Origin of the sequence: Marinimicrobium sp. (genome assembly GCF_002695945.1) — a bacterium.
Classification (GTDB): Bacteria; Pseudomonadota; Gammaproteobacteria; order Pseudomonadales; family Cellvibrionaceae; genus Marinimicrobium; species Marinimicrobium koreense.
Genome location: NZ_NZQP01000029.1, coordinates 1 through 57,671 on the forward strand (window position 1 = coordinate 1; position 57,671 = coordinate 57,671).

The 57,671-nt window shown below is 59.5% G+C and carries 46 protein-coding genes, 2 tRNA genes and 3 pseudogenes (1 of these 51 running past the window's edge); 24 read left to right on the top strand and 27 right to left on the bottom strand.

What is annotated here, in order from left to right:
- Positions 1-530: 530 nt before the first annotated feature.
- Entirely contained in the window at positions 531-1,727 is a 1,197-nt protein-coding gene (locus CMG77_RS07210) for an amino acid aminotransferase (RefSeq protein WP_286805332.1), read from the top strand.
- 27 nt (positions 1,728-1,754) lie between these two features.
- Here the strand turns inward: CMG77_RS07210 and CMG77_RS07215 are convergent, their stop codons facing one another.
- The gene (locus CMG77_RS07215; protein WP_286875336.1) at positions 1,755-2,879 is read right to left on the bottom strand and encodes a DUF3530 family protein; all 1,125 of its coding nucleotides are present in this window, start codon (positions 2,877-2,879) and stop codon (positions 1,755-1,757) included.
- 100 nt (positions 2,880-2,979) lie between these two features.
- Between CMG77_RS07215 and rpe the strand changes: the two genes are divergently transcribed.
- The 5 genes from rpe (at position 2,980) to trpC (ending at position 8,096) form a co-directional block, all read left to right on the top strand.
- Positions 2,980-3,660: a ribulose-phosphate 3-epimerase gene (gene rpe, locus CMG77_RS07220; protein WP_123638044.1), complete on the top strand. Its 681-nt coding sequence runs from the start codon at positions 2,980-2,982 to the stop codon at positions 3,658-3,660.
- 305 nt (positions 3,661-3,965) lie between these two features.
- Positions 3,966-5,489: an anthranilate synthase component I gene (gene trpE, locus CMG77_RS07225; protein WP_286805335.1), complete on the top strand. Its 1,524-nt coding sequence runs from the start codon at positions 3,966-3,968 to the stop codon at positions 5,487-5,489.
- Complete coding sequence (locus CMG77_RS07230; RefSeq protein WP_123638042.1) at positions 5,486-6,064, top strand: anthranilate synthase component II; 579 nt, start codon at positions 5,486-5,488, stop codon at positions 6,062-6,064. Before trpE ends, CMG77_RS07230 begins: the two co-directional genes overlap by 4 nt.
- A gap of 158 nt (positions 6,065-6,222) precedes the next feature.
- Positions 6,223-7,263 (top strand): anthranilate phosphoribosyltransferase, encoded by a 1,041-nt coding sequence (gene trpD, locus CMG77_RS07235; protein ID WP_286805338.1) that lies wholly within the window; start codon positions 6,223-6,225, stop codon positions 7,261-7,263.
- Between the two features lie 35 nt (positions 7,264-7,298).
- A complete protein-coding gene (gene trpC / locus CMG77_RS07240; RefSeq protein ID WP_123638041.1) occupies positions 7,299-8,096 on the top strand; it encodes an indole-3-glycerol phosphate synthase TrpC in 798 nt (265 codons plus the stop codon).
- A 127-nt stretch (positions 8,097-8,223) separates the two neighbouring features.
- On the opposite strand, the gene crp is transcribed toward trpC, so the two are convergent.
- On the bottom strand, positions 8,224-8,859 hold the full coding sequence (gene crp, locus CMG77_RS07245) for a cAMP-activated global transcriptional regulator CRP (RefSeq protein ID WP_024460962.1): 636 nt from the start codon (positions 8,857-8,859) through the stop codon (positions 8,224-8,226).
- Between the two features lie 276 nt (positions 8,860-9,135).
- Between crp and CMG77_RS07250 the strand changes: the two genes are divergently transcribed.
- Entirely contained in the window at positions 9,136-9,558 is a 423-nt protein-coding gene (locus CMG77_RS07250; RefSeq protein ID WP_123638040.1) for an OsmC family protein, read from the top strand.
- 247 nt (positions 9,559-9,805) lie between these two features.
- On the opposite strand, the gene coq7 is transcribed toward CMG77_RS07250, so the two are convergent.
- Positions 9,806-10,450 carry a 2-polyprenyl-3-methyl-6-methoxy-1,4-benzoquinone monooxygenase gene (coq7, locus tag CMG77_RS07255; protein ID WP_286805343.1) on the bottom strand — a complete coding sequence of 215 codons (645 nt, stop codon included), beginning with the start codon at positions 10,448-10,450 and terminating at the stop codon, positions 9,806-9,808.
- An 87-nt stretch (positions 10,451-10,537) separates the two neighbouring features.
- Complete coding sequence (locus tag CMG77_RS07260) at positions 10,538-11,263, bottom strand: type 2 periplasmic-binding domain-containing protein (RefSeq protein ID WP_286805345.1); 726 nt, start codon at positions 11,261-11,263, stop codon at positions 10,538-10,540.
- A gap of 180 nt (positions 11,264-11,443) precedes the next feature.
- Between CMG77_RS07260 and CMG77_RS07265 the strand changes: the two genes are divergently transcribed.
- The 3 genes from CMG77_RS07265 (at position 11,444) to CMG77_RS07275 (ending at position 15,725) form a co-directional block, all read left to right on the top strand.
- Complete coding sequence (locus tag CMG77_RS07265; protein WP_286805347.1) at positions 11,444-12,874, top strand: Gfo/Idh/MocA family protein; 1,431 nt, start codon at positions 11,444-11,446, stop codon at positions 12,872-12,874.
- A 143-nt stretch (positions 12,875-13,017) separates the two neighbouring features.
- Positions 13,018-14,262 carry a glycoside hydrolase family 88/105 protein gene (locus CMG77_RS07270; RefSeq protein ID WP_286805350.1) on the top strand — a complete coding sequence of 415 codons (1,245 nt, stop codon included), beginning with the start codon at positions 13,018-13,020 and terminating at the stop codon, positions 14,260-14,262.
- A gap of 92 nt (positions 14,263-14,354) precedes the next feature.
- Complete coding sequence (locus tag CMG77_RS07275; protein ID WP_286805352.1) at positions 14,355-15,725, top strand: glycoside hydrolase family 28 protein; 1,371 nt, start codon at positions 14,355-14,357, stop codon at positions 15,723-15,725.
- Between the two features lie 181 nt (positions 15,726-15,906).
- Here CMG77_RS07275 and CMG77_RS07280 read toward each other — a convergent pair whose 3' ends face one another.
- The 8 genes from CMG77_RS07280 to CMG77_RS07315 form a co-directional block, all read right to left on the bottom strand.
- Positions 15,907-17,439, bottom strand: a complete 1,533-nt coding sequence (locus CMG77_RS07280) for an aldehyde dehydrogenase (NADP(+)) (RefSeq protein ID WP_286805353.1) — start codon at positions 17,437-17,439, stop codon at positions 15,907-15,909.
- The gene (locus CMG77_RS07285) at positions 17,436-18,920 is read right to left on the bottom strand and encodes a tripartite tricarboxylate transporter permease (protein WP_123638033.1); all 1,485 of its coding nucleotides are present in this window, start codon (positions 18,918-18,920) and stop codon (positions 17,436-17,438) included. Before CMG77_RS07285 ends, CMG77_RS07280 begins: the two co-directional genes overlap by 4 nt.
- Positions 18,913-19,434 carry a tripartite tricarboxylate transporter TctB family protein gene (locus CMG77_RS07290; protein WP_286805357.1) on the bottom strand — a complete coding sequence of 174 codons (522 nt, stop codon included), beginning with the start codon at positions 19,432-19,434 and terminating at the stop codon, positions 18,913-18,915. Before CMG77_RS07290 ends, CMG77_RS07285 begins: the two co-directional genes overlap by 8 nt.
- On the bottom strand, positions 19,431-20,372 hold the full coding sequence (locus CMG77_RS07295; protein WP_286805358.1) for a tripartite tricarboxylate transporter substrate binding protein: 942 nt from the start codon (positions 20,370-20,372) through the stop codon (positions 19,431-19,433). The genes CMG77_RS07290 and CMG77_RS07295 overlap by 4 nt, the downstream gene beginning before the upstream one ends.
- A 600-nt stretch (positions 20,373-20,972) precedes the next feature.
- Complete coding sequence (locus tag CMG77_RS07300; protein WP_286805359.1) at positions 20,973-21,863, bottom strand: dihydrodipicolinate synthase family protein; 891 nt, start codon at positions 21,861-21,863, stop codon at positions 20,973-20,975.
- A gap of 56 nt (positions 21,864-21,919) precedes the next feature.
- A complete protein-coding gene (gene araD, locus CMG77_RS07305; protein WP_286903897.1) occupies positions 21,920-23,662 on the bottom strand; it encodes an L-arabinonate dehydratase in 1,743 nt (580 codons plus the stop codon).
- A gap of 118 nt (positions 23,663-23,780) precedes the next feature.
- Positions 23,781-24,809 carry a LacI family DNA-binding transcriptional regulator gene (locus tag CMG77_RS07310; RefSeq protein WP_286903898.1) on the bottom strand — a complete coding sequence of 343 codons (1,029 nt, stop codon included), beginning with the start codon at positions 24,807-24,809 and terminating at the stop codon, positions 23,781-23,783.
- A gap of 90 nt (positions 24,810-24,899) precedes the next feature.
- Complete coding sequence (locus CMG77_RS07315; RefSeq protein WP_286903900.1) at positions 24,900-25,457, bottom strand: glutathione S-transferase family protein; 558 nt, start codon at positions 25,455-25,457, stop codon at positions 24,900-24,902.
- A gap of 79 nt (positions 25,458-25,536) precedes the next feature.
- Here CMG77_RS07315 and CMG77_RS07320 point away from each other — a divergent pair, with 79 nt between their 5' ends.
- From CMG77_RS07320 to CMG77_RS07335, 4 genes are all read left to right on the top strand, one after another.
- Positions 25,537-25,770 carry a hypothetical protein gene (locus tag CMG77_RS07320; protein ID WP_024460948.1) on the top strand — a complete coding sequence of 78 codons (234 nt, stop codon included), beginning with the start codon at positions 25,537-25,539 and terminating at the stop codon, positions 25,768-25,770.
- A gap of 57 nt (positions 25,771-25,827) precedes the next feature.
- Entirely contained in the window at positions 25,828-26,595 is a 768-nt protein-coding gene (locus CMG77_RS07325; RefSeq protein WP_024460947.1) for a sulfite exporter TauE/SafE family protein, read from the top strand.
- An 83-nt stretch (positions 26,596-26,678) separates the two neighbouring features.
- Positions 26,679-27,215 carry a hypothetical protein gene (locus tag CMG77_RS07330; protein ID WP_123638027.1) on the top strand — a complete coding sequence of 179 codons (537 nt, stop codon included), beginning with the start codon at positions 26,679-26,681 and terminating at the stop codon, positions 27,213-27,215.
- Positions 27,216-27,441: 226 nt separating this feature from the next.
- Positions 27,442-28,611: an ROK family protein gene (locus CMG77_RS07335; protein ID WP_502691784.1), complete on the top strand. Its 1,170-nt coding sequence runs from the start codon at positions 27,442-27,444 to the stop codon at positions 28,609-28,611.
- An 83-nt stretch (positions 28,612-28,694) separates the two neighbouring features.
- On the opposite strand, the gene CMG77_RS07340 is transcribed toward CMG77_RS07335, so the two are convergent.
- The 4 genes and pseudogenes from CMG77_RS07340 to CMG77_RS07355 all read right to left on the bottom strand — a co-directional run bounded on the left by CMG77_RS07340 (position 28,695) and on the right by CMG77_RS07355 (position 32,862).
- Positions 28,695-30,317 carry a glycoside hydrolase family 32 protein gene (locus CMG77_RS07340; RefSeq protein WP_286903904.1) on the bottom strand — a complete coding sequence of 541 codons (1,623 nt, stop codon included), beginning with the start codon at positions 30,315-30,317 and terminating at the stop codon, positions 28,695-28,697.
- Between the two features lie 11 nt (positions 30,318-30,328).
- Positions 30,329-31,111: pseudogene (locus CMG77_RS07345) on the bottom strand (MFS transporter).
- 22 nt (positions 31,112-31,133) lie between these two features.
- Positions 31,134-31,766 (bottom strand): MFS transporter, encoded by a 633-nt coding sequence (locus tag CMG77_RS07350; RefSeq protein ID WP_286903906.1) that lies wholly within the window; start codon positions 31,764-31,766, stop codon positions 31,134-31,136.
- A gap of 103 nt (positions 31,767-31,869) precedes the next feature.
- Complete coding sequence (locus CMG77_RS07355) at positions 31,870-32,862, bottom strand: ROK family protein (RefSeq protein ID WP_502691782.1); 993 nt, start codon at positions 32,860-32,862, stop codon at positions 31,870-31,872.
- A gap of 326 nt (positions 32,863-33,188) precedes the next feature.
- Between CMG77_RS07355 and CMG77_RS07360 the strand changes: the two are divergent.
- The 5 genes and pseudogenes from CMG77_RS07360 to CMG77_RS07380 all read left to right on the top strand — a co-directional run bounded on the left by CMG77_RS07360 (position 33,189) and on the right by CMG77_RS07380 (position 44,215).
- Positions 33,189-36,104, top strand: a pseudogene (locus CMG77_RS07360) (SusC/RagA family TonB-linked outer membrane protein).
- Positions 36,105-36,684: 580 nt separating this feature from the next.
- Entirely contained in the window at positions 36,685-37,878 is a 1,194-nt protein-coding gene (locus tag CMG77_RS07365; RefSeq protein ID WP_286903910.1) for a RagB/SusD family nutrient uptake outer membrane protein, read from the top strand.
- Between the two features lie 683 nt (positions 37,879-38,561).
- Entirely contained in the window at positions 38,562-41,024 is a 2,463-nt protein-coding gene (locus CMG77_RS07370; protein WP_502691785.1) for a TonB-dependent receptor, read from the top strand.
- 144 nt (positions 41,025-41,168) lie between these two features.
- The gene (locus tag CMG77_RS07375) at positions 41,169-42,680 is read left to right on the top strand and encodes a putative 2OG-Fe(II) oxygenase (protein WP_286805377.1); all 1,512 of its coding nucleotides are present in this window, start codon (positions 41,169-41,171) and stop codon (positions 42,678-42,680) included.
- A 29-nt stretch (positions 42,681-42,709) separates the two neighbouring features.
- Complete coding sequence (locus tag CMG77_RS07380; protein WP_286805379.1) at positions 42,710-44,215, top strand: tryptophan halogenase family protein; 1,506 nt, start codon at positions 42,710-42,712, stop codon at positions 44,213-44,215.
- A gap of 80 nt (positions 44,216-44,295) precedes the next feature.
- Here CMG77_RS07380 and hpf read toward each other — a convergent pair whose 3' ends face one another.
- From hpf to CMG77_RS16145, 10 genes are all read right to left on the bottom strand, one after another.
- On the bottom strand, positions 44,296-44,634 hold the full coding sequence (hpf, locus tag CMG77_RS07385; RefSeq protein ID WP_286903914.1) for a ribosome hibernation-promoting factor, HPF/YfiA family: 339 nt from the start codon (positions 44,632-44,634) through the stop codon (positions 44,296-44,298).
- A 217-nt stretch (positions 44,635-44,851) separates the two neighbouring features.
- Positions 44,852-44,928, bottom strand: a tRNA-Met gene (locus CMG77_RS07390).
- Positions 44,929-44,990: 62 nt separating this feature from the next.
- Positions 44,991-46,082 carry a redox-regulated ATPase YchF gene (ychF, locus tag CMG77_RS07395; RefSeq protein WP_286903916.1) on the bottom strand — a complete coding sequence of 364 codons (1,092 nt, stop codon included), beginning with the start codon at positions 46,080-46,082 and terminating at the stop codon, positions 44,991-44,993.
- A 253-nt stretch (positions 46,083-46,335) separates the two neighbouring features.
- On the bottom strand, positions 46,336-46,920 hold the full coding sequence (gene pth, locus CMG77_RS07400; protein WP_286903918.1) for an aminoacyl-tRNA hydrolase: 585 nt from the start codon (positions 46,918-46,920) through the stop codon (positions 46,336-46,338).
- 74 nt (positions 46,921-46,994) lie between these two features.
- A complete protein-coding gene (locus tag CMG77_RS07405; RefSeq protein WP_286903920.1) occupies positions 46,995-47,645 on the bottom strand; it encodes a 50S ribosomal protein L25/general stress protein Ctc in 651 nt (216 codons plus the stop codon).
- Between the two features lie 54 nt (positions 47,646-47,699).
- A complete protein-coding gene (locus tag CMG77_RS07410; protein ID WP_286903932.1) occupies positions 47,700-48,683 on the bottom strand; it encodes a ribose-phosphate pyrophosphokinase in 984 nt (327 codons plus the stop codon).
- Between the two features lie 224 nt (positions 48,684-48,907).
- Positions 48,908-48,982 (bottom strand) — tRNA-Gln (locus CMG77_RS07415).
- A gap of 53 nt (positions 48,983-49,035) precedes the next feature.
- Positions 49,036-49,884: a 4-(cytidine 5'-diphospho)-2-C-methyl-D-erythritol kinase gene (ispE, locus tag CMG77_RS07420; protein ID WP_286903922.1), complete on the bottom strand. Its 849-nt coding sequence runs from the start codon at positions 49,882-49,884 to the stop codon at positions 49,036-49,038.
- Positions 49,881-50,468 (bottom strand): lipoprotein insertase outer membrane protein LolB, encoded by a 588-nt coding sequence (lolB, locus tag CMG77_RS07425; protein WP_286903924.1) that lies wholly within the window; start codon positions 50,466-50,468, stop codon positions 49,881-49,883. The genes ispE and lolB overlap by 4 nt, the downstream gene beginning before the upstream one ends.
- Complete coding sequence (locus CMG77_RS16145) at positions 50,465-52,249, bottom strand: tetratricopeptide repeat protein (protein ID WP_502691783.1); 1,785 nt, start codon at positions 52,247-52,249, stop codon at positions 50,465-50,467. Before CMG77_RS16145 ends, lolB begins: the two co-directional genes overlap by 4 nt.
- Before the next feature lie 208 nt (positions 52,250-52,457).
- Between CMG77_RS16145 and hemA the strand changes: the two genes are divergently transcribed.
- The 4 genes and pseudogenes from hemA (at position 52,458) to CMG77_RS07450 (ending at position 56,438) form a co-directional block, all read left to right on the top strand.
- Positions 52,458-53,744: a glutamyl-tRNA reductase gene (gene hemA / locus CMG77_RS07435; protein ID WP_286903927.1), complete on the top strand. Its 1,287-nt coding sequence runs from the start codon at positions 52,458-52,460 to the stop codon at positions 53,742-53,744.
- Positions 53,741-54,817, top strand: coding sequence for a peptide chain release factor 1 (gene prfA, locus CMG77_RS07440; RefSeq protein ID WP_286903929.1), 1,077 nt, complete (start codon positions 53,741-53,743; stop codon positions 54,815-54,817). Before hemA ends, prfA begins: the two co-directional genes overlap by 4 nt.
- Positions 54,817-55,359: pseudogene (locus CMG77_RS07445) on the top strand (methyltransferase). The gene prfA and the pseudogene CMG77_RS07445 overlap by 1 nt, the downstream one beginning before the upstream one ends.
- A 314-nt stretch (positions 55,360-55,673) precedes the next feature.
- Positions 55,674-56,438 (top strand): HesA/MoeB/ThiF family protein, encoded by a 765-nt coding sequence (locus CMG77_RS07450; protein ID WP_286903933.1) that lies wholly within the window; start codon positions 55,674-55,676, stop codon positions 56,436-56,438.
- Here the strand turns inward: CMG77_RS07450 and CMG77_RS07455 are convergent.
- Complete coding sequence (locus CMG77_RS07455; RefSeq protein ID WP_286875185.1) at positions 56,408-57,409, bottom strand: adenosine kinase; 1,002 nt, start codon at positions 57,407-57,409, stop codon at positions 56,408-56,410. The two genes, CMG77_RS07450 and CMG77_RS07455, sit on opposite strands and share 31 nt — an antisense overlap.
- Before the next feature lie 142 nt (positions 57,410-57,551).
- Here CMG77_RS07455 and mrcB point away from each other — a divergent pair, with 142 nt between their 5' ends.
- Positions 57,552-57,671, top strand: the beginning of a protein-coding gene (mrcB, locus tag CMG77_RS07460; protein ID WP_024460926.1) for a penicillin-binding protein 1B. It continues 2,220 nt past the right edge of the window; the window shows 120 of its 2,340 coding nt (coding positions 1-120); its start codon is at positions 57,552-57,554; its stop codon lies beyond the right edge, outside the window.

Genomic DNA, 57,671 nt, shown 5'->3' on the forward strand with positions numbered 1-57,671 from the left:
CTCCCGGCGCTTCGGGACACTTCCCACATCCATGTGGGTCGTCCACGGGGGCTCGACGCGCGGAGTCCCTCCGCTTACGGTCTTGAAAGGGCTTCCCCTCCCCGTCCCTCAGTGCCATGTTTAACTCACGGCGGTATGGTTCCGGCGGATGCACTTTGCTCCGAATCGTCGGACCGATGCGCCTTACGGATAGCACGGTAGGTTCCGTAGGGCGGATAAGCAAAGCGCATCCGCCGTTACCCAAGGTGCAAATTAAAAGGTGCTAGTTCCCGAAACGTGACGCCGGCACCGCGGAGGCTGGATATACCCTTGTGAGACCGTCACCTGCCTTTGGACGCCCCACATGGATGTGGGAAGTGTCCCGAAGCGCCGGGAGCGCGAAGGGGGCCGGCAGGTGTCGAGCCTACACGGATGTATTCACGGCGTGTCTCACAAGGGGTTACCCAGGCGGAGCAGCCTGTACGAAGCGCCCACGTTTGGAACTTGTCCTCTGTATAATGCCCCCAACCAATAAACCTCAGGAGCCCCGCATGTTCGAATCCCTACCCAAGCTACCCAACGACCCAATCCTGGGACTGAGCATCGCCTTTCGTGACGACCCCAACCCGGAGAAAGTGGATCTCGGCGTTGGGGTATATCGCGATGCGTCCGGCAACACCCCGGTGATGGCCGCGGTGCATGAAGCGGAAGCGCAACTGCTCAAAGCGGAAATCTCCAAAGCCTATACCGCTCCGGCCGGTTATCCGGGGGCGAATGACGCGGTGCGGGAGCTGGCGTTTGGTCCGGAGCATCCCGCACTGGCGGCGGGCCGGGTCGCGACCGTGCAGACCCCGGGTGGCTGCGGTGCGCTTCGGCTGGCGGCGGAACTCATTCAGCGGGCCAGAAAGGGCGCCCGGGTCTGGGTCAGTACTCCCACCTGGGCCAATCACGTGCCGCTGCTGGGCAGCGCCGGGCTGGAGCTTAAAGAGTACCCCTATTATGACTTCGAGCGGCACGCGCTCGATTTCGACGGCATGATGGCGGCGTTGGCCGAAGTGCCCGCCGGGGATCTGGTGCTGTTGCACGCGGCCTGCCACAACCCCTGTGGGGCGGATCTGACCGAAGCGCAGTGGCGTCAGGTGACCGAGCTGGCCCGTGAACGCGGTTTTGTGCCCTTTATCGATATGGCCTATCAGGGCTTTGGTGAAGGCCTGGACGCCGACGCCTTCGGGCCCCGCTGGATGGCGGAGCAACTGCCCGAGGTGTTGGTGGCGGTGTCCTTCTCCAAGAACTTCGGCCTGTATCGGGAGCGGGCCGGGGCGCTGGCGGTGGTTGGGGCGGATTCTGCCCGGGCCGAAGCGGTGCAGTCGCAGCTGCTCAGCGTCGCCCGGGGGCTTTACTCCATGCCGCCGGCTCACGGCAGCGCTCTGGTGGCGGGTATCTGGGCGTCCGACGAGCTGCGCCAGCGCTGGCAGAGCGAATTGAGCGAGATGCGCGGGCGGATCCAGACGCTGCGCGAAGCGCTGGTGGGCTCGCTGGCCGCGACGGTGCCCGGTCGGGACTTTGGCTTTATCGCCCGGGAGCGGGGCATGTTTTCGTTTCTCGGACTGACCGAGGCCCAGGTGGGCCAATTAAAGGATCGCTACAGCATTTACATGACCGACAACAGCCGCATCAACGTCGCCGGGTTGAATCTGGACAAGGTGGATTATGTCAGTCGGGCCATCGCCGAGGTGCTGCGCGGCTGAGTGTTGCTTAACTTGCCGCGCTGCTTGCTAGCGCGGCGGGTTCAGGCGCACCTCCCGGCCTTCGGCCTGACGGTGCATGAAACCCTGAATGCGACGCACCCAGAAGCTGCGTTCGTCCTCCGGGTCCTGAGCATCGGGGCGTCCGATCACCAGCGTCTGGTAGTGCTCAAGACGGAGCCGGCGCGCGCTGTCCCGGTGGCGACGCTGTTGCTCGCGGGTGCGGGCATCGGGGCCGAGAAACACGTCCAGAAGGGGCAGGGCAGGCACCGCGAACAGGGTTTCCAGTTCGGCTCGGTCCAGCGTTATGGCGCCATGTTGATTGACCAGAATCAACGCCCTTATGGGGCCGGATAGCGGGCTTTCTCCGGTACTGGGCGGCTCGCCCTGTGCCCCTGCTTCCAGTTGGGGGCGCAGTACCGCCATCACCTCTGGGGCGCTGATCGGGTCCACCAGTACCACCAGGTTGCCCTGCCCATTGGCGTCGAGCCAGTTCAGGGCGGCATTGACCCGCTGCGCTATGCGCGTTTCATGGTCGGGCAGTGGTGGCGCCAGGTCCTCCTCCGCTTCATCGTTGGCAGACGGCTCGGCGGCGGGCGCGTTTTCCTCGTCCGGCTCACCGGCCTCTTCACCGGTTGCCTCCTCTTCATCGGGCGTCTCGGTGGCTGGTGCTGGAGTTTTGGGCAAAGTGTCTTCCGGGCGCTCGGGGACGGGTGCTTTGGGCGGCAAAGGTAATGTGACGGCGAAGGTGGCCCAGCCGTGGCGCGGTAAAGCCTGACGAAGATTGGCCAGTGGGGCCGGCCAGTGGGGTGGGTTTTCCGCGCTATAGAACATCAATAGGGCGCCCTTGGGCTCGGCGGCCGCCGGGCGGAAAAGGGCGAGCGTCTCGTTTTCCGGCTCGGGCAGGGACAGCCACTGGGTGTCGTCGGGGAAACGCTCGGCCAGCAGGGTCTGGTCCCGGTCGCGGCGCGATGCGTACTGTGGCGGCTCCGGTTCGGGCGGAGCTGCCTCCGCAGCGGTTTCTGCCGCCTCTCCGTCGCCCTCAGTACCCGGCGCCGGAGCGTTCTCGTCCTGGGCCCAGGCGGGAGCAACCAGCAGGGCCAGAATCAGGCTCCAGCGAAGCCGAAGGAAGAGGGGGAACTCAGTGCGGCGCATGGGCGATTTCCGTTGGCTGCCTATCGGGGTGCATCTTTGGGTACAATGACCGACTGATTCCAACGATCACGAACCTCTATCAACCATCATCGGACAATTTATGCAGAACTTGAAGCGGGATTACAAAATTGCCCCCTCGATCCTCTCCGCCGACTTTGCCCGCCTGGGGGAAGAGGCCGACGCGGTGCTGGCCGCCGGCGGCGACATGATTCATTTTGATGTGATGGATAACCACTATGTGCCCAACCTGACGTTCGGGCCCATGGTGTGCAAGGCATTGCGCCAGTACGGTATTACCGCCCCCATTGATGTGCACTTGATGGTGGAGCCGGTAGACGATCTGATTGAGCAGTTTGCCGAGGCTGGCGCCAGCTATATCACCTTTCACCCGGAAGCCTCCCGCCACGTCGACCGCTCGCTACAGTTGATCGAAAGCGCGGGCTGTAAGGCCGGGCTGGTGCTCAATCCGGCCTCCAGTCTGGATTTGATCAAACACGTGGTGCAGCGTCTGGATATGCTGCTGCTGATGTCGGTGAACCCCGGCTTCGGCGGACAGAAGTTCATTCCCGCGACCCTGGACAAGCTGCGCGAGGCCCGGGCACTGATTGATGCCAGTGGTCGTGACATTCGCCTGGAAGTGGATGGTGGCGTCAACCTGGAAACCCTCAAGTCCGTGGCCGAGGCCGGTGCCGATACCTTCGTGGCCGGCTCCGCCATTTTCAACGCGCCGGACTACGCCGATGTGATCGGACAGATGCGCCAGCAATTGGCCGAAGTGTGAGATTCATCCCCGCCGGGGCTGGCCCCCGGCGCCGGTTTTGAGTAAACTCAGGCTCACGACGTATTGAGGAGAAGCACGTTGATCTCGTCAGGCTTATATTTGCACATCCCCGCTAAACACCCCGCCCGATGGCGTGGCTAGCTTTCTGTTGCCTGGTGTTGGCCCCCAAGGCCTGAGCCGGGCCCTCGCTGTCTCGGCACGTTACTCGACGTTGGCGTGCTGCTGTTTCGAATACAACCGTTCATGATTTGACTGCACCGGCGACACGGCGTGAGCGGTGGTGATGCAAAACTAAAGGTATAAGCATGACTCCAGAACAATTTTCCCGGCTGGCCTCGGAAGGCTATAACCGCATTCCGGTAATGCACGAAGTGCTGGCGGACCTGGACACTCCCCTGTCCTCCTACCTGAAACTGGCCCGTGGCCCCTACTCCTATCTCTTCGAGTCCGTACAGGGCGGCGAAAAGTGGGGCCGTTACTCGATGATCGGCCTGCCTGCCCGCCGGGTGCTGAAAGCGTTTGGCTCCCGGGTGCAGTTGGAGTGCAATGGTCAGATCGAAGAGCAGTTCGAGTGCGCCGATCCCCTGGCGTTTGTGGAAGAGTACAAGCACCGCTACCGGGCGCCGGATTTGCCGGACCTGCCGCGCTTTACTGGCGGGCTGGTCGGCTATTTCGGTTACGATTGCGTGCGCTATGTCGAGCCGCACCTGCAGGAATCCATGCCGGCGGACAAGCTGGGTACGCCGGACATCCTGCTCACGGTCTCCGACGAAGTACTGGTGTTCGATAACCTGTCGGGTAAGCTGATTCTGGTGGTCCACGCCAATCCGGAAATCGATGACGCTTACGCCAAAGCCCAGGCTCGCCTGCGGGAGTTGGAGGCGCAGCTGCGCGCGCCAGTGCCTTCGGTACCGGAAGTTGGTCTGCCTGAAGTGGAAGGCCCGGAGCAGAGCTTCACCTCCCACATGGGCGAGGCGGGCTACAAAGCGGCGGTGGAGAAAATCAAGGAGTACACCCTGGCCGGGGACGTGATGCAGGTGGTGCCTTCCCAGCGGCTGTCCATTGACTATCAGGCCGAGCCGCTCAATCTCTATCGCGCCCTGCGCTGTTTAAACCCGTCCCCCTATATGTACTTCCTGGATCTGGGAGACCATCAGGTGGTGGGCTCCAGCCCGGAAATTCTTGCCCGGCTGGAAGACGGTACCGTCACGGTGCGCCCGATTGCGGGCACCCGCCGACGCGGCCGTACCCCGGAAGAAGATCTGGCCATGGAGCAGGACCTGGTCAACGACCCCAAAGAGATTGCCGAGCATCTGATGCTGATCGATCTCGGCCGCAACGATGTCGGTCGGGTGTCCGAAACCGGCACAGTGAAGCTGACCGACAAGATGGTGGTGGAGCGTTACTCCCACGTTATGCACATCACCTCCAATGTGACCGGTCGCCTCAAGCCGGGTCTGGAGGCCATGGATGTGCTGCGGGCGGCACTGCCGGCGGGGACGCTTTCCGGTGCGCCGAAAATCCGCGCCATGGAAATCATCGACGAACTGGAAAGCGAAAAGCGCGGTATCTACGGCGGCGCTGTGGGTTATATCGCCTGGAACGGCAATATGGATACCGCCATTGCCATCCGTACCGCCGTGATCAAAGACGGCAAGCTGTACGTTCAGGCCGGTGGCGGCATCGTGGCGGACTCGGTACCCGAGCTGGAGTGGAAAGAAACCATGAACAAGGCGCGCGCCATTTTCCGCGCCGTCGATATGGTCAATCGCGGCGCCGAAACGGACGCACAAGGTGGCGCGAATGCCAAAGGTGGAGAGCAGCCATGATTCTGATGATTGATAACTACGACTCCTTCACCTACAACGTGGTGCAGTACCTGGCGGAACTCGGTGCCGATGTGAAGGTGGTGCGCAACGATGAAATCACCGTGGAAGAGGTTGAGGCGTTGGCGCCGGAGAAGATCGTGATCTCTCCGGGGCCCTGTACTCCCAACGAGGCGGGGGTATCCCTGGCGGTAATCAAGGCGTTTGCCGGCAAAGTACCGCTGCTCGGCATCTGCCTGGGCCATCAGGCCATCGGTCAGGCCTTCGGCGGTGATGTGATCCGGGCACCCCAGGTGATGCACGGCAAAACCTCGCCGGTTTTTCACGCGGATAAAGGGGTGTTTCGCGGACTGAACAACCCCTTACAGGCCACCCGCTATCACTCGCTGGTGATCGACCGGAACACTCTGCCAGAGTGTCTGGAAGTCACCGCCTGGACCCAGAATGACCAGGGTCAGCCGGCCGAAATCATGGGGGTGCGCCACAAGACTCTGGCGGTGGAGGGCGTACAGTTCCACCCCGAGTCGATCCTGACCGAGCAGGGACACGAATTGTTGAATAATTTTTTGCGCGACTGAATGACTCGTGTCAGAATCAGGTCGCGTAAATCGTTCGCGAGGGATCGCCAGACCCAACTTACAACAAGAATTGCGCCCGGCTGACCGAGTGTTCGCCCCTGGGGAGTGAGTGAGAGAGTGCGACAAAAACGACTCACGATAATAAACGGGAGAAACACATGGACATCAAACAAGCCTTGACCCGAGTGGTCGAGAAGATTGATTTGAGTACCGAAGAAATGACCTCGGTCATGAAAGAGATTATGACCGGTGCTGCCACGGAGGCGCAGATCGGAGGGTTTCTGATCGGCCTGCGTATGAAAGGTGAGACGCTGGACGAGATCACCGGCGCCGCCATGGCTATGCGCGAGCTGGCACAGAGCGTCGATATTGAAGCCGACTTCCTGGTGGATACCTGCGGCACTGGCGGCGACGGGGCCAACCTGTTCAATGTGTCCACCGCCAGTGCCTTTGTGGTGGCCGCGGCCGGCGGCCGGGTGGCCAAGCACGGCAACCGCTCGGTATCGAGCTCCACCGGCAGCGCGGATGTGCTGGAAGAAGCCGGTATCAATCTGAATATTTCCCCGGAGGAAGTGGCCCGCTGCGTCCGTGAGATCGGCGTGGGCTTCATGTTTGCTCCGGTGCATCACGGCGCCATGAAGTTTGCCGTTGGCCCGCGCAAAGAGCTGGGCCTGCGCACCATCTTCAACATGCTCGGCCCCATGACCAACCCTGCCAATGTGCGCCGCCAGGTGATTGGTGTGTTCAATGGCGAACTGTGTCGCCCCATGGCCGAGGTGCTGCATCGCCTGGGCAGCGAGCATGTGATGGTGGTTCACGCCAAAGATGGTCTCGATGAGATCAGCCTGGCCTCTGAAACCCACGTGGCCGAACTGAAAGACGGAAAGGTCACCGAATACGAGATCAAGCCGGAAGACTTTGGCATTCAGAGTAAAAGTCTGATTGGCCTGGGCGTGACCAACGCCGAGGAGTCTCTGGCGCTGATCAAAGACGCGCTGGGCAACCGGCGCGGGCAGTACGCCGAGAAAGCGGCGGATATTATCACCCTGAACGCCGGTGCCGCGATTTACGTCAGCGGCGTGGCGGAAAGCCTGGAAGAAGGGGTGGAATTGGCGCGGGATGCCATTGGCAGCAGCCTGGCCGGCGAAAAGATTCGCGAACTGGCGGCCTTTACCCAGTGCTTCAAAAGCGACAACTGAACACCGAATTAAATATGAACCAAGAGGATTGACCCGTGAGTGACACCCCGACGGTGCTGCGCAAAATTATTGCCCGCAAGCACGAGGAAGTGGCCGAGCGCAAACAGCAACGCTCTCTCGATGAGTTGCGTCAGAGCCTGGTGCAGGCGCCGGAAACTCGCGGATTTGTTCAGGCCATTGCCAACCGGATTGCCGATGGGCAGGCGGCGGTGATCGCCGAAATCAAGAAGGCGTCGCCGAGTAAGGGGGTTATCAGGGAGCACTTTGAACCGGCCGAGTTGGCTCGCAGCTACGAGCGGGGCGGTGCCACCTGCCTGTCGGTATTGACCGATGTGGATTTTTTCCAGGGCGCCGATGCCTACCTGCAACAGGCCCGTGAGGCGGTGAGCCTGCCGGTGATCCGGAAGGACTTCATCGTCGATGAGTATCAGGTCTATGAGGCGCGAGCGCTGGGGGCGGACTGCATATTGCTGATTGCCGCAGCACTGGAACCCAGCCAGATGCGCGCGCTGAACACCTTGGCTCTGGAGCTTGGGCTGGATGTTCTGGTGGAGGTGCACAATCTGGCCGAGCTGGAGTTGGCGCTGGAGCTCCCCAACAAACTGATTGGTATCAACAACCGTAACCTGCACACCTTTGAGGTGGACCTGAAGACCACCTACGATCTGCTGCCCGCCATCGATAGCGAACGCATAGTAGTCACAGAGAGTGGGATTCTGTCGCCGGACGACGTATGGGAAATGCGCCGCCGCCACGTGCACAGCTTTCTGGTGGGCGAAGCGTTCATGCGCGCCGATGATCCAGGTGAGGCCCTGGCGCGGTTTTTCAATTGAGTGATGCGTCGGGTTACGCGCTGCGCGCTAACCCGACCTACGGATACTGTGGGATTTGATCGAGCTTCCTGGTAGGTCGGATTAGCGAAAGCGTAATCCGACATCCCCACACAGTCTGCCCAGGCCGCTACCGCGTTCCGTAAACCACCATGGTTTTGCCGCGCACTTCCACCAATCCCTGATCTTCCAGAGTCTTCAGTACCCGACCGACCATCTCCCGGGAGCAGCCCACAATCCGGCCAATCTCCTGGCGGGTGATCTTGATCTGCATGCCATCCGGGTGGGTGATGGCGTCCGGCTCCTTACACAGGTCCAGTAGCGTCCGGGCCACCCGGCCGGTAACGTCCAGAAACGCGAGGTCCCCCACCTTGCGGGTGGTGGCGCGCAGACGGCGGGCCATCTGGCTGCTCAGAGCGAAAACGAACTCCGGGTTCTCACCGGCGATCTCCTGGAATTTGCTGTAGCTGATTTCAGCCACTTCGCATTCCGTTTTCGCTCGTACCCAGGCGCTGCGCGAGTCTTCCTGATCAAACAGGCCCATTTCGCCGAAGAAATCTCCGTCGTTGAGATAAGCGACAATCATTTCCCGGCCTTCATCGTCCTCAATCAGAACCGTGACCGAACCGCGCACAATATAGTAGAGAGAATCGCTCTTGTCCCCAGCGTAAATAATGGTGCTTTTGGCCGGGTAACGGCGGCGATGGCAATGGCTGAGAAACTCGTCCACATGGGTAATGTGGGGTGTCAAGGATACGGCGACCAAGGTGCAGCTCCTGCTTTTTTCTGAGTTATCAATGGGTTAACGGCGGGCATTATGAACCTAAACGCGAGCCCTTGCCAGTTGGCACCGATTACATGCTAGCAAGTTTGTGAACCAGTTATAAGCCCAAGGCGCCTTCATGTCCAGTAGAACCTCGCAGAAGGCTGGTGAAGGATGAAAGGGGCGACAGGTAGACGTCGGTGATGGGTTTTTGGAGTGGTTATGGTAACCTTCTGCGCCATTGATATCAGGCCCACAGGTTACGGCGAGGTAGGTTGCATGAAAGGTAAGGTAAAGTGGATAGATGGCGCCCAGTTTCTGGGTGAATCCGGTAGTGGTCATACCGTACTGATGGACGGCCCGCCGGATCATGGCGGCCGCAACACCGGTGTGCGCCCGATGGAGATGTTGCTACTCGGGCTCGGCGGCTGCTCTTCTTTTGATGTGATGAGCATCCTGGGCAAGTCCCGCCAGAAGGTCACGGACTGCTATGTGGATATGGACGCTGAGCGGGCCGATGGCGTGCCGTCACCCTTCACCAAAATCCACCTGCACTTTGTGGTGACCGGTAAGGATCTCAAGGAAGCGCACGTCAAGCGCGCGGTGGAACTGTCGGCCACCAAGTACTGTTCCGCGTCGATCATGCTGGAAGCGGCGGGCGTGGAAATCACCCATGATTACGAAATCCGCGACGCGGAGTAAATACTTTCACATACTGTGGTGGATGACGCCGCGGTACGGCTTATCCACCCTGGGAGGTTGTTGTCTCGTCCGGGCCGGGAAGGGGAAGCCCTTTCAAGACACGCCGTAAACCCGTCCCTGGGGGCTCGGATCGCGGGTCCCCCGCTCTACGGTCTTGAAAGGGCTTCCCCTTCCCGTCCCTCAGTGCCAATCGTCGCGTAGGGTGGATAAGCCGCACTGCGGCGTCATCCACCGATTAAGGTTTGTCTCAAAGCCTATAGCTGGAAGCGGTCATCGCCCTGGCTACGAGACTCATCGCCGTTTTTACCGGTGCCGGGAAATCCAGGCCGCCGGCGGCGAGGGCGGTCTGGGCGTGTTTGGCTTCGTCGGTCAGCATCTGTTGCACCACCGCCCGGCTCTGCCGGTCGGTTTCGGGTAACTGCTCCAGGTGTGTTTGCAGGTGCTGACACACGCGCTCCTCGGTCGCTGCCACAAACCCCAGGCTGACCCGGTCACTGACCAGACCAGCCCCCGACCCCAATGCGAAGGACAGGCCGTACCACAGCGGGTTCAGGTAGCTGGTATGGCTGTTCAGGTCGTCCAACCGTTGTCGGCACCAGACCAGGTGATCAATTTCCTCCTCGGCGGCATGTTCCATTTCCGCGCGTACCTGGGGCAGCTTGGCGGTCAGGGCTTGGCCCTGGTAAAGCGCCTGGGCGCAGACTTCGCCGGAGTGGTTTACCCGCATCAGGCCTGCGGCGTGGCGGCGCTCGGCGTCATCCAGCTCGGATTTTGGCAGGTCCCGAGCGGGGGAGGGGCGACGCTCTTCTCCCGGCGTGTCCGCCAGGGTGCGTACCACCCGGTCGATGCCGATAATCAGTTGGTCCAGTCGGGACAGGGCTCGCTGTGTCATGGTGATTGCCTTGTTCGGGTCTGATTCAGAGGGGTATACGCGGCTATTGTACTCGCGGATGAAATGGCCTGCCCAGCGTTGATCGGGTCACTCGAACTGCCAGCCATCGGTGGGCAGTCGCTCGCGCAGTTCCCGCTCCAGTGACGGCAGCAGTGCGCGGTGTGCCTCGTTCAGGTAAGCATATCCCTCAATCTCCAGAACATGGCCGGCCGAGTAGATGGGCTGGGTCAGCTCGATCTGCTGCATTTCCTGCCGCGTTGATACGGAGGTGCCGATAAACAGGTCCAGCCGTCCGGCACTGACCATCTTCAACCCATGTTCGGTGCTGGTTACCGAGATCACGTTTGGCAGCTCGTGGCGCTGCATCAACTCCTTGATCACGACATGACCCCGCACATAGCCGATGCGCAGGGATTCACGGGTCAGGTCCTGTTCGGTGTTCAGGGTGAGTTCCGGATTGCGGCTCCAGGCCTCCATGGAGGTTCGCGCCAGCAGCACGTCAATGCGGATCAGGCTGCTTTCAGGATTATTGTCGCGGTAATCCAGCGTCCGGGCGCAGTCGCCGTCACTGATGCCTGCGTTGGCCTCCATCAAGGAGCGCTGGTTGGGGCGGTAATGCATGCCGAAATCGTAGCCCAGGGCATCGAAGGACTCGGAGAACAGGGTGTTCACCCGCTGATGCAGGGGCACGGTTTCTGGAATCCAGCAGGAAAACACGATCTTGGGGCGGGGCTCTGCGATGACGTGGGAGGAGAGTAGTAGCCAGCCCAGTAGCAACAGGGCGTGATGGCAACGTCGGTGTCGGCTTGTCATGGTCCCTCCAGTGTGGGCGGCTCGGTCCAGGTGTGACCCACCCCAGACGTTTCTGGCCGCCATTTTGGCGGCAAATATCACACAAAAGCAACTTTTCACTTTTTTACTTGCAAATCCTGAGTGATTGCGCAATCATTTTGGCCGTGAGAGTCTTCAAGATAACAATAAAGCGAGAGAACTATGAGCAAATCAACCAGCTTGATTGATCGTCGTGCCTTCCTGCGCGGCAGTGGCCAGATCCTGGCGGGAACAGCGCTCGTGTCGTCCAGTGCTGGCGCCATGGCGGAGAAAGCCAGCCGCAAGATGCGCGTGGCCCTAGTCGGTACCGGCATCCGGGGCATCCGCTTCTGGGGGCGCGATCTCGTGCAGGGCTTTTCCGACGCCGTGGAATTTGTTGGCCTGTGCGATACCAACCCGGGCCGCCTGCAGTTCGCCCAAGACTATATCGGGGTCGATTGCCCTACCTTTACCGACATTGATGCCCTGCTCGACAGCGGCCCCATCGACATGGTGATGGTGACCACCGACGATGCCAGTCACGATGAGATCATCGTCAAGGCGTTGGATCGCAATATCAATGTCATCACCGAAAAGCCCATGACCACGGATGAGCACAAATGTACCGCCATCCAGAAAGCGGTGGAACGTTCCGACGCCGAGCTGATCATGAGCTTCAACTACCGCTATGGCCATATGTTCACCTCGCTCAAGGAGGTGCTTGATCGCAAGGAGATCGGTGATGTGGTGTCGGTGGACTTCAACTGGTATCTGAATACCTACCACGGTGCCTCTTACTTCCGACGCTGGCACGGTCTGCGCGAAAAGGGCGGTACGCTGCTGTTGCACAAGTCGGCCCACCATTTTGACCTGCTGAACTGGTTTATCGAATCCGACCCGGTAGAGGTATCCGCCTACGGTGCGCTGGAGCACTACGGCCACAATAATGACTTCCGGGGTAAAAACTGCCGGGAGTGCCCGCATCAGAAAAAATGCGATTACTACTGGGACATCACCAAAGACGAGCTGGCCACCAAGCTCTACGTTGAAAATGAGCACCACGACGGATACATCCGCGACAATTGCCTGTGGCGCGAAGAAATCGACATTTTCGACAAGATGAGCGTGCAGGTGCGCTACGCGAACAACGTTATCGTCAATTACTCGCTGACCACTTATTCGCCATTTGAAGGCTTTCGTCTGGCGCTGAACGGTAAGCATGGCCGGGTGGAAACCTGGGAAGGCATCCCCTGGTTGGAAGAGCAGGAAACCGATCAATCCAAGGTGTATGAAAAGGAAATGGGGCTGACCAGTCACAGCACCCGCGAAGAGGGTCGACACGAATTGATCATCGCCAAAAACTTTGGTGACTACCAGCGTATTGAGTTGCCCTATATTCGCAAAGCGCACTGGGGCGGTGACCCGATTCTCAATGCCCATGTGTTCAAGGGAATTCCACCCGAGCGTAATTTCGGTCAGAAGGCCAACTTTCGCGATGGTGCCATGTCGGTGCTGATCGGCGTGGCGGCGCGAAAGAGTATTGACGAGGGACGGCCGGTGAAAATCGAAGAGCTGACCGACCTCAAGCCTCAGGTCAAACGCATGAAGGCCTGAGTGAGATAAGTTTTCCTGGTGTACCGTTTGCCTCCAGCTTGGCGCTGTCCGGACCTACGTCGGCAGCGCCTTTTTTTAATCGTTGGATAGCGTTTTGCTCAACCCGCATACATAACCACTTCATATAACGATAGGAGAGAGACATGTTGATCAACCCAATATGCCGTTGGATCAAGCTTGGCATCCGATTCCCGTTGATGGTATTGGCACTGGTCAGTCTGACCATGGGGTGTGCCAGCGCCCAGACCGGCGAGTCGACCGTCACTGTGCCGCAAGACGGCAAGTGGTCGGACCGAATGGCGTTGTCTATCATCAAACGCAGCCCGGAAGCCTGGGCCATGCGTGACTACAAACTGCTGGATTCTCCTCAGTGGGCTTACACCTATGGATTAACCTTGTACTCAATGCAGAAAGCCTATGAGCGCACCGGCGATGACCGCTATCTGCAATACGGGAAAGTGTATGTGGATCAGTTGATTGATGATCAGGGCCAGATCAAGAACTATCACATCTGGGACTTCAATATTGACGATGTCAATGCGGGCAAATTGTTGTTCCTGCTGTATGAAAAATACCAGGACGAACGTTACCTGACGGCCATGCAGACCCTGCGCAAGCAGCTGGACTGGCAGCCGCGCACCCGTTCCGGCGGCCTGTGGCACAAGCGCATCTACCCCTGGCAGATGTGGCTCGATGGTCTGTACATGGGCGCGGCATACTGGGCCCAGTACGCAGCCACCTTTGAAGACTCCGACGAGAGTTTTTCCGATATCGCCCATCAGTTCAAACTGATTGAATCCAAAACCCGCGATCTGGAGAGTGGGCTGCTGTACCACGGTTGGGACGAAAGTACCCTCCAGACCTGGGCCGATGATGAGACGGGCCTTTCCGAGCACTTCTGGTCCCGGGCCATGGGCTGGTACGCCATGGCGCTGGTGGATACCCTGGACTTCTTCCCCGAAGACCACCCCGACCGTCAGGCGCTGATCGATATTCTCAATCGTCTGGTGGTGGCATTGGAGAAGGTGCAACACGAGTCTGGCCTCTGGTATCAGGTGACGGATCAGGGCGATCGCTATGGTAACTATCTGGAAGCCTCCGGTTCCTCCATGTTCGTCTACGCCATGGCCAAGGGCGTGCGCATGGGCTACTTGCCGGAGAAGTTCCAGGCGGTGGCCGAACGGGGTTTCGACGGCCTGATTCAGGAACTGGTGGACGTGGAAGCCAATGGCGAGATCCATCTGACCCAGATCTGTGGCAGCGCCGGCCTGGGTAATGACCCCTATCGGCCGGGAACCTTCGAGTACTATGTGGGTGAGGCGATTCGCGTGAACGACCCTCATGGTACCGGTCCGTTTATTCTCGCCGCACTGGAGCTTGACCGCTGATTGCGTTCGGACGAGACTTGCTTTTCAATAGTCGGGGCGTGTGAGAGCGCCTCTATAAATCATGACAACAACTCAGCAGTAGTGAGGATCCTATGACCATCAACCCATTGTTCCGCTGGGGGCTTGCCGCGGTGCTGGCCACCTCGGCATCCCTGAGCCAGGCGCTGGACAGCCACGATGACACCCAGGCGGACTGGAATAAAGCCTCTGAAATTGTCCAGGCGGTCCAGCCACCGAATATTCCCAATCGCGATTATCTGATCACCGACTTCGATGCCAAACGCAGCGATGCCCGCCCGGCAATCATGGCGGCAATCGAACAGGCCAGTGCGGACGGCGGTGGCCGGGTCATCATTCCCGAGGGCAAATGGGAGAGTCACGGTCCGATTCATCTGAAAAGCCGGATCAATCTGCACATCAGCGAAGGGGCCACGCTGTTGTTCAGTCCCGAGCCGGAAGATTACCTGCCCGCCGTGCTGACCCGTTGGGAAGGGACCGAAATGTATGGCTACTCGCCTCTGATTTACGCCTATCAGGTACAGGATGTGGCCGTGACCGGCAAAGGTACACTGGACGGCAACGAAGACAGCGAGTTTCATCCCTGGTACGACAAGCAGCGCCCGGATATGGACGCGCTTCGAGCCATGGGCGCCGCAGGCAACCCGGTGGAAGAGCGTCAGTTTGCCGAGGGGCACTTCCTGCGCCCGAGCATGCTGCAGATTGTCGACGCCCAGCGAGTGCTGCTGGAAGACTACACCATCAAAAACTCACCCTTCTGGATCAACCACCTGGTCTATACCGATCACGCCATTGTGCGCGGCCTGAAAGTGGACAGCATGTTCCCGAACAACGATGGGATTGATGTGGACTCCAGTCGCTATGTGATTGTGGAGAACAATTTCTTCCGCACCGGGGACGATTCGGTGGTGATCAAATCCGGTCGGGACTACGATGGCCGCCAGGTCGGCCGCCCCAGTGAGTATGTGGTGGTACGTAACAATGACATGGGAGGCGAAGATGGCATAGCCCTGGGCAGCGAAATGTCCGGCGGTATTCGCCACGTCTACTTTACCGATAACATTCTGCGCAGCGGAAAGGCGGCGGTGCGCTTCAAAGCCAACCTGGATCGTGGTGGTGTGGCCGAGCATATCCGGGTGCGCAACATGACCATTGAGTCCTTTGATCAACTGTTCTGGTTTCAGTTGAACTATCCCGGTGAGCTGGGTGGCAACTATCCGACAGTCTATCGCGACCTGGTATTCGAAGACATTACCGTGGAATCCACCGGCAGTGTGCTGGAGGTGTACGCGCCCGAAGGTTATCCGCTGCAGGACGTGACACTGCGCAATATCACCATCAAGAAAGCCGATGACCTCTTTGTTCTCGACAATGTCCAGAACCTGGTGTTCGACAATGTCGAAATCAATGGCAACCGGGTAAACGGTCAGCTCGACTGGAAATGAACATCCGTTGAGCGGAATGAAAAAGGCGGGCCTTGGCCCGCCTTTTTCATTCCGGAAAGCCGTGAGTGCACTCCGCGGTCGACATAGGTCGGATTAGCGAAGCGTAATCCGACAAGAACAGCTGTGTGGTGTCGGATCACGCTTCGCGCCAATGCGTAGGAACGTCCCGACCCATTCGACGTTAAACACCCCGAAGTTCAAGCGGCAACAGAGCCTCCGGAAAATTCTGATAACAAACCGGCCGCAGAAAACGGTTAATCGCCCGGGTGCCCACTGAAGTGGTGCGCCCGTCCGAGGTGGCGGGATAGGGACCGCCGTGCACCATGGCGCTGCACACCTCGACTCCGGTAGGAAAACCATTGATCAGCAATCGACCGGCCTTGGTTTCCAGCCGGTCGATCAGCTCGGCCGCCAATGCACTATCGGTTTGATCGGTCAAGTGCAGTCCCGCCGTCAGTTGTCCTTCCAATCCTTCGGCGATGGCCAGCATCTGTGCATCGCTGTCACATTGCACCAACAAGGCCGCTGAACCAAACACTTCTGATTGAAGTTCCGGCTGTGTCAGAAACTGCTCTGCCCGCGTACCGAGCAGGGCGCTCTGACATTGGTTGGGGTTCTGAACGTCGGGCGCGCGGGCAATCAGCTCCACCCCCGGCTGCTCAGCCAGAGACGTAAGACCGGAGTTGTACGCCTGGGCGATGCCCGGGGTCAGCATGGTCTGCCCCTGGGAGCCCTGCAGCTTTTCAGTGGCCCGGACAATAAAGCGATCCAGTGCCGGGCCAGTGCGGGCAATCAGCAGGCCCGGGTTGGTGCAGAACTGCCCCGCGCCCATCTGCAGGGAATCCACATACTGTTCGGCCAGAGCCTCGGGGTCGGCTTCCAGCGCATCCGTGAGCAGAAACAGCGGGTTGATACTGCTCATTTCCGCATACACCGGGATGGGCTCCGGACGCGCGGCGGCAATGGCCATTAGGGCCGTTCCGCCCTTGCGCGATCCGGTGAACCCGACCGCTTTGATGGCCGGATGGCTTACCAGCGCGGCGCCGACGTTGTGACCGGCATCGAACAGCATGGAGAACACGCCTTCGTCCAGACCGCATTGTTGAACGGCCCGCTGAAGGGCCTGTCCGACCAGCTCCGAGGTGCCGGGGTGAGCCGGGTGGGCCTTGACGATCACCGGGCAACCGGCGGCCAGTGCCGAGGCGGTGTCACCGCCGGCGACCGAAAACGCCAGCGGGAAATTGCTCGCACCGAATACGACCACCGGGCCCACGGGAATATTGCGCGAGCGCAGGTCCGGGCGCGGCGGGGTGCGTTCCCCAAGTGCCGGATCATGCTCAATGCCGAGCCAAAGGCCTTTGCGCAGCACCTCGGCAAACAGTTTCAACTGGTTGACGGCGCGACCCCGCTCGCCTTCCAGTCTCGGCCGGGGTAAGCCGGTTTCGGCCATCGCCCGCTCGATCAGGGCGTCACCGAGTTCGAGAATGTTCTCTGCGATGGTCTCCAGAAAACGGGCGCGTGTCTCTGAGTCGGTTTTACGGTAAGGTCTGAACGCTTGCTGCGCGAGCTCGCAGGCGCGGTCGACGTCCCGCGTTTGGTTGCTGGCGTACACCGGGTCGAGGGGTGTGTTGTTGGCCGGGTCGATGGCCTGCAGAGCATCGCCCTGTCCCGCGACCCGGGTGGCACCGATAAAAGCCTGTCCGGTCAGTTTCATGTTGACACCTGTTTGCGACGAATGTGTGGGATAAGTGAAATAATCAGAATGGCCAGAGCAACCACCAGAAAGCCGGCGGCCACCGGTTGGGTCACCATGGGTAATACCTGGCCGTCGGTGAGCATCAGGGCCCGGCGCAGGTTGGTTTCCAGAATGGGTCCGAGGATAAAGCCGAGCACCATGGGGCTGAGCGGGTAGCGGTATTTTTCCAGAACAAAACCCAGCACCCCGAAAGCGAGCATTACGCCAATATCAAACGGGTTATTGTCCGCCGCGTAGGCGCCCACCACCGCCAGGACGGTAATGGCGGGCAGTAAATAGCGGCGCGGCATCAACAGCACCCGAGGGAAAATTCTCAGGGTCGCCAACTGGAACAGCAATGTCAGGGTGCAGGCAATAAAGAAAGCGGCGTAGATGATACCGACGATGTCGGGATTGTCGGTAAACAGCAGGGGGCCCGGCTGCAATCCGTGAATCATGAAGCCGCCGATGATGATGGCGGTGACTCCATCGCCGGGAATCCCCAGGGTGATCAGTGGCAGCAGCGCGCCGCCGATACTGGCATTGCCCGCCGACTCGGACGCCCAGACGCCGTCGACATTGCCTTTGCCAAAACTGTCCGGGTTTTTCGAGCTCTGGCGGGCGGTGGCGTAGGCGATCATGTTCGAGGCCGCGCCGCCGATCCCCGGCAGCACGCCAATGCCCACACCGATGCCGGATGAGCGGAACACATTGACCAGGTTGCGCCTGATTTCTTTGAGGGTGACGCCCACGCCTTTGATGGTCATATCCACCTTGGGCCGGGGTGTTTCCCGAAACAGTTCACGCAGTACCTGGGAGATCGCAAACAGGCCGATCATGAATGGTACCAGCCCGATCCCGGCCCAGAGGTTGATTTCCCCAAAAGTAAAACGCGGGGTGCCATCAATGGGCGCCATGCCCACCATGCTGAACGCCATACCCAACAGCGCGGTGATCGCGCCCTTGACCAGACTCTTGCCGGCCAGCGCGGCTACCATGGTCAGCGCCATGACCGATAGGGCAAAGTACTCGGCGGGGCCGAAATTGATCGCCAGGCGCGCCACCATCGGGGCAAACATGACCAGCACCAGCAGGCTGAACATGCCCCCGGCGTAGGAGGCGAGCATGGCGGTGCCCAAGGCTTTGACCGCCTGCCCCTGTTGGGCGAGCGGGTAGCCGTCAAAGGTGGTGGCCACCGATGAAGGGGTGCCCGGAATCCGCAGCAGAATGGCCGATACCAGTCCGCCACAGATACCACCGATATACACGGCCACCAGAGTCGCCATTCCCAGGTGAGCGTTGAAGCTGAAGGTCAGGGGCAAAATGATCGCCACCGCCATGGTGGCGTTAAGCCCGGGCAGAGCCCCAATCACCAGGCCGACGATACAGGCCAGAAACAGCACGATCAGTACCTGGGGCTGCAACAGTTCCCAGACACCGGCAGCGAACAGCTCAATCATAAAGCACTCCTTTCAATGCGTAGAGCCATTCCCCCTCGGGTAAGCTGACGTTCAGTACCGAGGCGAGCAGATAGTGAGTGGCAACGGCGACCAGAATCGCAATGAGGCAACACTGCACGCCGGCCTTCAATGACAGTCGACCGAGCAGCCAGGTACTCAGGGCAAAGAAGACCGCGGTGCTGACCGCGTAGCCTAGATTGGGCAGTACCCACGCGTAGGCGAGGACCGCGACAATGGAAAAAGCGCCGCGCCAGGGCCGAAAGGTCCCAGCGGTATCCGTTTCCTCTGCTGGTTCGCGGTCCGTCGGAGGTCTGATGAGTAGAATCAACCCCATCAGGGTCAGCAGTACGGCGATCAATCCGGGCAGCAAGGTCGGTCCCGGATCGCCCAGGGTGGGCTTCAAAGTGTCCTGCCAGAAAATGCTATACAGCAGACCGGAGCAGCCGATGGTGGCGAGGCCAAACCAGCGGTCGGTGTGCACCGCATTCAGACGCTCAGTGAAGGACCGGCTCATGGGTTCACCACTTTTTCAATAAACCGGTACTCGTCGGCCAGAAAAATGGCCGCGTCTTTGTGGTTCCGGTATTCGGGACTCTGGCGCACCTTCCTGATTGCCTCTTGATAGGCGAGGTCCTGCTGAATCCCGGCCATGATTCTGTCGAACTGATCGATGATCGGTTGCGGTAGTTCGGCCGGACCGTAAACGGCAAACACTTGTGGCAGATGCGCGGGCACTCCCTGGCTGGGGGCGGTGGGCCAATCTGGCGCGAAGGCGTCCGGGGTGTTGTTCATGACCCCGAGAATGCGCACATCGCCATTGCGCTCGAACTGTAGTGCGCTCGCAACGCTCATACTGATCAGGTCCACTTTCTCACCCAGCAGGGCGGTAATCCGTTTGGATTCGCTGCCCGAGTCCACCACCCGGAAGCCTTCGGGATACAACTGGGTCAGCGCCTGGCCCTTGATCTGGGTGGTGGCACCGAACTGTGAGCCCACGGTGATTTTGCCTTCGTGCGTGCGGGTGTAGTCGAGCAGTTCTTGCAGGGTTTTATAGGGCGCATCGGCGCGCACGGCATAGACGTCGTTGACCATGCTGAGGGTGGCCAGTGGGGTAAAGTCTTTGTATTGATAAGGTGAACGCCCAAGGGCGTGGGAGACGTGCAGGGCGGTGTGGTAGAGCAGCAGGGTGCCGCCGTTGGGTTTGGAGCGCGCGACGGAGTGCGCGGCGATGACGCCGCCACCGCCGGTCTGGTTGACGATGGCCACGGCGCTGCCGGTCACCTGCTCAAAGTGTTTGGCAAACACCCGGGCAATGGCATCGCTGGATCCACCGGGTGAAGACGGAACATAAATTTTCACCAGCTCCGCCGGGTAGTGGTCGTCTGCCTGCAGTGGCCCAGCTATCACCAGTATGGCCACCATCATCACGCAGCGGTTAATCAACCGTCGCATAGTCTCTCACCTGTTTTCCGTTGCTTGTTATTGGTTGTATGTGGTTTTAGTTTGTGAAATTTCGGTGGAATCGTAACGTCCGGGCCGGGAAGGGGGAACACCGTTTCAGGACACGCCGTAAACCCATCCCTGGGGGCTCGACGCGCGGAGTCCCTCCGCTTACGGTCCTGAAACGGTGTTCCCCCTTCCCGGACCTCAGTGCCAAAGGTCGCGTAGGGCGGATAAGCGAAGCGCATCCGCCGTTACCAAACTTGATGCGCGGAATAACGTTTTTTGTACAATAACTTGGGTAACGGCGGATGCGCAGTTTGTTCGCTGCGCTCTGCCCCTACGCAACCTGCCGTGCAACACCAAACCCCACATCCGAAAGGTGCTATTTCCCGAAACGTTAATTTGGCAGCGCGGAGGCAGGGTAACCCTTTGTGAGACCGTAAGCGGAGGGACTCCGCGCGTCGAGCCCGTGGACGCCCCACATGGATGTGGGAAGTGTCCCGAAGCGCCGGGAGCGCGAAGGGGACCGGGTTCACGGCGTGTCTCACAAAGGTATACCCAGGCGGAGCATTCCGATACGAAGCGCTGTAACTAAGCTCCTCCGAGGTATTACCAACCTTTCAAAATCTCCTTCAACGCCTCACGCTGTGCCTCACTCAACTCAACCACCCCGGGTGCGCGCGTCGGCCCCACGGGCCATCCCTGAATCTGCATCGCCTCTTTCACCACCGTCACGTTCGCCCCATTGGCCTCAAAGGTGCGCATTTTTTCAAACTCGGCAATCCGGTCCACCAAAGCCCGGGCCTCACTCATCGCCTCGCGCTCCAGCGCCGCGTGAATCGTCAGAGACAACTCCGGGGCCACATTCACCAGTCCCGAAGTAAAACCCCGGGCGCCGCAAGCGTAGAAGGGTAGGGCCCAGCTTTCCGCCAGACCGCACAACCACTGCAGGGGGCTGCCCTGAGTGGCGCGGATACATTCACCCAGCCGGATCGGGTCGGGTACAGCATACTTGACCGCTACCACATTCTCTATTTCCGCCAGGCGAACGAAGTGCCCCGGCTCCAGGCCCGGGCTGCGGGCGTAGGCGATGATGGGCAGGTCGGTGCTGTCGGCGATCTGTTGAATATAGTCGATGACCAACCGGGGCGAGCAGAAGGGGTCCGGTGGCTGGTGGATCATCAGGGCGTCGGCACCGGCCTCTTGGGCGGCTTTTGCCAGGCGGATGGCTTCCCGGCCGCTGCGCCCGACACCGGCAGTGACTTTGGCGCGACCGGCGTTGGCCTCTACTGCAACCTGATAGCCGAGCACGGCTTCGTCCAGGTCCTGGGCGTAAAACTCGCCGGTATTGCCGCCGGTGACGATGTTGTGAATCCCGGCGCTGGCGATGCGATCGACCACCTTGTGCAGCAGGGGTTGATCGACTTCGCCCATGTTGTCATAGGGGGTGATGTGTACTCCGGAGATGCCGTTCAGGGCGTTGCGCATGGCTTCGTACATAACAGTTCTCTCGTGTTTTTTGGTGCTCGCGAGTGTTTTTTTAGCGCGTGGCGGCGTCAGTGAATATCGGGTTCCTGATCGGTGATGTCGGTCACCGGAATGGTTTCCAGGAAATCGAAATCACAGCCTTCGTTGGCCTGGCTCACATGGGATTGATAGAGCGCGCCCCAGCCGCGGCTGAACTTGGGCTCCTGCGCCTTCCAGTTGGCGCGTCGACGGGCCATTTCCTCCTCGTCGATCAGCAGATTGAGTTTGCGCTCGGGTACGTTCAATTCAATCAGATCACCGGTCTGCACTAAGGCCAGGGGCCCCCCGACGTGCGATTCCGGGGCAACGTGCAGGACGCAGGCGCCGTAGCTGGTGCCGCTCATGCGCGCGTCTGAAATGCGCAGCATGTCGCGCACGCCTTTNTCCANCAGTTTTTTCGGGATGGGCANNTGGCCCCACTCGGGCATGCCNGGNGCGCCCTGGGGGCCGGCGCTTTTGAGTACGATGATGGAGNTTTCNNTGATCTCCAGGGCCGGGTCATCGATGCGCTCGCTCATTTCCTGNTGGTTTTCAAACACCACCGCCGGGCCGGTATGCACCAGCAGGTGCGGTTCNGCGGCGGGGGGTTTGATCACCGCGCCATCGGGGGCCAGATTGCCACGCAGCACGGCAATGCCGTCCCGCTCGGACAGCGCGTTGTCGAGGGAGCGAATGACATCGTCGTTGAAGACCCGTGCGCCGGCGATGTTTTCGCCNAGGGTTTTNCCGGTGACGGTGNGNTGGTTCAGATCCAGCAGGGACTTCATCACTTCCTGCAGGGCGGGCAGGCCNCCGGCGTAGTAGAAGTCTTCCATCAGGTAAGCGCCGGCGGGGCGCAGGTTGGCGATCACCGGGGTGTGTCGNGCNAGGGCGTCAAANCGGTCGAGGGTCAGNGGGAAACCGGCGCGNCGGGCCATGGCGATGATGTGCACGATCGAGTTGGTGGAGCCGGACAGAGCCAGCGCGACTTTGATGGCGTTGTCGAATGACGTCTCNGTGAGAATGTCTTTCGGGGTCAGATCCTCCCAGACCATTTCNACGATGCGCTTGCCGGTGCTNCAGGCCATCTGGGCGTGGCGCGAATCCGGNGCGGGAATGGAGGCGGCGCCGGTCAGGCACAGGCCCAGNGTCTCGGCCACGCTGGTCATGGTGGAGGCGGTGCCCATGGTCATGCAGTGNCCCGGGGAGCGGGCAATGCCGCTTTCCACGCCCTGCCAGTCTTCCTCGGTGATGTTGCCGGCGCGCAGTTCGGCCCAGTATTTCCAGGTGTCGGAACCACTGCCCAGGGTCTTGCCCTGCCAGTTTCCGCGNAGCATGGGCCCGGCGGGTACAAAAATCGCGGGCAGGTTGGCGGAAATGGCCCCCATGATCAGGGCGGGGGTGGTTTTATCGCAGCCGCCCATCAGCACTACACCGTCGGCCGGATAGGCGCGCANCAGCTCTTCGGTTTCCATGGCCAGCATATTGCGATAGAGCATGGCNGTGGGNTTNTGGAAGGGCTCGGACAGGGTGGANGCNGGNAGCTCCACCGGGAAGCCNCCCGCTTGCCAGACGCCGCGNTTGACCTCNTCCACNCGCTGNTTGAAGTGGGTNTGGCAGGGGTTGATGTCGCTCCAGGTNTTGACGATGGCNATCACCGGCTTGCCGGCGTAGTCGTCNCGGGTGTAGCCCATCTGGGCGGTCCGGGANCGGTGGCCGAAGGAGCGCAGGTCTTTNACGCCGTACCAGCGGTGACTGCGCAGCTCTTCGGGAGAGCGTTTGGGCTGGCTCATAGGGNTCTCTCTGTCGTGTTTTTATAGCTGTTTTAAGGCCGTNTGGGCCNGGTTGATGGCTGCTATGATTGCGCAATCATTTTTGGATTGCAAGACCCGATGGCAAAAAGACGGAAAATCAGGCGCTGTCGCGTTTGACGATCTGGAAGCCCACGTCGATGGTCACGGGCTCGGTCGGAGGGTGTTCGCCGGTCATGGCGCTGAGCAGGTGNTGNGCNGCNCGNTANCCGATTTCGGCGCCGTTGATCTGCACCGAGGTGAGCGAGGGCAGGGTNTGGGCGGCGAAATCCAGGTCGCCGAACCNGATNAACGCCATGTCACCGGGGATGTCGATGTTCNGGGCNCNGGCTTCGGTCANTACCCCNTGGGCGAGGGTGTCGGANCTGCAGTAAACCGCCTCGGCCCGGANNCCCTGCTCCAGCAGGCGGGCAAAGGCCTNNCGGCCCTGGCTGAAGCGNGCGGGGGTTTCCAGTCGCTCCACGGCGTCGGGGCTGATACCGGCCTCGTCCAGNNCCTGNATGAAGCCCGCCAGGCGNTCTTCNGCGCGCTGGTCGTCGGCNCTGATGGCCNCGAANCGNCGGNGTCCCTGGTTCAGCAGGTACTNCCCGACANTGCGGCCCACGTCCAGGTGCGAGAAGCCGACCAGGGCATCGAGGGGCTGATCCCCCAGATCCCAGGTTTCGACAATGGGAATCGCGGCGGCNTTGAGGCGGGTTCGGCTGATGTCGGTNTGGTTCAGGCCGGTGAGGATGATGCCATCCGGACGGCGACAGAGAATGGCCTCCAGCAGNTCNTGCTCCTGNGCCTCGGAGTACCCGGANAACCCGAGCAAGGTCTGGTAACCGGCCTGTTCCAGGGTTTCGGTGATGGCCCGGACGGTTTCGGCGAAAATCGGATTGGCGATCGTCGGTACGATCAGCGCTACCAGGCGGCTGCTCTGGGTGGCCAGGCTGCCGGCGAGCATGTTGGGCAGGTAGCCGGTTTTNTCGACCGCGGCGGTGACTTTGGCTCGCGCCTTTTCCGACACCCGTTCGGGCTGATTNAGTGCCCGGGAAACGGTAATGGGCGAGACGCCCGCCACTTTGGCCACGTCGATCAGAGTGGGCGCCCGGCCGCGTTGTGGGTGCTGGGTCTGTCGCTCAGTCATGGTCGTGTCGATTCTCGTGGTTGGTCGGAGTCGACCGCCTCNGNAGCGGTCGGTCTTCTTATAAAAATACTGACGCGTTACTCAGTCGGATCACTGAGGTGGCGCCGTGTCGGCAAATGGCGCATATTGATCCAGGCCTTCCAGCAGCTCCGTAAGACTCGGGTACTGGTGAAAGTTGAAGCGGTCCCGGTAGCGGCCCCAGGCCAGAACGCACCCCAGGCGCAGTTCAAAGTCGCTGTAGGGCGCCTGGCCGCTCAGAGGGCGTTGGGCCAGCGCATCGAGGCAGGTGTCGATACGACGGCGCTGGCGCTCCAGGTAGGGGCTTTGTTCCGGGGTCAGGCCGTCACGCTCCAGCACCAGGAGAATCTGAGCGGCATCCATCAGGGTATTGGTCAGGCAGAAATCGTCGTAATCCCGAAGACTGGGAAAGAAGCTTTGGCCGGCTTTTTCCCGTAGATAGCGCAGAATGGAAGACGAGTCGGTCAACAGCAGTTCACCGTCCTGTAGAAAGGGCAGTTTCTGACTGGGCGAGCGCTCGGCGCTGGTGCGGGTGTCGCTTTCAATGAACTCGCAACGCAAGCCGGTTTCGGCCAGCGCGATGCGGCAGTGGCGAACGTAGGGGGAGGTGTAGCTGCCAAACAGTTGCATGGATAGTGACTCCTCTGGTGTTGTCCTAATGATAACGGAAAAGTGTGGTTTTTGGGGCCAATGGGCCCGGAGGTGTGCGATGAAAGCGTCGGAATTTCTGAAAAAGTACGAGCGTGAGCGCGAAAAAGCCAAAGAACATGAACAGGAGGACCACTCCCTGCAGGCCCATGCCAAAGAGCGGGCCCGCCACCCGGATCACCTGAACGCCGGGACCCCCTACGATTGGGAAGATCTGGAAGCCTACCAGAAAGAACTGGAGCGGCTGGACAAAGAGGGCCCCGGGGGCTCGAGCGGCGATCCCGATAAAGGATAGCAGCGCTTGAGGGGGTAACTCACTGGTACAATGGCCGCTTTTTGACGGGAGCGGCGGATGATTGGCGGTTGGGAGTTCTACGCACTGGCGATTCCGGTGGTGTTGCTTGTTGGCCTGTCCAAAGGCGGTTTTGGTGGCGGCCTGGGCACCCTGGCGGTGCCGGCGCTGAGCCTGATGATCGACCCCCGGATGGCCGCCGGTATCCTTCTGCCCATTCTGTGCACCATGGATCTGGTCAGCCTGTGGAGCTTTCGCGGCCGCTGGGACTGGGCCAACCTGAAGATCATGTTTCCCTGGGCCATGGTGGGCCTGCTCGGCGGTGCGTTGACCTTTCAGTACATGAGCGTGGACATGATCCGCCTGATGATCGGCGTCATGGCGCTCTACTTTGTGGGCCACTACCTCTGGGGCAAATACCTGTTGCAGCGGCTCCATGCCCACGGGCCCAGCGTCTGGCGAGGCGGTTTCTGGAGCGGCGTGTCCGGCTACGTCAGCTATATTGCGCACGCCGGTGGCCCACCCATTGCGATTTATCTCTTGCCTCAGCACCTGCCCAAAACCGTGTTTGTGGGCACCACGGTGCTGTTTTTCAGTGTGGTCAACTACACCAAGCTGGTGCCCTATGCCTTCTTTGGTCAGTTGAATATCGGCAATATCACCACCGCCCTGGTGCTTCTGCCATTCGCGCCCCTGGGGGTGCTGTTGGGCGTTTACCTGCACAAGCGGGTGTCCGATCGCTGGTTCTACTGGACCTGCTATGGCCTGTTGCTGGTCGCCGGCATCAAGCTTCTGGTGGAGGGGGCCGCCGGTTTGCTTGCCGCCTGACTTTAGTTCGCGCGTTCAGTTTCGATTCAGATCCCGGAAGGTAATCTGGCATTACGTTAACCGGAATGCATAGGGGGTGCCCCGTGAATCGTATACTGAGCCTGATCGTGATGACTGCCTCGTTGATCCTGATGGGGTGCGATGAAAGCCATGTGCAGGTCACGCACGTCAACGATAGTCCCCATCGGGGTTCGGACTTTGTGCCCTATCTCAAAACCTTCAATATCATCGACAGCTATGGCGTGGATACGGCGCTGGATCCGGGGGTGCCGCTGACGTTTGATCCCTATGTGGATGCGGGCATTTTCGAGATCGACTGGCAGGTGAACAGCCTGGAAGATTATCAGGTGAGTTTCCGCCTGAACGACCGCCCGTCATTGACCGGCAGCTACGGGGTGTACACCGAAGTGTGCGGCGAGGGCCTGCCCTGTGACCAGGAAGCCATCCGCATCTGTCAGTACTACCCGGACCTGACCATGGCCTGCGGCCTGGATGATTATGTGACCGATGTGAGCCCGCTGATTTACGAGTTGCCCGAGAAGCTCTATGCGGTGCTGGAAGTGTGTGATCTGGACTCCAGCTACTGCGAGTATGACTACTATCCGGTCTGGCTGGAATAATACCTGGCGAGACTAATGAACCGGACTGCTGGGGTTCCAGCCCAGAACTGACAAGGTGCTGGCCTTAATGGTCCGCGCCTTGTTAAACTACGGTGATGTTTGACAAAGGGCTGCCGTTGAATACGTATTCAATCATCGAAGCGGTAGCCGTCAGTCCAATCGGGAGCCGGAATACATGAGTCAGGGCAGTAACTCCAGCGGCCTGCGTCGCTATAACGAGCGGGTGATGCTCACCCATTTGCGCAAATANCGCACCGCGTCCAAATCCGATCTGGCGCGNGCCACCAACCTCACGCCCCANGCGGTGACCCGCATCGTNGANGANCTCGAGCAGAACGAGCTGGTGATTCGTGAAGGGCGCCGCCTCGGNGGNCTCGGTCAGCCGTCAACNCTCTACGCCATCAACCCGGCCGGCGCNTACTCNATTGGCATCAAGATCGGGCGGCGCGATCTGGAGCTGCTGTTGCTGGANTTCAGCGGCAAGACCCTGGCCCANTTCAANCGCGAATTCGATCAGCCGGANCCGGACTACATCATCGAACAGATCGATCTNTTGCTGCCCGAGCTGCGCAACCACCTGGACAAATCCGGTCAGAAGCGCCTGCGNGGGGTCGGNGTNGCCATGCCCTGGTTCCTGGGNGCCTGGCNGAGNGATCTGGAAATGGCCGATGAGCTGTCTGAGCGCTGGCGCAATATCAANNTGAGCGAAGAGATNTCCAGNCGTATNGACCTGCCNGTGTTTTTTGAAAACGACGGGGCCGCNGCGGCCGTGGCGGAGTTGCAGCTCGGCGTCGGNCGGGATATTTCGGATTTTCTGTACGTCAATATCGGCGCCTTTATCGGCGGTGGCCTGGTGNTGCACGGCAACCTNGAGCCCGGTGTGCATGGCAACGCGGCGGAGCTGGCGTCAATGCCCGTTCCCCACTCCGAGCTGTTCGGCCATGAGCCGGGNAAGGGCGGNTTTGACATGTTGACCCAGCGGGCGTCGCTGCTGACACTNCGCCGGTANCTGAACCAGAAGGGCATCGAGATCAGTCACATCGGCGAGCTGCCCGAGCACATCGATAATGCCCGTATCTACATCCAGGAGTGGATGAACGACTGTGCCGATGCCATGGTGTTTGCCTTTCTTTCGGCCATCAGCATCCTGGATCTGAAAGCCATTGTGATCGATGCCAACCTGCCGCGCTTTATCATTGAAGAGCTGGTGGCGATGGTAGAGCGGCGCCTGGGTAGTATGGCGGCCAANGANATTTTTGTGCCGGCCATCATTCCNGGNCAACTGGGCCCGGACGCGATTGCGGTGGGNGGCGGCATTCTGCCGTTCTATTCGTCTTTCGGCGCGGATAAAACCGTNCTGCTNAANGGCAGTGTGCCGGAGCGGCGCATGATCTGAGTCGNCGTTGANGTAATGGCGGCTCCAACAAAAAAGCCCCGGCANNTGCCGGGGCTTTTTTGNTNCGTTGCTTCGGTGAGCGCTTACCAGATGGACTTGAGNGGCCAGGCNTCGATGCGGTCAAAGGTGGCGCTACCGCCTTCGACAAACACTTCAANNCCCTCNCTGTCCGGTTGTGGGAAAATCTTGTCACTNATGGCGACCACGCCGTCGTGCGCAAAGACNTCCACCGAGGACCAGTCGATAAACACGTGCAGCTCCACCTGACCGTTATCCAGCGGCAGCGGTGCCACATGAACGCCCGGGAAATCCGCGTGGAAGTCCACCTGTCCGGACTGGGTGCGATCCAGCGCCAGCGTTTCCTCGCTCACGTCGTAGCGCAGCACGGTTTTTTCATCGTTACCGGTGCGCAGGTTGAGGCCAANCACNTCGGCATNGCCCGGAGTGAAGGTCACTTTCATTTCCAGTGCCTTGCCCTGAATGTTCCAGTCGGCCAGTGAACGGGTGTCATTGGTGACGGTCAGGTTGCTCAGTGATTTTTGCTCGCCCCGCAAGGTCNGCAGNTCATCCACCGGCTCCTGAACCATTTTCAGGCCGCCGTCGTGGCTCGCCAGCTCNAGGGTGCGCGGAATGCTCTGGGAGCTGCGCCAGGGTGAGGTGGGCAGTTCCTGNGCNTACTGCCANTTNTTCATCCAGCCGACCCANATACGNCGNCCGTCTTCTTCNGGNACNTCGGACCAGGANACGGCGGCGTAAAAGTCCTTNCCGTANTCCACCCACTGGTGCGGGCCGGATTCGCTCTCGGGCATGGCATCTTCATCGGGGATGAACTGCTTGCCATCAAACTCGCCCACAAAGTAGAGGCCACCGGAGCCCCCGGCCACAGAGCCTTCCTCGCCCGCACCCAGGTCCACTTCCAGCACCCATTTGCGTTTGTCTTCATCGCCGTCAATCGGCAGAGCAAACAGATCCGGGCATTCCCAGATGCCCAGCTCGGATCCCGGGGATTCGAAATGGCTCAGGAAGGTCCAATCCTTCAGGTTGGGTGAGCTGTAAAAGGCGATCTTGTAGTCAGTCGACAAGGCCACCACCATGATCCACTGCTCGCTCTCTTCGTGCCAGATCACTTTCGGGTCACGGAAGTTCTCCATGCCTTCATCCAGCACCGGGTTGCCCGCATACTTGGTCCAGGTGCGACCGTTATCCAGGCTGTAGGCCAGTTGCTGATCCTGCCCCTTTTCCGGTTCCTGTTTGTGGCCGGTATAGATGGCCACCATCGGTGGGTTGTCCTTGGTGCCGAAGCCGGAGGTGTTGTGATGGTCCACCACAGCGCTGCCCGAGAAGATCATGTACTCCTCGTCTTCGGGAATGGCCACCTTCTGCTCTTCCCAATGCACCAGGTCTTTGCTGATGGCGTGACCCCAGCTCATGTGGCCCCATTTGTCGCCGTAGGGGTTGTACTGGTAGAACATGTGGTATTCACCGTTGTGGTATACCAGCCCGTTGGGGTCGTTCATCCAGTTCTCTTTNGGGGTGAAGTGGAACTGCGGACGGAACGTCTCCTGGTAAGGAGCCGTGGTTGCCGGACCGCTGGTTTCTGCTGACGCCGCGGTGTCGTTCGGTGTGCTGGTGGTGTTACTGCCAGTACAGCCGGCGACGGCCAGCGCCAGCGCGGAGGTCAGGGGAAGGGTGAATGTCTTGNGCATGGTAAACCTCGCTATANGNNTNNTNGTGATTGATTATTNGNTGATCTTGTCAGGCCGANGNGGCGGTNTTCGNNTTNTCCNGNTGCGNTGTCGCGCACNTGNAGNGTGTACTCCAGATCTTCCAGTGATGTGCCTTTGGTTTCCGGCATNATTTTCCAGACAAACAGGAACTGCAGGACCATCATCAGACCGAAGAAAATAAACACCAGCCCGCCATTGCCGTCGGCAAACACCGGGAACAGCCAGGACACCGCGGCCGCCATGAACCAGTGNGTNAAACTGCCAAACGCCTGGCCTTTGGCTCGCACCCGGTTGGGGAAAATTTCCGAGATGAACACCCAGATGACGGCGCCCTGAGAGATGGCAAAGGCTGCAATAAAGCCTAGCAGACCGTAGAGCACCAGGCTGCCGGAGATTTCCTCGGCCATAAACTGGAAGCTGACCAGAAACAGCGAGGCGGCGGTACCGATGGAGCCGATGAACAGNAGGGGACGACGGCCGAGCTTGTCGATCATGAACAGGGCGATGACGGTGAACATGAAATTGGTGCCACCCACCAGAACCGCCTGCAGCAGGGATGCCTCGGTGCTGAANCCGGCGCTCTCAAANATGCGGGGNGCGTAGTACATCANNGCNTTGATGCCCGAGAGCTGATTGAACATGGCAATGGCCCAGGCGCAGAAAATCGGGAACATATATTTGCGCTGGAACAGGCGGTCCGAAGCGCCGTTGTCGTTATCTTTCAGTGAACGTTCNATATCCGCCAGCTCCTGCTCGACGTTGGGCTCNCCCATTTTGACCAGAACGTCGTGGGCTTCAACGCGTGCGNCCTTTCTTGACCAACCANCGCGGGCTGTAGGGAATGAGGAACAGCANGGCGAGGAACAGTGCCGCGGGNACCGCTTCGATACCCAGCATCCAGCGCCATGCCGTCGCATCGTCAATGGACAGGCCAATCACATAGTTGGACAGAAACGCCAGCAGAATGCCACCGACCACGTTCAACTGNTTGATNGCCACCAGCCGGCCGCGCATGGCGGCGGGNGAAATTTCCGCGATGTACATCGGTGCCACNACTGAGGCGGCACCCACNGCCAGNCCGCCGATCAGNCGATAGACCAGAAACTCNCCCCAGACCGTGGCCAGTGCGCTGCCCACGGCAGAGATGAAATACATNACNGCAATGACCATCAGNGAGCGCTTGCGGCCCAGCCAGTCGGCCGGTTTNCCCACGCTCAATGCGCCGATGACCGTACCGATCAGNGCGATGGCAACGGTAAAGCCCAGCCCGTTGCTGCTGAGTTCAAATTCCCGCTCCAGNGCACCGGTGGTNCCGGAAATGACGGCGGTATCAAAGCCNAACAGTAGCCCCCCNANGGCGGCCACGATGGTGCTGAANATGACAACTCGATGAGAACGGGGCGGTGCGGCCCCCGGTGAATGGTTCATGGTTACTACCTCGCTTGGATTATTGTTTGTGATTTTNAGGGAGCCATCGTGCGTGGNTCCTCTGTATTAATGAGTGATCAGAATTAATGAATGATCAGAGCCNTCAGCCGGCCGCGGTTGAAGTCNTCGAAGGCGCAATGGCCTGTGCCATCAATAGTGCNCCGACTTCGCCCGCATGACCGCCGAGCTCGGGGGCCACAATATAGTCTTGCGGGTTTTTGGCAGCGNCNCCGCAGGGGTAGCCATTGATATGGCCCTGAAAGCGCTGGTGAATTCGCGGGAACAGNTGGTCCTGCTTCATCACCCCGCCCCCGAGAATGATCCGCTGGGGGGAGTAGGTGACGGTCAGGTTCCAGCACAGGGCGGCCAGATAATCAGCCTGAATGTCCCACGCCTCGTGATCCTGGGGGAGGGTGTCGGCCTTCTGCTTCCAGCGCTTTTCAATCGCCGGGCCGGAGGCCAGGCCTTCGACACAGTCTCCATGAAAAGGGCAGGCNCCNGGAAANGGGTCGACCTCCCGGTCATGGGGCAGAAGCATATGGCCGACCTCCGGGTGCATGGCACCCTTCACCGGNTGNCCNTTGGCAACGATGCCGGCGCCCACGCCCGTGCCGATGGTGACATACACATAGTCGTCCAGCCCCTGAGCNGCGCCCAGAGAACCTTCCCCCAGCGCGGANCCGTTGACGTCGGTATCAAAGGCCACCGGTACNCCCAAGGCTTTGNACAGCGTGCCCACCACATCGGTATTGGACCAATGCGCCTTGGGTGTGTCGGTGATGAAGCCGTATGTGGGGGAGTCCAGAGACAGGTCCACCGGNCCAAAGCAGGCTACCCCGAGCGATGCGATGGCACCGTGCCGGGCCTGGGCCTGCTCAAAAAACTGGATNGCGGCACCGAGGGTTTCATCCGGGCGGGTCGTCGGAAAGCTGGCGCGCTCCAGAATCTCCGTCGGAGAGCGACCCAGCACNCAATTGAACTTGGTGCCGCCGGCTTCGATGCCCGCATANAGGCAGGGTAGTGACTTCACGTTGATTCTCGCTCTTATTAGGTTTACTGNNTNGCGNCATGCGCCTATTTCGATTAAGTAAATCACGGTTAAATATAAGTGTCAATACTGGGGTTATTTGAAATTATATGATTTTAGGCTTATTAAATGGCAGNTATATCCCCAATTATTATTAACACAAGGTTAATAAAATAGTTGAAATGAGNTAAATCATTCTGTAATTTAGAGGGTCAGGGCCTGGGNNTGTGACGACGCTCAAGCCTTAATAGATTNTNAGTATAAGAAGGTTTTCCCNGATAACGCATGGCTATTNGNCCGGTGTCAGGCAGGGGTAAAGAGGAGTCGCACCAAGCGTTTCCCTACAGACCGTTTACCAAGACCAAGCTTCAACAATAAATAAGAGGATGCACTCTATGAACAAGTCACTATTTACNTTGAGCGCGCTGGCGTGCGCCATAACGCCGGGGCTGGCNTANGGCCAGGATGGCAGTGAGCCCACGCTCCAGCCGCTGGAAGANGTGGTGGTCACCGGCTACAGCACCACCGAAGAGAAGAAACTGCTCGGTGCAGTGAATGCNGTGAACCTGGANGATGTTCAGGATCTGCCCTCCGGCAACATCATGCAAAACCTTCAGGGGCGACTCCCNGGGGTGCAGATCACCTCAAACGGTAACCCTAATCCANCCTCTCGCGTGCGTATTCGGGGGCAGGGNATTGGCGGNCTNGGNTTNAATGACCCGCTCTANGTGATTGATGGCGTGCCNACCACCAANGGCATGCANGANNTGAANCCNAACGANATTNCNTCNATNCAGGTNCTGCGNGACGCGGCNACCGGCAGNGTCTANGGTGCCCGNGCNGCNAACGGNGTNATCGTGATNACCACCAAGAAGGGNTCNGACGCNGAAGGTGTTCANGTNAAGCTCAATCAGTCNTATCAGGATTACTCCTANGACCTNAACCCNCTGANNACNCAGCAGCGGGCNCGNGCCGTATTNCAGGCAGCNGTCAATGATGGTACTGATCCGAATAACGCCAGCCCCCTGTATNCCTATGANTGGAATGGCGACTACGCCAACCCGGAGCTGAGTGAAATCCGTTTGCCGGAGTACCTTGATNCGGCACAGACCATGCGNCCGGCGAATACCAATTGGTTTGACGCTGTNACCCGCACCGCGAAGGTCAGTGACCTNCATGTCTCCATGGGCAATGCATCGGANAACTCCAATGTGTATGCCTCTTTTGGTTACTACAATGCACAGGGNGTAGTGGATGAATCCGAGTTTGAGCGTCTGGCGTTTCGTGTCAACTCCAGTCTCGACTTTCTTGATGGNGACGTAACCATTGGCGAGAACTTCACCTTTACCAACCAAGTGTCCAATAAGGTCAACGATCTGGCAGAAGGTGTGCTNAACCTTTCTATCGAGCAGCAGTCCATNGTTCCGATTCGTACNGAAGANGGNATNGGTTGGGGTGGCCCGGCAGCGGGCATTACCGACCGGGANAACCCGGTTCGTNTGATCGCAATGAACAAGGATAACGAGAACACCTACAATCGGGTGGTGGGTAACGCCTATGTAGAGTATCGGCCGCTGGATGATCTGATTCTTCGCTCCAACGTTGGTGTGGACTACGGNCAGTTCTACTATCGCGATTACACNCGCGCATTTCAGGCGGGTAACCTCAACTTTGAGGANCAGNTGAGCACNATGCACAANTGGAANAAGACTCTGGTCTGGACCAATACNGCCGAGCAGAGCTGGGATTTTGACGGTGGTCACTTCCTGAAGGTTTTGGTGGGTGCGGAAACAGTTGACTTTGAAACCGAAGGATTCTCTGGCAGTAACCAGGGCTATGCATCGGATGATCGCGATTATGCCTTCCTGTCCCANGGTACCTCTGGAACCGAAGTGGGCGGCTCCGGTGACGCCTGGAATATGCAGTCCTATTTCACTCAGATTGACTACGATTTTGAAGGTCGCTATCTGGCGTCTGTCACGGTACGGCGCGACGGTTCTTCCCGGTTTGGTGACAACAACCAGTACGGTACCTTCCCCGCCGTGTCTGCCGGTTGGTTTGTTTCTGATGAAGCCTTTTTCGATGTCGACTTTATCGACGAGCTGAAGCTGCGTGCAAGCTGGGGTGAAAACGGTAACCAGGAAATCGATACCCGGGCGACNTCCACCATCTACGAAAGCCGTTATGCGACGACCTCTCTGTTTACCACTCAGCAGGATGAGGGNACCGCGTACGACCTGAATGGTGCGGANACCGGCAACCTGCCGTCGGGCTTCGCCCGGGTGCAGATCGGTAACCCGGACCTGAAGTGGGAGACATCGGTACAGACCAACGTGGGTATCGATTTTGAAATGTTCGGTGGTTCCTTCTGGGGTTCACTGGANTGGTTCGACAAGACCACNGAAGATATTCTGACCCGCACCCAGCCTCTGGCAACTCAGGGTGAAGGNGCCTCCCAGATTGTTAANGGCGGTACCATCGAGAACTCCGGTTTNGANCTGGTNCTGAACTANGCCAANGACTTCGAGATNGANGGCNTNGGNGTATTCAATTANGAGATCAGNGGTAACGTCTCNAGTGCCGAGAACGANGTCATNTCANTGCCCGCCGANGTGGTGAACTCCTTCCCNGGTGATGGGCGTGACAAGACNATTCTCGGNCAGTCCATNAATGCGGTNTATGGTTACGTAGCTGACGGCNTGTTCCAGAATCAGGACGAAGTCGANGCNCATGCNACNCAGGGCGGCGCGGCNCCAGGTCGAATTCGCTACTCCGANCTNAATGGCGANGGCGAAATCACCGAGGCNGACCAGACGTTNTTCACNACTTCCGATCCGGATCTGATTTATGGCGTGAACTTCAAGCTCGGCTATGAAAACTGGGACTTCAATATGTTCTGGCAGGGCGTTCACGGTGGGCAGATTCGCAACCATTGGCGCTTCTTCACCGACTTCACCTCGCTCAACGCCGGTTCNAACTANGGTGATCGCGTGCTGGGNGCCTGGAGCCCGGACAATACCGGCAGCAANGTGCCGGCGCTGACCNTGGTCGACAACAACAACGANGCCCGNTCTTCCACNTTCTTCTGGGAAGATGCNTCCTACNTCAAGTTGCGTGACCTGTCAGTGGGTTACACCCCGTCGGATACCTTCTGGGGTGCCATTGGTGCCAGCACGGGTCGCTTCTATATTCAGGGGCAGAACCTGCTGACCATTACGCCGGACGGCACCCTGGCTCAGGACCCGGAAACGCCGGGAGCGACTTTCCCGATTCCGCGCAGNATCAATGTGGGTGTGAATGTCACCTTCTAAACCGGGACCCTATAACGAATTCAAATATTGAACAATTGAGGTTAACATCATGAATAAGACNTATAAGTTAGCACTGTCCGCGGTNATGGCCTTTGCCATTACGGCGTGTGGCAGCGACTCTCTGGACGTTGAGCCGAAGTCGGCCNTGAGTGAAGATCAGGTAAANACCGTTGATAANCTGGATGCNCTGGTGACGTCNGCCTACTCNTANCTGGGCAACGACCACTACACNGCNCCNATGTACCTGTGGCCNACGGGNAANCTGCGTGCNGGCGATGCCCACAAGGGCGGTAACGGTGCGGCGGACATTTTCGCCTATCACGCTCTGTCACTNTACGANCCTNTGGTGGCTGACGGTGAGTCCTTCCCNCCGGATTTNATNGATCTGAACAACAAGAAGTGGGTGCGNGATTTCACGGGNATTTCCCGNGTGAANTCGGCGCTTCAGGTCATGAATGANGTGGATGNAAGTGTCTACCCGAACAAAGCNGCNCGTCAGGCGGANCTTCGCTTNATCCGNGGNGNGTTCTANTTCGACCTTAAAATCCANTACGANCAGGTGCCCTGGATCGATGAAACCATGACTCCAGAGCAGGTGGAAACCGCGAGCAATGTGGACCTGACCTCGCAAGAGTTGTGGGACAAGATCGCTGCCGATTTCCGCTTTGGTGTGGAAAACCTGCCGTTGCCTCAGGATCAGGCGCAAGTGGGCCGGGCGGATCGTGATGCGGCGCGGGCCTACCTGGCCAAGACGCTTCTCTATCAGGCCTATGTGCAGGACGAGAATCATCAGGTGACCAGTATCGACTCTGACAAACTGGAAGAGGTGGTCAGTCTGGTCGATGACATTGAAGAAAATGGCCACTATGGGCTGGTGAATGACTATGCGGAGAACTTCCTGTGGGAGTTCGAGAACAACCGCGAGTCCGTGTTTGAAATTCAGCGTTCCCGTGAAGATGGCAGTCCCGATGGCCGAGGTTCCTGGGGTGTGGCTTTGAATACCCCGATGGCCGGTGGTTTCGGTTGCTGTGGTTTCCACGTGCCGACCGATAACTTTGTCAACGCCTTCAAAACCGGGGCTGATGGTCTCCCCCTGTTTGATACCTTCAACGATGCCAATTACGACGCGTCCTCCGATATGGTTGACCCGCGCCTGGATCACACCGTGGGTATGGAAGACAAGCCGTTCAAATACGACGAAGATCTGATTATCGAAGACGGTGATGCCTGGGCGCGCAACCCAGCGACCTACGGTAATTTTGTGTCCATGAAAGAGTTGGAGCACCCGGACTGTGAGTGTCGTATGCAGAATGGTCCCTTTACAGTGACCTCCAAAAACACGATTCTGGTTCGCTATGCCGATGTGTTGCTGTGGAAGGCTGAGGCATTGATCGAGCTGAACCGCGAAGATGAAGCCCTGCCAATCATCAACCGGATTCGTCAGCGTGCAGCGGGCAGTACCGGTCGTCTCGGTAACAACTTCAGCATCTACAACATTGGCACCTACAGCGATTTTGCCGATCAGGACGAAGCCCGTCAGGCCTTGCGCTGGGAGCGTCGCCTGGAGTTGGGTCTGGAAGGGCACCGGTTCTTCGATCTGGTTCGCTGGGGGGTGGCCAAGGAAACCCTGGATGCGTATCTCGAGGTTGAGCAGACGCGCAAAGAGTATCTGACCGATGCGGAGTTCACCGCCGGCAAGCATGAGTATATGCCGATCCCGCAGCAGCAGATTAACCTCAGTGGCGGTGCTTACCAGCAGAACCCGGGCTACTGAAACCGGGTGTTTCGAACACGTCCTGCGCCAGGCTCTCCGTGGCGCAGGATGCTCTCCAGCGTGTTGGGTGCTGGAGCTCTCCCAGGGAATGTCTCTCCCTATATTGGCACAACGTTAGTGCAGGCGCGGCCCTAAGGGGTCGCGCTTTTTTGTTTGAATGGTATTCCGGCGATAGCGAGAGTTATCATTCCGGAATCAATATCGTAAATTAATATATAACAGTGTGTTCATTATAACAGTAATTATAAAACCCTTTAAAAACAGAAGGTTGCAGTAATTATATTACATTATGGCCAAATCCTGTTATTTAATAAACGTGTTGAAATAAGTCGGGGAATTCTGTAAGTTGCTCTGCATGGAAGAAGCGGTAAAAGGCTAGGGATAAATTCAGGTCAATACCGGAAGCGGTCGTTCAGCTTTCAAAATCGAGCTCTCCTTTTATCTGGAGCCCGGCGAGTTGGGGTTGCAGGTAGTAGGGCAAACAATAAAAGTGTGAGCTATTATGAGTAAGTAATCTGTTGTTCTGCTCGGGCATGTAGTGTTCCCGTCGGCGCAATCCTCCTCTGATGTCCGCCATGGCCGGGCGGTTGACTCATATAGGCTCCTCATCACTAAGACATGTGAGGTGTAACGTGGATAAACAACCGGGTATCAAAAAAGCCCCTCTGGCTTCAGCCATCAAAATGGCTCTGGCGTCATCGTCAGTGTTGGCTTTGGCCTTTCCCTTCAGCGCTCAAGCTCAGCAACAGCCAGCCCTGGAAGAGATCCTGGTCACGGCCGCGGCCGGTGGTGGGCGATCCCAGATTGAAAGCTCCGTCGCGGTAACTGCTGTAAATACCGACGCCATTCAGGATTTTCAGCCCAGCTCCGAGTCGGAGGTGCTGCGGATGATTCCGGGGATTCAGGTGTCTGGTACCTCCGGGCCGGGCGGTAACGCCAATATCGCCGTACGTGGTCTTCCGGTCGCGACCGGCGGTTCGCCTTTTGTTCAGATTCAGGAAGATGGGTTGCCCACGGTCCTGTTTGGNGATATNCAGTTTGGCAACAATGACTACTGGACCCGCTTTGACGCATCGGTGGATAAGGTCGAAGGTATTCGTGGTGGTACGGCGGGAACCTACACCTCCCAGGCTCCTGGGGCGATCATCAACTACATCAGTAACTATGGTCAGGAGGAAGGTGGCTATATACAGGCGAACACCGGTTTGGGCTTTGATGAGAGTCGTATCGACTTTCGTTACGGTGGGCCCGCGAGCGACTCGGTCAACTACCACATCGGCGGTTTCGTTCGGCAAGGTGAAGGGCCGCTGGAAATTCCCTATGGAGCCAGCGATAGTGTTCAGATCAAAGGTAATATCACCAAGTACTTTGACGACAACCAGGGCTATATCCGGTTCTTGGGGAAGTTCGCGGATACTCAGGAAGCCAATTACACTGGCAGCCCGTTTCTCGGTAGTGTTAACGGCGACAAGGTGAGTAACATCAAGGCGTTTCCCGGCTTTGATGGCAGAGACCAGTCGAATTACTCTATCCTGAATAATCAGAACCAGATTGTGAACCGTGAGGGCGATCTGGAAACCGTTCCGATGAATGGCATTGCCACAAAAACNACGGCCATTGGTAATGAGCTCCAGTACGTCTTTACCGATAACCTTCGGGCCGAAAACAAAATGCGCTGGACCGAACAGAGCGGTACCTTCTACTCGCCGTTTCAGAACGTGGTTCGTGCCGATAGCGTGACCGGCTCAATGGTGAACGGCGCGACCGTCGGTGAAATCCGTTACGCCAACGGCCCGAATGCCGGNCAGTTGTATGACCGGGAGTATCTGGATAACGGCCCCAATGTGCACACCAATATGCGTGATGTGGGCAGCTTTGTGAATGACCTGACCCTGATTGGTGAGTATTGGCTGGGAGATGGTGATCTGACGGTACGTGCCGGCTATTTCCATATGAAGCAGGATATCGCCATGGATTGGCACATCAATCGGGCCTATACCGAAGTGAGTGGTGATAACCCGGCGATGCTGGACCTGTATGACGATGAAGGTAACTTGCTCACCGCCCGTGGTATTGCCGGGTTCAACGATAACTGGGGGGACTGCTGTTCCAGGGATTACGATCTTTCTTACACGAATACGGCACCCTATGTCGTGTTGGACTGGGAGAATGATCTGTTCATCTTTGATGTCAGTACCCGATTTGAGAACGTGAAATCCTCGGGATGGACGGTTGCCGGCTTGGTGACCGGCGATACCCCCGTGCAAACCACCGACTTCAACGGTGATCAGGTCACCGTGATGATTCCTACCATGGAGGCGCAGGGCGCTCGGGAAAATCTGGACTATGACACCAGCTATGAGAGTTGGACGGTGGGCGGTTTGTGGAAGGCGTCCAGGGATACCAGTCTGTTTGTACGTGCTTCCGAAGGCGGGCGTTTCAACGGGGATCGCCAGACCGTCAGTGGAAAAATCAATGCTGATGGTTCGCTGAATGAGTCAGGCCGAGTGGCCGATGTCGACTTCGTCAATCAATACGAGGTGGGTATCAAAAATCGCGGGGAGCTGTTTGATGGTCTCTACTCGATTGAGCTGACGCTACTCAAAGGTGATTTCAAACAAAGTACCTTTGAGCTGTCACAGACCGTGTGTCGGGACCTGGGCTTCGGGGATGTCGGTGGCTGTATCATCGATGCCGAGTACAAGTCGCAGGGTTTCGAGCTCTTGGGCACCTATTTCTGGGACCGTCTGTCGGTGACCGCCAATGCCACCTTTACCGATGCCGAGCAGTTGGGTGTGGGTGATGAAAGTTTCCGTCGCGCCAGTGGTATTCCGGATCTGACCTACACCATTTACTCCAGCTATGAGCTGACCGACCAGTTCAGTGTGGGACTCAACGTGACCGGGCAAACCGATACTCTGGATGCGGGTCAGCGGGAGTGGCCCGGTTCGGCGACCTGGGGGGCGAATGCCAAGTACAGCCCCACAGAGAACCTCGAGCTCGGACTTCAGGTCTATAATCTGCTGGACGAGTTAGATCTTCGCGGGGCGGGAGGCGTAAACGATACGTCGGTTACGCCAGCGGTGTTGAGCGGCAACGCCGCCCTGGGTCGGACGGCCCGGGCCTCCATCAAAGTCCTGTTCTAAGACGGGATGGTCCCAAGCCCGTTGTCCCTGATCGCCGCAACCTGGCGTTCAGGGGCGGTGGGCTTTTTCGAATGTACACGGGGTGGTGGCAAGAGGCACGGCCCCGTTTTTTTTTGTGGATGACAGTGCTGGCGGAGTAACGTGGTGTCCACCGATAAAGTGTTGCAAAACGCACAGCAGGCTATGAATGAAGGGCGCGCGGACCTTGCGGTTGAGCGACTGCGGGCTGCTTCCGGGCAATACCCCGATAGCGCAGCGATCTGGACTCAGTTGGGGTTTGCGCTGCATCAGGAACAGTGGGAGCCGGAAGCCGCTGAGGCCTTCGCCCGGGCCTGTGCGCTGGATGGGAGAAATGCGGATACGGCGATGGCGTTGGCTCAAAGCCGGTTTCTGGCCGGCCTTCCGTCAACGGCCTCCTTTGAGCGTGTTTTGCAGCTGGCGCCTCATGACCTTAATGTATTGCGGGGTTATACCTCGGCGCTGGCCGCCGAGCGGCAACGGGATAAGGCCATTGGTCTTCTGCAGGATGCTTTGAAGCAGCAACCCGGCTGGTTGGCTGGCCATAAAAGTATCGCCAGTCTGCGCTTTACTGGTGGTGATGCCACGCATTTTACCGATAGCTTCAAGGATGCCTGCGCTCGGCAGCCCGACAACCTGGCCTTGTGGCTGGAATGGTTCCGGAGTCTTGCCCAGGTTCGCGACTGGATCGGATCCCGTCGCGTACTTGAGGCGGCCGAAAAGCGTTTTGAGGGGCATCCCCAGCTGACGGTGGCCGAGCTGTTTGTCGCGAGTGAGTCGGGTGATGATGAGCGCGCAGCCACGCTGTTTGAACAGACCACCTCGGTCAAAGATGTGGTGCGTGATATGGCGTTGATTCGGTACAGCCTGCGTCGGGGTGACCCGGATCGGGCAGAACGGGCCGCACTGCGCCATATGAATACGCGTTCCGCGTCGGTCATCTGGCCCTATCTGTCTCTGATCTGGCGGTTGCGTAAGGATCCTCGAGCCGAATGGCTGGATGAGGAAGCCCGGCGTGCACAGACCTTTGAGCTGGACCTGAGCGGGAATGAACTCGCTCAGCTCACCCTGCTCCTGCGGCAACTGCACACCGCCCGATCGCCCTATGCAGAGCAGTCAGTCCGTGGCGGAACGCAAACCGATCAGAACCTGTTCCTGCGTCACGAACCCATACTGAGAGACTTGAGAGCGCGGGTTCAGGCGGCGGTGCAGACCTACGTCAGCCGTTTGCCGGAGCCAGTGGCTGGTCATCCCCTTCTGGGAGTCCACCGACAGGAGGTGTTGCGGGGGCGAGTCCACTTTTCCGGTAGTTGGTCGGTGCGCCTTAAATCCCAGGGTTACAATGTCAGTCATACCCATCCGGTGGGCTGGATCAGCTCGGCGCTCTATATTTCTCTGCCCGAGGGGGAGCGGATGGGGCAGCCGCCAGCGGGCTGGCTTCAGTTCGGTACACCACCGCCGGAACTTGAGCTTGATCTCCCGGCCTACAAGGAGGTTGAGCCCAAAGCCGCTCGGTTGGTGCTGTTCCCCTCAACCTTGTGGCATTCTACCGTCCCTTTTACTGATGGCGAGCGCCTGGCGGTTGCGTTTGACGTGCAGGCGCCGCCGGTGGTGGCACCTGCCGCTACCGGGCGTTGATGCTGCCGGAAATGACAGGATGACAGCAAATGAATACTGATGATCGTCGACTCCGCCGAATAGTGATTGTGGGCGGAGGCAGCGCCGGCTGGATGTCGGCTGCTGCGCTCGCCAACGCGACGCAAGGGCAATGTGCAATCACCCTGGTGGAATCCGATGCAATTGGCACGATTGGCGTGGGCGAGGCCACGATACCTCCGATAAGACTGTTCAATCGGGTTCTCGGGTTGGATGAACGAGAGTTTTTGCGGCGCACGAAAGGTACGTTCAAGTTGGGTATCCAGTTCGTCGACTGGGCGCATCAGGGACACAGTTATTTCCACCCCTTCGGTCCCCACGGCCGGAATTTTGATACCGTCTCGCTGCACCACCATTGGCTCCGGGCACGGGAGAGTGGGGAGACCAGCACACCGTTGCACGAACACAGCATGGCCTGGGCGGCGGCCTCCCGCAATCGATTCGCACCTCCGGTGCAAGATCCCCGCAATGTGCTCTCTACTTACGATTACGCCTATCATTTCGATGCTGGCCTCTATGCGGCTTTTTTACGTGAATACTCTGAAGCCAAAGGCGTAGAGCGCCGTGAAGGCACGGTTACCGATGTGCACTTGAATTCTGATAGTGGCTTTGTGGAGTCGGTGCAGATGGCCAGTGGCGAGCGAATTGAAGGTGACCTGTTTATCGACTGTTCGGGATTCAGGGCCTTGCTGATTGGTGAGGCGATGAAAGTCGGGTACCGGGACTGGAGCGATTGGTTGCCCTGCGATCGGGCGGTGACCGTCGCCAGTGCGCCAGGTGAGCTAACGCCCTACACGCGCTCAACAGCACATGCAGCCGGCTGGCAGTGGCGTATTCCGCTACAGCATCGGACCGGTAATGGTTATGTGTACTGCAGTCGCCATATCAGCAGCGATGAGGCAGCGGCGACTTTGCTGAAGCATCTTGATGGCGAACGCCTCGGCGAGCCCAGGGAGCTGGCGTTCACTACCGGACGAAGGGAAAAGTTCTGGGAAAAAAATGTCGTGGCGGTTGGCCTTTCCAGTGGCTTTATGGAGCCGCTGGAGTCCACCAGTCTACATCTGGTTCAGGCGGCTATATCCAGGTTGCTCGGCTTCTTCCCGGATCGGGATTTTGACTCGGCGGTCATCGACGAGTACAACCGCATAACCATCAACGAGTTTGAGCGTATACGAGATTTTCTGATTCTGCACTATAAGCTCACAGAGCGGGACGACTCCCCTCTGTGGCGGGAATGTCGGGACATGCCAGTACCGACACCTCTGGAGAACAAGCTTTACCACTTTGGCGCTTATGGCCGGTTAATCGCGGACGGCGCTGATCTTTTCGGTCCGGATAGTTGGCTGGCGGTACATGTCGGTCAGAACCACCGGCCAAAACGTGTGGATCCGCTATTGGCGTTCAGAACTGTGGACGGCGGTGCTTGGCTGGAAAAGCTGCGTGCCGCCGTGACAGCGGCGGCAGACCAACTGCCAGAGCATCAGGCCTTTATTCACAAATATTGCTCGGGCGGTTAATAAATTACAATGGTCTAAGGCGGATTGCCCCCCTTTAATACTCCCCTGGGCCCTCCCGCGAGGGATCCAGGGGGGACGGCTCAATCTTTGAGGGATTCTGGCTCTTCAGTCATAAGTTCCGGTTTTTCATGACGGTGGGATTGGGTTGTTCCTTTGCGCTTGGCTAGCGCGGCATCCAGCTTTTTGGCGGAATCGGCAATGGCGGCATACAGATCCTGGGATTCGGCGTGTACGGCCACCTTAGCGCCTTTGAACTGGGTGGTAACCTCGACGGCCTGTGCGTGCCGTTCGACGGTGANGGCCATGGAGAGGTCTCCAAGGTCGGGGTAGTGGTTCTGGATNTTCTTGAAGCGGCTATCAACGGCCTCGCGGATGCCGTCGGTGATATCCACGTGGTGACCGGACAACTGTATATTCATAGTGACTCCAATNCCTTTATCAGTTTGCAACCCTGACCTGCCACGCCGTGGCCAGGCCNTCAAGGAAGAGGACTGCGTGGTTGGGCCGCGAGTTCCCGGTGCCAACCCGTTTTCTGNCCTCCTNTTACAAACATGTGTNCGAGGNGAGGGAAAGTCAAGGCNGGTGGAGATGAATACCCATAAAAAAACCCGCGCAAGGCGCGGGTTTTCTCAAAAGTGGTAGCTAGGGGCGGACTTGAACCGCCGACCCCAGCATTATGAGTGCTGTGCTCTAACCAGCTGAGCTACCTAGCCACTTGGTGAGGGCGCGTATTTTCCCTGTCTGCACCCCTAAAGTCAACCCTGATTCGCGGGTTTTATACNTTGAAGCGGAAGTGCACCACNTCGCCGTCTTTGACGATGTAGTCCTTGCCTTCCAGGCGCCATTTTCCNGCGTCCTTGGCCCCCTGCTCCCCTTTNTAGGNCACAAAGTCGTCGTAGGCGACCACTTCCGCCCGGATAAAGCCCTTTTCGAAGTCNGTGTGGATCTTGCCGGCCGCCTGGGGGGCGCTGGCGCCGACGGGAATGGTCCAGGCGCGCACCTCTTTCACCCCGGCGGTAAAGTAGGTGTGCAGGCCCAGCAGCTCNTAGCCNGCGCGGATCACCCGGTCCAGGCCCGGCTCGTCCATGCCCATNTCTTCCAGNAACTCNGCCTTTTCGTCGTCTTCCAGCTCGGCAATTTCCGCTTCCAGCTTGTTGCAGATGGGNACCACCACGGCCTTCTCTTCCTCGGCAATGGCCCGCACCTTGTCCAGCAGNGGGTTGTTCTCAAAGCCGTCTTCGGAGACGTTGGCAATNTACATGGTCGGNTTGACGGTCAACAGGTTCAGCTCGCGCANCTGGNCCAGCTCGTCGTCNGACAGGCCAAAGGAGCGCAGGGGCTTGGCTTCGTCCAGNTGGGGNTGAACCTTCTCGAGCAGNGCTTTCATNGCGATAGCGTGCTTGTCCTGGCCCTTGGCGGCCTTGGCGTAGCGCTGCANTGCCTTGTCCACGGTTTCCAGGTCCGCCAGGGCCAGTTCGGTGTTGATCACGTCAATATCNGCCGCCGGATCNACGCTGTTGGCCACGTGAATGACGTTGTCGTCCTCAAAGCAGCGCACCACGTGGGCNATGGCGTCGGTTTCGCGAATGTTGGCGAGGAANTTGTTCCCCAGCCCCTCACCCTTGGAGGCGCCCGCCACGAGCCCGGCGATGTCCACAAACTCCATGGTGGTGGGGACCACCTTNTCCGGNTTGACGATCTCGGCGAGCTTCTCCTGGCGNGGGTCGGGNACCATGACCACCCCCGCGTTGGGCTCGATGGTNCAGAACGGAAAGTTCTCGGCGCCAATGCCCGCCTTGGTCAGTGCGTTGAAAAGAGTGGATTTTCCGACGTTGGGCAAGCCAACGATGCCGCAGTTAAAGCCCATGAAATTGATATCCAGCCAGAGAATGAAAAAAACAGGCCCGGATTATACAGGTCTGGCCTGTACGGGAGTAGGGCCTGCCGTTAATGTCGNATTACGGCCCTTCGGGCCTAATACGACCTACGGTTNTAGNNGGGTGTTATGTGGTAANGGCGGATGCGCGCTTNGCGCTTATCCGCCCTACGCATANCTNCGNNGNTCGNTGTAGGGCGGATAAGCGAAGCGCATCCGCCGTCCCCCAAGCCTGAAGCACTGGTTACACCTTGGTGTGCAGCTGATTCATNGCCTTCGCCCACTCGCCCTTTGCGGCGAGTGGCAGCACGTCGATGGCCCGGTCNATGGCNTCGTGAAGNGCCTGCTGNTCGCTGGTGGGCGCCTTTTTCAGNACAAAGCCNACNACCTGTGACGCNGAGCCCGGNTGGCCAATGCCCAGGCGCAGGCGATTGAACTCCTTGTTGTTGCCCANGGCCTTGATGGTNTCGCGCAGGCCGTTGTGGCCGCCGTGGCCNCCNCCGTGCTTGAGNCGGGCGGTGCCGGGGGGCAGNTCCAGCTCGTCGTGGGCGACCAGAATGGCCTCGGGCGGAATCTTGAAAAACTGCGCCATGGCGCTGATCGCCTGACCNCTGCGGTTCATNAAGGTGGTGGGAATCAGCAGNCGCAGGTCTTGCCCGTCCAGGGTGATGCGGGCGGTCAGGCCGTGGAATTTGTTCTCGGGCGTNAGTGTCGCGCCGTTTCGGTAGGCCAGCTCGGTGACAAAGTCGGCACCGGCGTTGTGGCGGGTGCGGTCGTATTCGGTGCCCGGATTACCCAGGCCGACAATCATCTGTAGGGGCNTGTCCATGGGGGTTCACCTTTCAGATAGAAAAACACCCCGAGGGCAGAGCCCGTCGGGGTGTGTTTTCGGGCGAGTGAGGCTTACTTCTCCTCTTCGCCGCCTTCTTCTTCANCGTCTTCGCTGTCGGCGTCATCAGTGGCCATGCCGCGCGGCTTGTTGATGGATACAACCGGCTGGTCGTGATCCGCGCCGTGGCTAAGTTCCACGGACTCAACGCCCTTGGGCAGTTTCAGGTCAGAGATGTGCAGGCTGTGACCCAGCTCCAGGTCGGCCACGTCCACTTCGATGTACTCGGGCAGATCGGCCGGCAGGCAGCTGATTTCCAGCTGAACCNTGTTGTGCACAATCTTGCCGCCCTGCATTTTAACGCCCTTGGCGGTTTCCTCGTTGAGGAAGTGCAGCGGTACACTGGTGTTCAGCTTGGTGGTTTTGGATACGCGCTGGAAGTCAGCGTGCATGGTGTAACCCTTGGCCGGGTGACGCTGCAGATCCTTGAGGATCACATTTTCGGATTTGCCGTCAATGTTCAGCTCAATGATGTGCGAGAAGAAAGCTTCGCTCTCCAGGTGCTTGGTCAGTTCTTTCTGGCTGACCATGATGGAGGNNGGNTTCTTNNCNTTNCCGCCNTACACGATGGCNGGTACTTTGCCCTCGAGACGACGCAGGCGGCGGCTCGCACCTTTCCCCAGGTCTTCTCGGGCTTCGGCGTTCAATTTAAAATCTTCAGACATGATAAGTCCTCGATGTTATCCNCTGGAATCCGCGACCAGAATCACCAGCGGGGTTCAAAAAGCGACCGGACAGTNGTGTCGGCCGCGGTTANCTGAGTGCANCGTNCTTNAGTTGAACATTGCACTCAGGGATTCTTCATTGCTCAGGCGGCGAACCGCTTCGGCGAGCATGCGCGANAGNGTCAGGGTGCGTACCCGTGAGCAGTTGCGCGCNGCNTCACTCANCGGGATGGAGTCGGTCACTACCAGCTCATCCAGNTGCGAGTTGTCCAGGCGGTCAATGGCGCTGCCGGACAGTACCGGGTGGGTACAGTAGGCCACCACTTTGTTGGCACCCTGCTTTTTCAGGGCGACNGCGGCGTTGCACAGGGTGCCGGCGGTATCGACCATGTCGTCCACCAGCAGGCAGGTGCGNCCATCCACTTCACCGATGATGTTCATNACTTCCGCCACATTCGGGTTGGGGCGGCGNTTGTCGATGATGGCCAGGTCCACGCCNAGCTGNTTGGCCACCGCGCGGGCGCGAACNACGCCGCCGATGTCCGGAGAGACCACAATCAGGTCTTCAAAATTCTGTTTTTCNACGTCTTCCAGCANTACCGGCGAGCCGTAAACGTTATCCACNGGCACGTCGAANAAGCCCTGGATCTGNTCCGCGTGCAGGTCCACNGTCAGCAGGCGGTCAATACCCACNCCCACNAGCATNTCGGCCACCACTTTGGCGGTAATGGGNACCCGGGCGGAGCGAACGCGTCGATCCTGGCGGGCGTAGCCGAAGTAGGGGACCACCGCGGTAATGCGNCCNGCGGAGGCGCGGCGCAACGCATCAATCATGATCATCAGTTCCATGATGTTGCGGTTGGTGGGCGCGCAGGTGGGCTGGACGATAAATACGTCGCGGCCACGAACGTTGGTGTTCAGTTCAACGGCAATTTCGCCATCGGAAAACTGGGAGACCGATACGTCTCCNAGGTCGATGCCCAGGCAGTCCACAATCTTCTGGGACAGTTCCGGGTTGGCGTTGCCNGTGAATACCATTAACTCAGTCACGTTCGGTACCTTTTGTTTGCATTGCCGCTTTATTACAGCCGTATTCTTGTCTGGCGTCGANCCANTGCGGGACAGATGGAGGGAAAACTGAGCTCTTGGTGAGGCAGGTTGCCGGTTCCGTTATCTGATCCGCGGGAAACACGTAGGAGAGGTGCTATAGGCATCGACCCAAACGAACAGCGCCGCTGAGGCAGCGGCGCGTTAACGAATAATGGCTGGGGCGGTAGGATTCGAACCTACGCGTGACGGGATCAAAACCCGCTGCCTTACCGCTTGGCTACGCCCCAGTAGTCGTCGTTTCAGCGATTACGGAAACCGCTTTTACAATGTTCGACTGTCATCATGCATTGAACAGTCGATCGTGCACCGGTGAAAGGTTGACGCCTCTGGCCACAAAACTGGACCAATCAGTNGGCGTTTTTCCCTGTACTTCCCGCGCTTCGGNTTCACTCTCGAAGCTGGCGAAGACGCTTGCGCCGGTGCCGGACATTGTAGCGTTGCTGACAAAATTTTCCAACCAAATCAGCGCTTTATCAACTTCCGGATAAAGTTCTCTGACCAGTGGTTGGCAATCGTTTTTGCCGCCCCGCTCGAGAAAGGCCGCTACTGTAATGGGCGNTGTGTCTCTTGTCAAATCTTTGTGACAAAAAATTGTGCCAGTGGCCACGGGCGTGGGTGGCGTGACCACCAGAAACCAGCGTTCGGGCAGTTCGATGGGCACCAGTTGTTCGCCAATGCCTTCCGCCCAGGCGCTGTGGCNGGCGACAAACNCCGGGACGTCGGCGCCAAGCTGTAATCCCACCGTCTGCAGTTCCTTGTTGGAGTACTGGCAGTCCCACAGTTGGTTGAGTGCCAGCAGCGTTGTGGCCGCATCGCTACTGCCGCCACCCAGGCCGCCCCCCATGGGAAGGCGTTTGAGCAGCGTGATATCGACACCGGTATAGGCCCGGGCGCGTGGACGCAGAAGCTGGGCCGCCCGCCAGATGAGGTTGTCCTTCAGGGGCACGCCTTCAATGGCCGGGTGCAGATGGATGTCGGTGTCTGCCCTCGGGCTGAAAGTCAGCTCATCGCCATAGTCCAGCAGTTGAAAGGCGGTCTGCAGCTCATGGTAGCCGTCGGGGCGTCGACCGACGATGTGCAGGCACAGGTTCAGCTTGGCCGGCGCGGGCAGGGTGACTGATGGGTTCATGATTCGGGGAGTGACCAATCGTAGACAATCAGGGTCAGCCGGGTGTCTTTGCGTTCGGCCACAATGCGACCGGGCAGCGGTAGCAGGCCGACGGCCTCATAGTCGCTGTAGTGCAGTGTCCAGCCGCTCTGGCGCAGGGTTTTCAGTAGCCCCTGGGGGGTGCGCTCAAGTATCCGATGGCGACTGTCCGGGGCGGGGATGCCCCGCACCCAGTAAGTGAGTTCCGCCACCGGCACGCGCCAGCCGGTGGTCTGCCACATCAGGGCTTCGGCGCTGGCGGCCTCCAGGGGTGGCTCACNGCCCTGGCGCAGACGTACGCCGCTATCGGTGGTTTCGATGATGACCCGCCCCTGGCCGAAGGGGCCGCTCAGGTCGATCCGGTAGTTGCTCTGGTCNTGATGCCAGCGCAGCCGGGCGCTGCCGCTGTTGTCGGGGAGCCTCGCTCCCAGCTTGCCGCTGAGTTGCCAGCTGTTGAGCCGCTGGGCAGCGGCCTGGTGGCGCTCCCAGTCCTCGACGGGCTGCAGCGGTTGGCGGGCACAGCCGACGACCAGCAGCATCAGTGTCAGAGCGAGGACGCGGCTCATTGATTCGCGCCCTCCGCATCGACGCCCAGGCGTTCGCGGGTGGCGGGTATCAGCTCGCTTTCCGGGTCGGTTTCCAGACCCTGCTGCCAGACGGCCCTTGCTTCCTCTTTTCGGCCCAGTTGCCACAGAACCTCGCCCAGGTGGGCGGCAATTTCCTGATCCGGATAAGCGCTCATGGCGTCCTGCAGGTACGGCAGGGCCTCTTCGGGGCGGCCGAGGTTGTAGAGCACCCAGCCCATGCTGTCGAGAATGGCCGGTTCTTCCGGGTTGAGAGCCAGGGCCTGGCGAATCAGTTCATAGGCCTCTTCGTGACGATCCGTTTTGTCCGTCAGGATGTAGCCGAGCGCATTGAGCGCCGTGGCATTGTGAGGGTCGTAGGTCAGGATGTTGCGCAGGTCCCGCTCGGCGGCCTCCAGGCGGCCCTGCTGGTCGTACAGCATGGCGCGGGAGTAGAGCAGGTCGCTGTGCGTCGGATGCGCCTCCAGCGCGTTGACCAGCAGGGCTTCAGCGGACTCCTCGTGGCCCTTCTGGAGCAGAACCCGGGCCTGGAACAGATAGAGGTCGGCGGCACGGTCCGGGAAGCGGTTACGCATCCGGTTCATATGATCGTTGGCGGCTTCCAGCTGACCGCTGTCAATCAGCAGTTCCATGATGTTGATGGTGGCCTGAAGAAAATCACTGCCCGGTTCAACCTGTAGGTAGTACAGCAGCGCCTCCTCGTTGCGCCCTTGCCGCTCGGCCAATTGACCCAGGTAGAAGTTGGCGCTGGAGGCGTGTTCGTCGCTGTCGAGCAGGCTTTCAAAACTGGTCTGGGCGGTCTCGGTGTCGCCNCGTTCCAGAGCGACAATACCCAGTGACAGTCGCAGATCCGGGTCCCGGGGCTCTTGACGTACCAGCACCTCAAACTGCTCCTGGGCCATCGCCAGGTCATGCTGGGTGAGCAGACGGGCGTATTGCAGNCGNAGGCGCAGGCTNTCCGGGTTATCNTCCANNGCNCCNACNACCGTCTGCAGGGCCTCGTCNGANCGCTCCAGCTGGTTNAGCAGTGTGGCCTTGAGNATGGTGGCCGCCACGCTGTCCGGNGCTTCNTTCAGNGCGCGAGAGGCATAGTCCAGNGCNGGCTCCAGGTCNCCCTGTTGCTGCATCAGNAGGCCGGTGCCAATCAGCANNTCCTGGTGCTCCGGNTACTCTTCCAGNAGNGNCAGGTAGCCGTCGATCAGTCGCTCNCGCTGGGTNTCCGTGGCCTCGGNGGCNCTGGCGGCAATNTTCTGGAACAGGGTGTGCTCGCCCTTGGCCTGCANCTNNCGGGACAGNTCNAAGGCCTCCTGCAGTCGACCGTTCTGCACCAGGGCCAGGGCGGCATTCAGTTGNGCNTCGGTNTCGTCCGGNGCGANCTCTACCCANAGCAGNGCCGCATCGAGCAGGGCGTTGTTGGCCGAGAGAAAGCGGGCGATNTGGGTGGCNCNGGCCGCNACCTGNGGGTCCCGGGTCTGGTGGGCCTGCTGGAGATAGTTGGACAGCGCAATATCAAACTGCTGCCGGCTNCCGGCAATTTCCGCNGCGAGCAGCGCGTACAGGGTATCGCTGGTGAATGGGCGNGTGGGCGCCGGTTGNGCGGCNNNGGGCTCGGGCTCNNGGGCCGCNTCCGCGNNGTCGGACGNNGGNTCNGCCGNTTCGCTGGCNGANGCNGGCTCGCGCTCGGGCCCNGTGGGCTGTTGGGCGCAGCCGAGTAGCAGCGCACNNAGCGCCAAGGCGGTCACTAACGGGACACTGGCGTTCATTCAAGGTCTCATCGGTTGATTGGCTATTCCGGCATCATAAACAGAGCGGGCCGGGNTCGCCAGTCGGGTTNCNCTCCGGCTGGCTTCGACGCCCCATTGCGGCGATAATTCCCGGGGTGNTGAGNGTTTTCCTTGCTCGCCCCTTGCGCCCGGCCCNNCAGGGCCGGACAATGGCGTCCCTTTTGCTGGCAAAACCTGCTCCTACTCTATGACCCTGTTGGCGTTCGGTATCAATCACAATACGGCTCCCCTGGCGATCCGCGANCGCGTGGCGTTCGGACCCGACAGCCTGGAGCATGCGTTGATGCAGGCCCGCGAGCGGGCGGGGTTGAATGAAGTCGCCATNCTNTCGACCTGCAACCGCACCGAGATATACGCNGCCAGCGACGCCGAGGTTCACGCCCTGTTGNCCTGGCTGCTNGAGCATACCCAGATGGATGAGGANGCCCTGAGCCGGTGTTACTACTGCTTTGAAGATGCCGAGGCGGTGGGGCATATGATGAAAGTCGCCGGCGGGCTGGACTCNTTGGTNCTGGGGGAGCCCCAGATTCTGGGCCAGATGAAATCCGCTTACGCTGTGGCCAGCCAGGCGGGTACCGTNGGGGCGACGCTGCATTCGGCGTTTCAGCAGGTGTTCGGGGTGGCCAAGCGGGTCCGCTCGGAAACCGCCATCGGNGAGAATCCGGTGTCCGTGGCCTACGCGGCGGTTACCNTGGCCCAACAGATCTTCTCCGATCTCAAAGANGACACCGCTNTGCTTATNGGCGCCGGTGAAACCATCCAGTTGGTGGCCCGGCACCTCAAAGAACAGGGNATNCGCCGGCTGGTTGTGGCCAANCGGACCCTGGAGCGGGCGCACGNCATTTCCCAGGANCTNGGGGCCGAGGCGATNCTGCTGGCNGACATTCCGGAACACCTGCACAAGGCCGATATTGTGATTTCCTCCACCGCCAGCCAGTTGCCCCTGNTGGGCAAGGGNGCGGTGGAGTCGGCGCTGAAAAANCGCAAACACAANCCGATGTTCATGCTNGATATTGCGGTTCCCCGGGATATCGAAGAGGANGTNGGCTCGCTGGANGATGTCTANCTGTACACGGTGGANGATCTGCANGCGGTCATTGATCAGAACAAAAAGTCCCGGGANGCNGCCGCCGACAAGGCCCGGGAAATTATTGCCGAAGGCGTCGGCCAATACCTGAAAATGCANCGCGCCCAGGACGCGGCGGNCACCATCCGCTCGTATCGGCAGCAGGCNGANGCNNTGGCNNNCCGGGAGNTGNCCAAAGCCCAGAANGCGCTGGAGGCCGGCGGTGANCCGGCCCAGNTGATGGCGCAATTGTCCCGNGCCGTCACCAACAAATTATTGCATCCGCCCAGTGNGGCNTTGCGTCAGGCCAGCGCCGAGGGGCGNACAGAACTGGTCGCNGCGGCNCGNGAACTGTTTGGGCTGCAGGCGGATGACANCGAGACNCAAGAGAAAAGCGAACCCGAATGAAAGCATCCATTGAAGAAAAACTGTCCCGCCTGACCGANCGCTACGAAGANGTCGGCCANCTGTTGTCCGATCCGGACATCATCGGCAACCAGAANCGGTTTCGGGACTTGTCCAAAGAGTACGCCGAGCTGGAGCCGGTGGTGCAGAGNTANNCNCGCTACCATCAGATGAAGGCCGATCGCGACGANGCGGANACNCTGNTGTCCGANCCGGAAATGCGCGANATGGCCCGCGAGGAGCTGGANGCCTGCGANGAACAGNTGGGGCCGATGGAAGAGGANNTGCAGCGCCTGTTGCTGCCCAAAGANCCGAACGANGGCAAGAACGTGTTTCTGGAAATTCGCGCCGGCACCGGCGGTGACGANGCGGCNATTTTCGCCGGCGACCTGTTCCGCATGTACAGCAAATACGCNGANCAGAAAAAGTGGCGTATCGAAATCATCAGTCAGAACGAGGGTGANCACGGCGGCTANAAGGAAATCATCAGCCGGGTGTCCGGNGACNGCGTGTACGCCAGCCTGAAATTTGAATCCGGNGCGCATCGGGTGCAGCGNGTGCCCGANACCGANTCCCAGGGTCGCATTCANACCTCGGCCTGNACCGTGGCGGTNTTGCCCGAAGCCGACGAAGTGGANGCGGTGGACATCAGCAANGCGGATATCCGGGTCGATACCTTCCGCGCCTCCGGCGCCGGNGGTCAGCACGTNAACAAAACCGATTCGGCNATNCGCATTACCCACATTCCCACCGGCATTGTGGTGGAGTGTCAGGACGAGCGCTCCCAGCACAAAAACCGGGCCCGGGCNATGTCACNGCTGGCNTCCAAACTGAAAAGCCAGAGCGAAGAGGCCGCTGCCAAAAGCCTGTCGGACGAGCGGCGCAACCTGGTGGGCTCGGGCGATCGCTCCGAGCGTATTCGCACCTACAACTTTCCTCAGGGGCGGGTGACGGATCACCGCATCAACCTGACCCTTTATAAACTGGATGAGGTGATTCAGGGCGCGCTCGATGAAGTGGTACAGCCCCTGGTGCATGAGTATCAGGCCGACCAGCTCGCGTCCCTGGCGGAGTGATGCGCACCGTCAGTGAAGCGCTGCGCCGGGCCATCGAACTGAGCCCGGTAAGTGACTCTCCTCGCCTTGATGTGGAGCTATTGTTGAGTTGGGTGCTNGGCAAGGAGCGGNTCTGGCTGTACACCTGGCCGGAAACCGAANTGAGCGACGCNCAGCAGGCCGANTTTGANCNGGCGCTGTCCCGGCGNCGCAANGGCGANCCGATTGCCCATATCATGGGNGAACGGGAGTTNTGGTCNCTGCCGCTGTACGTCNATGCCAGCACACTGATTCCCCGCCCGGANTCCGAGCGACTGGTGGAATTGGCGTTGNCGCTGACGGANAGCGCCCCCTCNGGCCGCGCGCTGGATCTCGGCACGGGCACCGGTGCCCTNGCGCTGGCGTTTGCCAGTGAGCGACCGGCCTGGGANGTAACCGCNCTGGANGCCTCNACGGCGGCGATCGANCTGGCNCGGCGCAANGCTCAGACGTCTCGGGNTGGAGCGAGTCCGCTGCCTGCACAGNGACTGGTATTCNGCNNTGCNNATGGACGAGCGGTTTGAGNTGGTNATGAGCAACCCGCCCTANATTGCCGACTGCGANCCGCACCTGAACCGGGGNGATGTGCGCTTTGAGCCCCGCTCAGCGNTGGTGGCCGAACGCCAGGGGCTGGCGGACATTGANCACATCGTGAATCTNTCNCCCCGGCANTTGTTGCCCGGCGGCTGGTTGTTGATNGANCATGGCTGGGANCAGGGNNCGGCGGTGCGNGAGCTGTTNACGGTNCGGGGCTTTCGCNCNGTGCNCACCGAGCAGGANCTGAACGAACGCGACCGAGTCACACTGGGGCAATGGCCCGCAAAGGAGGTGGCCGATGATGAACGATAACCAACTGCTGCGCTACAGCCGNCACATCCTGTTACCCGAAGTGGATGTCGAAGGGCANGAGCGACTGCTGAACGCCCGGGTGTTGGTCGTGGGCCTCGGCGGCCTGGGCGCACCCGTGGCGATGTACCTGGCCGCCTCCGGGGTTGGGGAGTTATGGCTGGCGGACCACGATGAGGTTGACCTGTCCAACCTTCAGCGGCAGATCGTGCACACCACTGAGCGTGTCGGCGAGCCCAAGGTGCGCTCGGCCGCCGCCGCCCTGCAGGCGTTGAACCCGGACGTAAAACTGGTCCCCATTGAAGAAAAACTCTGCGGCGAGGCACTCACCGCCCGCGTGCGCGAGGCGGATCTGGTCATTGATGCCACGGATAACTTCAGCGTGCGCTACGCCATCAACGAAGCCTGTGTCGTTACCCGTACACCGCTGGTGTCCGGCGCCGCGATTCGCCTGGAAGGGCAGGTCACGGTGTTCGACTCGCGCCGCGATGACAGTCCCTGCTATCGCTGCCTGTACGACGTGAGTGAAGACGAGCAACTCAACTGCGCCAGCAGCGGCGTACTGGCACCCCTGGTGGGCGTCATCGGCAGCATGCAGGCACTGGAGGCGGTAAAACTGCTCGCCGGTGTCGGCACCAGCCTCGCCGGCCGGCTGCTGCTGTTCGACGCCACCACCAGCCAATGGCGCGAACTCAAACTCCCCCGCGACCCGGACTGCCCGGTCTGCTACCCAAAAAACGCCTGCTTCAACTCCTGATGCTGCTCCGGGCGCAACCGCGGACCGTACTGGGTCACCACCTTGCTGGCAGCCAGGCTGGCAAATCGACCGGCCACGTCATACTCATGGCCCTGACTGAGCGCATACAGAAACGCACCGGCAAACATATCGCCGGCACCGTTGGTGTCCACCGCTTTCACCGGCTGGGCATCAATGTGATAAGAGTGGCGGCCATCAAAGACCAGCGCGCCGTCCGCCCCGCAGGTGATGGCAAAGGAGCGGCAGTAATCCTGCAGTGACTGAGCGGCTTCTTCCAGCGTGTTGGTGCCGGTAAAGCCCATGGCCTCCTCGCGGTTGCAGAACAGCAGGTCCACGCCCTTGCCGATCATCTCCAGCAGGCCGTCGCGGAAGAACTGCACCATGGCCGGGTCCGACAGGCTCAGCGCGGTCAGTGTGTTACGCTTCTCCGCCCGCTCGCGCAGCTCAATGGCGGCGGCCCGACCGGTGTCGGAGCTGACCAGGTAACCTTCGATATACACATAGTCCGCTGCATCAATGGCGGGAGTGTGCAGCTCGTTCACCGACAGTCCGGCACTGATGCCGAGGAAAGTGTTCATACTGCGCTCGGCGTCCGGGGTGATCATCACCAGGCATTTACCGGTGATGCCCTGATCGCTGCCGAGGTGCTCGGGATAGTCCACGCCGGCGGCCTTGATGTCGTTCAGGTAGAATTCGCCGTTCTCGTCATTGGCGACCCGGCAGGAATAAAAACTGCGGCAACCGAAGTAGCTGGCGGCAATCACGGTATTGGCCCCGGAGCCGCCGCTGGCGCGATTGGAATGAACCAAGTGGTCGCTCAGGTAGTCAATCAGCTCAGACTGGCGGGGCTCATCGACCAGCGTCATCACACCTTTGGCGACCGCCATGGCTTTCAGGTCGGCGTCACTGACTTCGATTTCGGTGTCCACCAGAGCCGCGCCAATGCCGTAGATGTGATAGTGATCGTTCATGAATGCCTCGCTGTCTGTCCGAAATTGAGCGCTATGTGGCGCTTCCGGTTGGGTTTTGGCCGACCATTATGCAAAATAAGCGCCCCGTACGAAAGCGCCCCGAACGCGCGGGGCTTCACCAGTAACGAGTTGACCTCCGATTATGACCCGACGTCGCCACAAAACCCGAACCCGCCGCAAAGGACGACCCACTCAGGGGCGCCACGGCTGGGCGCTGTTGCGCCTATGGCTGCTGTATGCGGCGGGCGTGATTGCCCTGCTG

What these genes read in the sequence shown, in the direction of transcription:
- CMG77_RS07210 (WP_286805332.1), top strand. Translation starts at nt 531, where the DNA reads ATGTTCGAATCCCTACCCAAGCTACCCAACGACCCAATCCTGGGACTG.
- CMG77_RS07215 (WP_286875336.1), bottom strand. Translation starts at nt 2,879, where the DNA reads ATGCGCCGCACTGAGTTCCCCCTCTTCCTTCGGCTTCGCTGGAGCCTG.
- rpe (WP_123638044.1), top strand. Translation starts at nt 2,980, where the DNA reads ATGCAGAACTTGAAGCGGGATTACAAAATTGCCCCCTCGATCCTCTCC.
- trpE (WP_286805335.1), top strand. Translation starts at nt 3,966, where the DNA reads ATGACTCCAGAACAATTTTCCCGGCTGGCCTCGGAAGGCTATAACCGC.
- CMG77_RS07230 (WP_123638042.1), top strand. Translation starts at nt 5,486, where the DNA reads ATGATTCTGATGATTGATAACTACGACTCCTTCACCTACAACGTGGTG.
- trpD (WP_286805338.1), top strand. Translation starts at nt 6,223, where the DNA reads ATGGACATCAAACAAGCCTTGACCCGAGTGGTCGAGAAGATTGATTTG.
- CMG77_RS07250 (WP_123638040.1), top strand. Translation starts at nt 9,136, where the DNA reads ATGAAAGGTAAGGTAAAGTGGATAGATGGCGCCCAGTTTCTGGGTGAA.
- coq7 (WP_286805343.1), bottom strand. Translation starts at nt 10,450, where the DNA reads ATGACACAGCGAGCCCTGTCCCGACTGGACCAACTGATTATCGGCATC.
- CMG77_RS07260 (WP_286805345.1), bottom strand. Translation starts at nt 11,263, where the DNA reads ATGACAAGCCGACACCGACGTTGCCATCACGCCCTGTTGCTACTGGGC.
- CMG77_RS07265 (WP_286805347.1), top strand. Translation starts at nt 11,444, where the DNA reads ATGAGCAAATCAACCAGCTTGATTGATCGTCGTGCCTTCCTGCGCGGC.
- CMG77_RS07270 (WP_286805350.1), top strand. Translation starts at nt 13,018, where the DNA reads ATGTTGATCAACCCAATATGCCGTTGGATCAAGCTTGGCATCCGATTC.
- CMG77_RS07275 (WP_286805352.1), top strand. Translation starts at nt 14,355, where the DNA reads ATGACCATCAACCCATTGTTCCGCTGGGGGCTTGCCGCGGTGCTGGCC.
- CMG77_RS07280 (WP_286805353.1), bottom strand. Translation starts at nt 17,439, where the DNA reads ATGAAACTGACCGGACAGGCTTTTATCGGTGCCACCCGGGTCGCGGGA.
- CMG77_RS07285 (WP_123638033.1), bottom strand. Translation starts at nt 18,920, where the DNA reads ATGATTGAGCTGTTCGCTGCCGGTGTCTGGGAACTGTTGCAGCCCCAG.
- CMG77_RS07290 (WP_286805357.1), bottom strand. Translation starts at nt 19,434, where the DNA reads ATGAGCCGGTCCTTCACTGAGCGTCTGAATGCGGTGCACACCGACCGC.
- CMG77_RS07295 (WP_286805358.1), bottom strand. Translation starts at nt 20,372, where the DNA reads ATGCGACGGTTGATTAACCGCTGCGTGATGATGGTGGCCATACTGGTG.
- CMG77_RS07300 (WP_286805359.1), bottom strand. Translation starts at nt 21,863, where the DNA reads ATGTACGAAGCCATGCGCAACGCCCTGAACGGCATCTCCGGAGTACAC.
- CMG77_RS07315 (WP_286903900.1), bottom strand. Translation starts at nt 25,457, where the DNA reads ATGCAACTGTTTGGCAGCTACACCTCCCCCTACGTTCGCCACTGCCGC.
- CMG77_RS07320 (WP_024460948.1), top strand. Translation starts at nt 25,537, where the DNA reads ATGAAAGCGTCGGAATTTCTGAAAAAGTACGAGCGTGAGCGCGAAAAA.
- CMG77_RS07325 (WP_024460947.1), top strand. Translation starts at nt 25,828, where the DNA reads ATGATTGGCGGTTGGGAGTTCTACGCACTGGCGATTCCGGTGGTGTTG.
- CMG77_RS07365 (WP_286903910.1), top strand. Translation starts at nt 36,685, where the DNA reads ATGACTCCAGAGCAGGTGGAAACCGCGAGCAATGTGGACCTGACCTCG.
- CMG77_RS07380 (WP_286805379.1), top strand. Translation starts at nt 42,710, where the DNA reads ATGAATACTGATGATCGTCGACTCCGCCGAATAGTGATTGTGGGCGGA.
- CMG77_RS07455 (WP_286875185.1), bottom strand. Translation starts at nt 57,409, where the DNA reads ATGAACGATCACTATCACATCTACGGCATTGGCGCGGCTCTGGTGGAC.